Source organism: Oceaniovalibus guishaninsula JLT2003 (genome assembly GCF_000299575.1).
Taxonomy (GTDB): domain Bacteria; phylum Pseudomonadota; class Alphaproteobacteria; order Rhodobacterales; family Rhodobacteraceae; genus Palleronia; species Palleronia guishaninsula.
Window position 1 is genome coordinate 109,192 of record NZ_AMGO01000036.1, and the last position, 55,380, is coordinate 164,571.

55 protein-coding genes, 1 tRNA gene and 1 other RNA gene (2 of these 57 cut by a window edge) are annotated in these 55,380 nt (G+C 67.6%); 31 read left to right on the top strand and 26 right to left on the bottom strand.

Annotated features, from left to right (window positions below; all coding sequences use genetic code 11):
* Together mtaB and dapF are read right to left on the bottom strand one after the other, a co-directional pair.
* Window positions 1–784, bottom strand: the 5' portion of a protein-coding gene (mtaB, locus tag OCGS_RS08630; protein WP_007426857.1) for a tRNA (N(6)-L-threonylcarbamoyladenosine(37)-C(2))-methylthiotransferase MtaB. The gene continues 479 nt to the left of window position 1, outside the view; the window shows 784 of its 1,263 coding nt (coding positions 1–784); its start codon is at window positions 782–784; its stop codon lies off the left edge, out of view.
* The gene (dapF, locus tag OCGS_RS08635) at window positions 781–1,644 is read right to left on the bottom strand and encodes a diaminopimelate epimerase (protein WP_007426858.1); all 864 of its coding nucleotides are present in this window, start codon (window positions 1,642–1,644) and stop codon (window positions 781–783) included. The genes mtaB and dapF overlap by 4 nt, the downstream gene beginning before the upstream one ends.
* A gap of 45 nt (window positions 1,645–1,689) precedes the next feature.
* Between dapF and OCGS_RS08640 the strand changes: the two genes are divergently transcribed.
* The 3 genes from OCGS_RS08640 (at window position 1,690) to arfB (ending at window position 3,131) form a co-directional block, all read left to right on the top strand.
* Window positions 1,690–1,765, top strand: a tRNA-Lys gene (locus tag OCGS_RS08640).
* Between the two features lie 67 nt (window positions 1,766–1,832).
* On the top strand, window positions 1,833–2,447 hold the full coding sequence (locus OCGS_RS08645) for a VUT family protein (protein WP_007426859.1): 615 nt from the start codon (window positions 1,833–1,835) through the stop codon (window positions 2,445–2,447).
* A 264-nt stretch (window positions 2,448–2,711) separates the two neighbouring features.
* Window positions 2,712–3,131 carry an alternative ribosome rescue aminoacyl-tRNA hydrolase ArfB gene (gene arfB / locus OCGS_RS08650; RefSeq protein WP_007426860.1) on the top strand — a complete coding sequence of 140 codons (420 nt, stop codon included), beginning with the start codon at window positions 2,712–2,714 and terminating at the stop codon, window positions 3,129–3,131.
* Here the strand turns inward: arfB and OCGS_RS14560 are convergent, their stop codons facing one another.
* Window positions 3,132–4,739 (bottom strand): sensor histidine kinase, encoded by a 1,608-nt coding sequence (locus tag OCGS_RS14560; RefSeq protein ID WP_007426861.1) that lies wholly within the window; start codon window positions 4,737–4,739, stop codon window positions 3,132–3,134.
* Between the two features lie 175 nt (window positions 4,740–4,914).
* Here OCGS_RS14560 and OCGS_RS08660 point away from each other — a divergent pair, with 175 nt between their 5' ends.
* The 4 genes from OCGS_RS08660 (at window position 4,915) to OCGS_RS08675 (ending at window position 8,681) form a co-directional block, all read left to right on the top strand.
* Window positions 4,915–5,352, top strand: coding sequence for a universal stress protein (locus tag OCGS_RS08660; RefSeq protein WP_007426862.1), 438 nt, complete (start codon window positions 4,915–4,917; stop codon window positions 5,350–5,352).
* Between the two features lie 11 nt (window positions 5,353–5,363).
* Window positions 5,364–6,932 carry an alanine/glycine:cation symporter family protein gene (locus OCGS_RS08665; RefSeq protein ID WP_007426863.1) on the top strand — a complete coding sequence of 523 codons (1,569 nt, stop codon included), beginning with the start codon at window positions 5,364–5,366 and terminating at the stop codon, window positions 6,930–6,932.
* Window positions 6,933–6,998: 66 nt separating this feature from the next.
* On the top strand, window positions 6,999–8,291 hold the full coding sequence (gene pncB / locus OCGS_RS08670) for a nicotinate phosphoribosyltransferase (protein ID WP_007426864.1): 1,293 nt from the start codon (window positions 6,999–7,001) through the stop codon (window positions 8,289–8,291).
* Window positions 8,292–8,357: 66 nt separating this feature from the next.
* Window positions 8,358–8,681, top strand: a complete 324-nt coding sequence (locus tag OCGS_RS08675; protein ID WP_007426865.1) for a PRC-barrel domain-containing protein — start codon at window positions 8,358–8,360, stop codon at window positions 8,679–8,681.
* Between the two features lie 63 nt (window positions 8,682–8,744).
* Here the strand turns inward: OCGS_RS08675 and OCGS_RS08680 are convergent, their stop codons facing one another.
* The 3 genes from OCGS_RS08680 to OCGS_RS08690 all read right to left on the bottom strand — a co-directional run bounded on the left by OCGS_RS08680 (window position 8,745) and on the right by OCGS_RS08690 (window position 11,967).
* Window positions 8,745–9,914 carry an MFS transporter gene (locus OCGS_RS08680; protein WP_007426866.1) on the bottom strand — a complete coding sequence of 390 codons (1,170 nt, stop codon included), beginning with the start codon at window positions 9,912–9,914 and terminating at the stop codon, window positions 8,745–8,747.
* Between the two features lie 137 nt (window positions 9,915–10,051).
* On the bottom strand, window positions 10,052–10,342 hold the full coding sequence (locus OCGS_RS08685) for an HU family DNA-binding protein (protein ID WP_007426867.1): 291 nt from the start codon (window positions 10,340–10,342) through the stop codon (window positions 10,052–10,054).
* Window positions 10,343–10,491: 149 nt separating this feature from the next.
* Window positions 10,492–11,967, bottom strand: coding sequence for an AMP nucleosidase (locus OCGS_RS08690; RefSeq protein WP_040610817.1), 1,476 nt, complete (start codon window positions 11,965–11,967; stop codon window positions 10,492–10,494).
* A 95-nt stretch (window positions 11,968–12,062) separates the two neighbouring features.
* Between OCGS_RS08690 and OCGS_RS08695 the strand changes: the two genes are divergently transcribed.
* Window positions 12,063–13,043, top strand: coding sequence for a DNA topoisomerase IB (locus OCGS_RS08695; RefSeq protein WP_007426870.1), 981 nt, complete (start codon window positions 12,063–12,065; stop codon window positions 13,041–13,043).
* 485 nt (window positions 13,044–13,528) lie between these two features.
* Here the strand turns inward: OCGS_RS08695 and dapA are convergent, their stop codons facing one another.
* Entirely contained in the window at window positions 13,529–14,404 is an 876-nt protein-coding gene (gene dapA / locus OCGS_RS08700; RefSeq protein WP_007426871.1) for a 4-hydroxy-tetrahydrodipicolinate synthase, read from the bottom strand.
* Between the two features lie 138 nt (window positions 14,405–14,542).
* On the opposite strand from dapA, the gene OCGS_RS08705 reads away from it, so the two are divergent.
* A complete protein-coding gene (locus OCGS_RS08705; RefSeq protein ID WP_007426872.1) occupies window positions 14,543–16,531 on the top strand; it encodes a lytic transglycosylase domain-containing protein in 1,989 nt (662 codons plus the stop codon).
* Here the strand turns inward: OCGS_RS08705 and OCGS_RS14565 are convergent.
* Window positions 16,521–16,913 carry a hypothetical protein gene (locus OCGS_RS14565; RefSeq protein ID WP_156801016.1) on the bottom strand — a complete coding sequence of 131 codons (393 nt, stop codon included), beginning with the start codon at window positions 16,911–16,913 and terminating at the stop codon, window positions 16,521–16,523. The genes OCGS_RS08705 and OCGS_RS14565 overlap by 11 nt on opposite strands.
* A gap of 115 nt (window positions 16,914–17,028) precedes the next feature.
* On the opposite strand from OCGS_RS14565, the gene OCGS_RS08715 reads away from it, so the two are divergent.
* From OCGS_RS08715 to OCGS_RS08740, 6 genes are all read left to right on the top strand, one after another.
* On the top strand, window positions 17,029–18,768 hold the full coding sequence (locus OCGS_RS08715; RefSeq protein ID WP_007426874.1) for a type I secretion system permease/ATPase: 1,740 nt from the start codon (window positions 17,029–17,031) through the stop codon (window positions 18,766–18,768).
* Window positions 18,765–20,096, top strand: coding sequence for an HlyD family type I secretion periplasmic adaptor subunit (locus OCGS_RS08720; protein WP_007426875.1), 1,332 nt, complete (start codon window positions 18,765–18,767; stop codon window positions 20,094–20,096). The genes OCGS_RS08715 and OCGS_RS08720 overlap by 4 nt, the downstream gene beginning before the upstream one ends.
* A 67-nt stretch (window positions 20,097–20,163) precedes the next feature.
* Entirely contained in the window at window positions 20,164–20,625 is a 462-nt protein-coding gene (locus OCGS_RS08725; RefSeq protein WP_007426876.1) for a RidA family protein, read from the top strand.
* The gene (locus OCGS_RS08730) at window positions 20,622–21,374 is read left to right on the top strand and encodes a glycerophosphodiester phosphodiesterase family protein (RefSeq protein WP_007426877.1); all 753 of its coding nucleotides are present in this window, start codon (window positions 20,622–20,624) and stop codon (window positions 21,372–21,374) included. The genes OCGS_RS08725 and OCGS_RS08730 overlap by 4 nt, the downstream gene beginning before the upstream one ends.
* A gap of 47 nt (window positions 21,375–21,421) precedes the next feature.
* Window positions 21,422–22,606: a GNAT family N-acetyltransferase gene (locus OCGS_RS08735; RefSeq protein ID WP_007426878.1), complete on the top strand. Its 1,185-nt coding sequence runs from the start codon at window positions 21,422–21,424 to the stop codon at window positions 22,604–22,606.
* Entirely contained in the window at window positions 22,603–22,905 is a 303-nt protein-coding gene (locus OCGS_RS08740) for a 4a-hydroxytetrahydrobiopterin dehydratase (protein ID WP_007426879.1), read from the top strand. Before OCGS_RS08735 ends, OCGS_RS08740 begins: the two co-directional genes overlap by 4 nt.
* Before the next feature lie 8 nt (window positions 22,906–22,913).
* Here the strand turns inward: OCGS_RS08740 and OCGS_RS08745 are convergent, their stop codons facing one another.
* Window positions 22,914–23,402 carry a peroxiredoxin gene (locus tag OCGS_RS08745; RefSeq protein ID WP_007426880.1) on the bottom strand — a complete coding sequence of 163 codons (489 nt, stop codon included), beginning with the start codon at window positions 23,400–23,402 and terminating at the stop codon, window positions 22,914–22,916.
* A gap of 86 nt (window positions 23,403–23,488) precedes the next feature.
* On the opposite strand from OCGS_RS08745, the gene OCGS_RS08750 reads away from it, so the two are divergent.
* Together OCGS_RS08750 and rsmD are read left to right on the top strand one after the other, a co-directional pair.
* A complete protein-coding gene (locus tag OCGS_RS08750; protein WP_007426881.1) occupies window positions 23,489–24,691 on the top strand; it encodes an NAD(P)/FAD-dependent oxidoreductase in 1,203 nt (400 codons plus the stop codon).
* Window positions 24,688–25,236, top strand: a complete 549-nt coding sequence (gene rsmD, locus OCGS_RS08755) for a 16S rRNA (guanine(966)-N(2))-methyltransferase RsmD (RefSeq protein ID WP_007426882.1) — start codon at window positions 24,688–24,690, stop codon at window positions 25,234–25,236. The genes OCGS_RS08750 and rsmD overlap by 4 nt, the downstream gene beginning before the upstream one ends.
* 2 nt (window positions 25,237–25,238) lie before the next feature.
* On the opposite strand, the gene map is transcribed toward rsmD, so the two are convergent.
* The gene (map, locus tag OCGS_RS08760; protein WP_007426883.1) at window positions 25,239–26,051 is read right to left on the bottom strand and encodes a type I methionyl aminopeptidase; all 813 of its coding nucleotides are present in this window, start codon (window positions 26,049–26,051) and stop codon (window positions 25,239–25,241) included.
* A gap of 153 nt (window positions 26,052–26,204) precedes the next feature.
* On the opposite strand from map, the gene OCGS_RS08765 reads away from it, so the two are divergent.
* Genes OCGS_RS08765 through OCGS_RS08775 form a run of 3 tightly spaced genes read left to right on the top strand, consistent with a single transcriptional unit; the run spans window position 26,205 to window position 28,223 of the window.
* A complete protein-coding gene (locus tag OCGS_RS08765) occupies window positions 26,205–26,927 on the top strand; it encodes a competence/damage-inducible protein A (RefSeq protein WP_007426884.1) in 723 nt (240 codons plus the stop codon).
* On the top strand, window positions 26,924–27,658 hold the full coding sequence (locus OCGS_RS08770) for a GNAT family N-acetyltransferase (RefSeq protein ID WP_007426885.1): 735 nt from the start codon (window positions 26,924–26,926) through the stop codon (window positions 27,656–27,658). The genes OCGS_RS08765 and OCGS_RS08770 overlap by 4 nt, the downstream gene beginning before the upstream one ends.
* Window positions 27,648–28,223 (top strand): peroxidase-related enzyme, encoded by a 576-nt coding sequence (locus OCGS_RS08775; protein WP_007426886.1) that lies wholly within the window; start codon window positions 27,648–27,650, stop codon window positions 28,221–28,223. The genes OCGS_RS08770 and OCGS_RS08775 overlap by 11 nt, the downstream gene beginning before the upstream one ends.
* A gap of 21 nt (window positions 28,224–28,244) precedes the next feature.
* Here OCGS_RS08775 and OCGS_RS08780 read toward each other — a convergent pair whose 3' ends face one another.
* A complete protein-coding gene (locus OCGS_RS08780) occupies window positions 28,245–29,150 on the bottom strand; it encodes a LysR family transcriptional regulator (RefSeq protein ID WP_007426887.1) in 906 nt (301 codons plus the stop codon).
* A gap of 145 nt (window positions 29,151–29,295) precedes the next feature.
* Between OCGS_RS08780 and OCGS_RS08785 the strand changes: the two genes are divergently transcribed.
* Together OCGS_RS08785 and OCGS_RS15530 are read left to right on the top strand one after the other, a co-directional pair.
* Entirely contained in the window at window positions 29,296–30,531 is a 1,236-nt protein-coding gene (locus OCGS_RS08785; protein WP_007426888.1) for a GAF domain-containing sensor histidine kinase, read from the top strand.
* A gap of 39 nt (window positions 30,532–30,570) precedes the next feature.
* Entirely contained in the window at window positions 30,571–30,693 is a 123-nt protein-coding gene (locus OCGS_RS15530; RefSeq protein ID WP_007426889.1) for a hypothetical protein, read from the top strand.
* 20 nt (window positions 30,694–30,713) lie between these two features.
* Here OCGS_RS15530 and OCGS_RS08790 read toward each other — a convergent pair whose 3' ends face one another.
* Window positions 30,714–31,916, bottom strand: a complete 1,203-nt coding sequence (locus OCGS_RS08790; RefSeq protein WP_007426890.1) for a DUF1501 domain-containing protein — start codon at window positions 31,914–31,916, stop codon at window positions 30,714–30,716.
* Between the two features lie 9 nt (window positions 31,917–31,925).
* Window positions 31,926–33,293, bottom strand: coding sequence for a DUF1800 domain-containing protein (locus OCGS_RS08795; protein WP_007426891.1), 1,368 nt, complete (start codon window positions 33,291–33,293; stop codon window positions 31,926–31,928).
* Between the two features lie 144 nt (window positions 33,294–33,437).
* On the opposite strand from OCGS_RS08795, the gene OCGS_RS08800 reads away from it, so the two are divergent.
* Window positions 33,438–34,070 (top strand): MT-A70 family methyltransferase, encoded by a 633-nt coding sequence (locus tag OCGS_RS08800; protein ID WP_007426892.1) that lies wholly within the window; start codon window positions 33,438–33,440, stop codon window positions 34,068–34,070.
* Between the two features lies 1 nt (window position 34,071).
* On the opposite strand, the gene OCGS_RS08805 is transcribed toward OCGS_RS08800, so the two are convergent.
* Window positions 34,072–34,809 (bottom strand): BglII/BstYI family type II restriction endonuclease, encoded by a 738-nt coding sequence (locus OCGS_RS08805; RefSeq protein WP_007426893.1) that lies wholly within the window; start codon window positions 34,807–34,809, stop codon window positions 34,072–34,074.
* 5 nt (window positions 34,810–34,814) lie between these two features.
* The gene (gene aspS / locus OCGS_RS08810; RefSeq protein ID WP_007426894.1) at window positions 34,815–36,587 is read right to left on the bottom strand and encodes an aspartate--tRNA ligase; all 1,773 of its coding nucleotides are present in this window, start codon (window positions 36,585–36,587) and stop codon (window positions 34,815–34,817) included.
* Window positions 36,588–36,731: 144 nt separating this feature from the next.
* On the opposite strand from aspS, the gene OCGS_RS08815 reads away from it, so the two are divergent.
* From OCGS_RS08815 to OCGS_RS08835, 5 genes are all read left to right on the top strand, one after another.
* Complete coding sequence (locus OCGS_RS08815) at window positions 36,732–37,964, top strand: SAM-dependent methyltransferase (RefSeq protein WP_007426895.1); 1,233 nt, start codon at window positions 36,732–36,734, stop codon at window positions 37,962–37,964.
* An 80-nt stretch (window positions 37,965–38,044) separates the two neighbouring features.
* The gene (gene carB / locus OCGS_RS08820) at window positions 38,045–41,341 is read left to right on the top strand and encodes a carbamoyl-phosphate synthase large subunit (protein ID WP_007426896.1); all 3,297 of its coding nucleotides are present in this window, start codon (window positions 38,045–38,047) and stop codon (window positions 41,339–41,341) included.
* Between the two features lie 2 nt (window positions 41,342–41,343).
* A complete protein-coding gene (locus OCGS_RS08825; RefSeq protein WP_007426897.1) occupies window positions 41,344–42,042 on the top strand; it encodes a hypothetical protein in 699 nt (232 codons plus the stop codon).
* Complete coding sequence (locus OCGS_RS08830; RefSeq protein ID WP_007426898.1) at window positions 42,005–42,313, top strand: hypothetical protein; 309 nt, start codon at window positions 42,005–42,007, stop codon at window positions 42,311–42,313. The genes OCGS_RS08825 and OCGS_RS08830 overlap by 38 nt, the downstream gene beginning before the upstream one ends.
* Window positions 42,314–42,376: 63 nt before the next feature.
* Window positions 42,377–42,958, top strand: coding sequence for a thymidine kinase (locus tag OCGS_RS08835; protein WP_007426899.1), 582 nt, complete (start codon window positions 42,377–42,379; stop codon window positions 42,956–42,958).
* On the opposite strand, the gene OCGS_RS08840 is transcribed toward OCGS_RS08835, so the two are convergent.
* From OCGS_RS08840 to OCGS_RS08875, 9 genes are all read right to left on the bottom strand, one after another.
* Entirely contained in the window at window positions 42,952–43,287 is a 336-nt protein-coding gene (locus OCGS_RS08840) for a tRNA-binding protein (RefSeq protein WP_007426900.1), read from the bottom strand. The genes OCGS_RS08835 and OCGS_RS08840 overlap by 7 nt on opposite strands.
* Entirely contained in the window at window positions 43,284–44,090 is an 807-nt protein-coding gene (gene proC / locus OCGS_RS08845) for a pyrroline-5-carboxylate reductase (RefSeq protein ID WP_007426901.1), read from the bottom strand. Before proC ends, OCGS_RS08840 begins: the two co-directional genes overlap by 4 nt.
* A 75-nt stretch (window positions 44,091–44,165) precedes the next feature.
* A complete protein-coding gene (locus OCGS_RS08850) occupies window positions 44,166–44,669 on the bottom strand; it encodes a type III secretion system chaperone family protein (protein ID WP_007426902.1) in 504 nt (167 codons plus the stop codon).
* A gap of 181 nt (window positions 44,670–44,850) precedes the next feature.
* Complete coding sequence (recR, locus tag OCGS_RS08855) at window positions 44,851–45,450, bottom strand: recombination mediator RecR (RefSeq protein WP_007426903.1); 600 nt, start codon at window positions 45,448–45,450, stop codon at window positions 44,851–44,853.
* Between the two features lie 13 nt (window positions 45,451–45,463).
* A complete protein-coding gene (locus tag OCGS_RS08860) occupies window positions 45,464–45,808 on the bottom strand; it encodes a YbaB/EbfC family nucleoid-associated protein (protein WP_007426904.1) in 345 nt (114 codons plus the stop codon).
* Window positions 45,809–45,877: 69 nt separating this feature from the next.
* The gene (locus tag OCGS_RS08865) at window positions 45,878–47,620 is read right to left on the bottom strand and encodes a DNA polymerase III subunit gamma/tau (RefSeq protein ID WP_274517193.1); all 1,743 of its coding nucleotides are present in this window, start codon (window positions 47,618–47,620) and stop codon (window positions 45,878–45,880) included.
* Between the two features lie 52 nt (window positions 47,621–47,672).
* Window positions 47,673–48,017, bottom strand: a complete 345-nt coding sequence (locus tag OCGS_RS08870) for a YidH family protein (RefSeq protein WP_238538241.1) — start codon at window positions 48,015–48,017, stop codon at window positions 47,673–47,675.
* Window positions 48,018–48,081: 64 nt separating this feature from the next.
* Window positions 48,082–48,179, bottom strand: an RNA gene (gene ffs / locus OCGS_RS14835) — signal recognition particle sRNA small type.
* Window positions 48,180–48,210: 31 nt separating this feature from the next.
* Window positions 48,211–50,166: a 5'-nucleotidase C-terminal domain-containing protein gene (locus tag OCGS_RS08875; RefSeq protein ID WP_007426907.1), complete on the bottom strand. Its 1,956-nt coding sequence runs from the start codon at window positions 50,164–50,166 to the stop codon at window positions 48,211–48,213.
* Window positions 50,167–50,312: 146 nt separating this feature from the next.
* On the opposite strand from OCGS_RS08875, the gene nudC reads away from it, so the two are divergent.
* Genes nudC through OCGS_RS08890 form a run of 3 tightly spaced genes read left to right on the top strand, consistent with a single transcriptional unit; the run spans window position 50,313 to window position 52,533 of the window.
* Window positions 50,313–51,284 (top strand): NAD(+) diphosphatase, encoded by a 972-nt coding sequence (nudC, locus tag OCGS_RS08880; RefSeq protein WP_040610843.1) that lies wholly within the window; start codon window positions 50,313–50,315, stop codon window positions 51,282–51,284.
* A 39-nt stretch (window positions 51,285–51,323) separates the two neighbouring features.
* Window positions 51,324–51,785 (top strand): SRPBCC family protein, encoded by a 462-nt coding sequence (locus OCGS_RS08885; protein ID WP_007426909.1) that lies wholly within the window; start codon window positions 51,324–51,326, stop codon window positions 51,783–51,785.
* A 52-nt stretch (window positions 51,786–51,837) separates the two neighbouring features.
* A complete protein-coding gene (locus tag OCGS_RS08890) occupies window positions 51,838–52,533 on the top strand; it encodes a CDP-alcohol phosphatidyltransferase family protein (RefSeq protein WP_040610819.1) in 696 nt (231 codons plus the stop codon).
* An 18-nt stretch (window positions 52,534–52,551) separates the two neighbouring features.
* Here OCGS_RS08890 and OCGS_RS08895 read toward each other — a convergent pair whose 3' ends face one another.
* On the bottom strand, window positions 52,552–52,788 hold the full coding sequence (locus OCGS_RS08895; protein ID WP_007426911.1) for a DUF3253 domain-containing protein: 237 nt from the start codon (window positions 52,786–52,788) through the stop codon (window positions 52,552–52,554).
* Window positions 52,772–55,380: the 3' portion of an isoleucine--tRNA ligase gene (ileS, locus tag OCGS_RS08900; RefSeq protein ID WP_007426912.1), read on the bottom strand. Its footprint extends 352 nt past the window's final position; the window shows 2,609 of its 2,961 coding nt (coding positions 353–2,961); the start codon falls outside the window, past its right edge; its stop codon occupies window positions 52,772–52,774. The genes OCGS_RS08895 and ileS overlap by 17 nt, the downstream gene beginning before the upstream one ends.

Here is a 55,380-nt window from a genome sequence, read left to right on the forward strand (position 1 = left end):
TCAGATCCGATCCGTGTTGCAGCGACAGGTGCAGATGCGGCATCAGCCGCTCCTGCTCGGCGATCGCGCGCATCAGCGCCGCGTCGGCCTCGATGCTGTCGATCGAGCTGATCCGCAGGCGCGGCAGGTCGGGCACCAGCCGCAGGATGCGCGTCACCAGATCGCCCAGCCGCGGCGTGCCGGGCAGATCGGCACCCCAGCTTGTCAGATCCACCCCGGTCAGCACGACCTCGGCATAGCCGGCGGCGGACAGGCGGCGGATCTGCTCGACCACGACCCCTGCGGGAACCGAGCGCGAATTGCCGCGGCCATAGGGAATGATGCAGAACGTGCAGCGGTGATCGCAGCCGTTCTGCACCTGCACATAGGCGCGGCTGCGCGTGCCGAACCCGTCGATCAGATGGCCGGCCGTTTCGCGCACCGACATGATGTCGTCGACCCGCACCCGTTCGGTCGGCCCGGTGAAATCGGGCGCCAACGACGCCCAGACCGCCGGCGACATCTTTTCCGCGTTGCCCAGCACATGCGCGACCTCGGGCATGGCGGCGAACGTCTCGGGTTGGGTCTGGGCGGCGCATCCCGTCACCACGATCCGCGCGCCGGGGTTGGCGCGGTGCAGACGGCGGATGTCCTGGCGGGCCTTGCGCACCGCCTCGGCCGTCACGGCGCAGGTGTTGACGATGACCGCGTCGGTCAGCCCCGCATCGGCCGCCAGCGCCTTCATCGCCTCGGCTTCATAGGCGTTCAGGCGGCAGCCATGGTTGGAAAAGACCGGCGCGTTCATCGGATGCCCGCCAGCCACGCACCCGTCAGCGTGGCGGTGAAGACATGCGCCGTCGGCCCGGTCATCCACACGCCGTCGTCGCGCCAATCGACCGCAAGCGTCCCCCCGTCGAGTTCGACCGTCACGGCCCGTCCGGTCAACCCGCGCCGGACCGCCGCGACGGCCACGGCGCAGGACGAGCTGCCCGAAGCCAGCGTAACGCCCGCGCCGCGTTCCCAGACCCGGACGCGCAGGGTATCGGGGCCGATGACCTGTACGATCTGCACGTTGGTGCGTTGCGGGAAAAGCGCGTGCGTCTCGTGCGCGGCGCCGAACCGGGCCAGATCGACCTGCGCGACATCGGCGACGAAGAAGGTGCAGTGCGGGTTGCCCATGCCGGTGGCGACCGGATCGCCGGCAATCGGCAGGCAACCGGTGGGCACATCGCGGGCCAGCGGGATGTCCCGCCATCCCAGTTGCGGCCGGCCCATATTCACCGATGTCAGCCCGGCACCCGCGTTGACGGCCTGTAACAACCCGCGCGACGTTCGCAGCGTCAGCCGGTCGCGGCCGTTCATCAGGTGCCGCGCAATGCAGCGCGTGGCGTTCCCGCAGGCATCCGACATCGACCCGTCGGCGTTCCAGAATGTCAGCCGGGCGTCGGCATCCTCGTCCGCATCTATGGCGGCGATCTGGTCGCAGCCCACGCCGAAATGCCGGTTGGCCAAGGCACGGGCGATGGCCGGCGTGACCTCGACAGGCCGCTCGCGCCGGTCGATGACGACGAAATCGTTCCCCAGCCCGTGCATCTTCATGATCGTCAGCGCATCCATCGCCGCCCTATAGACCTGACGGAATTGCGGCGAAAGAGGGCGGGGCATTTCCGCTTGACCGCTTGCGCCGCCGAAGCTAGTCACCGCGCCTGTGAGCCGGTAGCTCAGTTGGTAGAGCAACTGACTTTTAATCAGTAGGTCCAGGGTTCGAGCCCCTGCCGGCTCACCACTTCGCCGCCTGTCCCGCGACCGGGACACAAGTTTCCGAACACCTTGTCAAAACGGATCATATCGCAATGAAATTGCTTCCCGCCGTCGCGGCGATGGCGCTGATCGTGGTCGCGTCGAATGTTCTGGTGCAGTTCCTTTACGGTCAATGGCTGACCTGGGGGGCGTTCACCTATCCGCTGGCATTCCTCGTCACCGACCTGACCAACCGCCTGCACGGGCCGGCCGCCGCTCGCCGGGTGGTGATGGCCGGGTTCGGCGCCGGACTGGTCTGTTCGGTGATCGGGACGCAGATCATCGGGCCCGAGGGCCCGCTGGTGACGGGGCGGATCGCGCTGGCCTCGGCCACGGCGTTTCTGGGCGCGCAGATGCTGGATGTGACACTATTCGACCGGCTGCGCGGCGGGCGCTGGTGGCGGGCGCCGCTGGTGTCGTCGCTGGTCGGATCGGCGCTGGACACGGCGCTGTTTTTCAGCATTGCGTTCAGTGCCTTGCTGCCTTTCGGCGATGTCGCCTGGGCGAACGGGACGGTGCCGCTGCTGGGCCGGGGGCCGGACGCGCCGCTTTGGGTCAGCCTGGCGGTGGCGGATTGGGGGGTCAAACTGGCGCTGGCGGTGATCGCGCTGGTGCCTTTCCGCATGACGGTGGGGCGGCTGTCGGGCAGGCCGGTCGAAAGGCTTTGACTTATGCCGAATCTGTGGCAGGTTCGCGCTATCGGAAACAAGCGAAAGGAGGTGGTCCAGTGTCTAGTTTGATGTTGGAGATCGGTGTCGGAACAGTCGCGGGGAACCGTAAGCGGGGGTAACGCCCCGAAGTCGCTTTCGCGATTGGACCCATGTCCTAACCGGGTCCATCTCCTGATCAATCGGGGGCCATCCTTCGGGGTGGCCCCTTTCACGTCGAAACGTACAAATTGTACAGTTCACGCCCCGAAATGTACGGTTCACATGCTGCGCGTCACCGACACCATCGCGATCGAGGATTGGGAGCTGACCGAGCAGTTCGTCCATGCCGGCGGACCCGGCGGGCAGAACGTGAACAAGGTCGCCACCGCCGTCGAATTGCGGTTCGAGGCCGAGCGGTCGCCCAACCTGCCCGGCTTCGTGAAGGCGCGTCTGCGCAAGCTGGCTGGGCGGCGCTGGACCAAGGACGGGGCGCTGGTGATCCGCGTGACCGAGACGCGCCACCAGCAGCGCAACCGCGAGATCGCGCGCGAACGGCTGGCCGAGCTGGTGCGCGCGGCGACTGTGCGTCCCAAGCGGCGGATTCCGACACGGCCCAGCGCGGGCGCCAGACGCCGCCGGCTGGACGAGAAGAAGGCGCGGGGGCAAGTCAAGGCGCTGCGCGGCGACGTGACGCCCGACTGATCACGCGGCCTGGGCCACGGTGCCTTCGGGCGCCGCGACGGCAAGGCCGGGCAGGCGCAGGGTGAAGGTCGATCCCTGCCCCAGATTGCTTTGCACGGAAATGTCGCCGCCCAGGGATTGCACGAGCGTGCGGGTGATCGACAGGCCCAACCCCGTTCCGCCGAAGGACCGCCCCGCGCCGTGATCGGCCTGCGCGAACCGTTCGAAGATGCGCGACAGATCGGCCGGCGAGATGCCGATGCCCGTGTCGCGGACCACGATCGTCAGATCGCCCTGCGCGGGACCGCAGGGCGTCCAGACGACGTTGACGGAAACGCGCCCGTCGGTGGTGAATTTCAGCGCGTTGCCGACCAGGTTGTTCATCGCCTGCCGCAGGATGCGCGGATCGGTGACGACGGGCGGCATCGCCGGGTCGATGCGCAGATCGAACGTCAGCCCCTTGCGCAGGGCAGTCAGCCGCAGCGCGCCCAGGGTGGGGGCCAGAAGCGCCGCGACATCGACGGGTTCGGGCCGGGCCACCTCTTCGCCCGCATCCAGCCGGGCGGTCTGAAGCAGCTGTTCGATAAGCTGCAACTGATCCCCGGCCGAGCTTTCGATGATGGCGACCAGTTCGCGGTCGGATGCGTCGAGATTGCTTTCCGCCAGCAACTGCACGGCACCGACGATGCCGTTCATAGGGGTGCGCAATTCGTGGCTGACATTGGCCAGCAGCACCGATTTGGCCCGGTCCGCGGCCCAGGCGCGGTCGGTGGCATCGGTCAGGCACGCCGCCATGCCGACGATGAAGCGCCCGATCATGGCCGTGACCGTCAGCACCGCGACGACAAGAACCAGCGCGGGCAACCACCAGCGTTGAAGGATCGCGGTGCCCGGCGCGGGCGGGGTCCAGCCGATGGCGGCGACCGGATCGCCGTCCGGTCCGCGCAGCAGGATCGAGGATGCGGGGTCGATCCCGGCGGAATCGGGCAGCACCCTGGCGCCGTCGATCTGGAAATCGGAAGCGATGCGTTGCAGGCGGCGGTCGTCGAACCGCATCCCGAAGGTCATGATCGGCGCATCGGGATCCACGGCGTCCCTTGTGGCGGATGCGGAAGACGGGGCGGCCTGAACCGGCAGCGACGCAAGAAGCCACAGATCCCCGTCGACCCTGAAGAAGGCCGATGACGGCGCGGTGCCGTCGGTCCGCGCGATCTGGGCGCGGATCGCGTCGCTTGTGGCGTCGGGCAGCAGGCCGAAGACGAATTCCCGTTCCTGCGCGCCGTTCAACCAACCGAAGGATTCGCCGCTGGCATAGTTGGCGGCGAACAGATCGAACGAATCCGGCGACACGCCGCTGGCGACGTTGTCGTAGATCCAGCCGATATCCTGAAATTCCAGCCGGTCCTGCGCCGCGGTCCAGAAGGCGTCGTGGCTGGCCAGCAGCGTCATGCGGTCGCGCGCCATGCGGATGCCGGCCTGCATCATCCCGAACGCGCCCTGCCGCGCCACGACGTTCTGCCGGTGCGTCAGCAGCAGCGCACTGGAAATCCAGACGGCGCAGAACAGCACCGCCAGAAGGCCCACGGCCCCGACGAACCGCGTCGTGCGCCTGTTTATTGTGGCCCGCATCCCGTCCCTCCGATCCGCGTCGTGGGGGCAGGATCGCGCAAAGCCGTCAACAAAGCGTCAATGCCGGCCCTTTTCCGGCACGGTCGGGTTTTTGTTGACGCTAGGGGAAGTTGTCGCGTTACTGAAAGCCGGCGGTGCCGCGATCGTTCCGCGCAACAATCTGACGGGGTATTCCATGCTGTCGAGACTGGTCGTCGGACTGGACGGAGGCGACACGGGAAGCCGTGCCGTCGATTTCGCCCGCAAGCTGGCCGCGCGGATGGAGGATTGCGAGCTGATCCTCGTCTATGTGATCGAATGGTCGCCCTTCAGTTTTCAGACCGCCGAGGAGAACGCCCAGCGCCACAGGCGCCGCGAGGAGGAGATCGACGCCGCGCGGTCGCGGATCGTGACGCCGGCGGTCGAGGCGCTGCAATCGCAGGGCGTCAAGGTGCGCGGGCTGGTGCGGCACGGCAACGTGTCGGACGCGCTGGACCGGATCGCGCGCGACGAGGGCGCCGACCTGATCGTCGTGGCCCGCACATCCGATACCGGGGTGGCGTCGCGGATCTTCGGGTCGTCCACCGCCAACCTGGTGATGCACGCCACCGTGCCCGTAACGGTCGTGGGATGAGGGACAAGCCGATGAACAGCATTCTCAAGACGATCGCGGGCAGCCTGCCGGTCATGCTTGCGACGGGCGCGGCGCGGGCGCAGGCGACGGTCCCGTCCGAGGCGCTGAGCCTGGACGAGCGCGTCAACAGCGCCTTCGCGCAGGCGACGGGGCCGTTCGTGAACCTGATCTTCGCGCCCCTGCCCGGCACGGCGTTTCCGTGGATCGTGCTGTGGCTGGTCGTGGCCGCTAGCATCTTCACCGTCTATTTCGGGCTGATCCAGTTCAAGGGCTTCGGCCATTCCATCGCGCTGGTGAAGGGCGATTATTCCGATCCCGACGACGCGGGCGAGGTCAGCCATTTCCAGGCGCTCGCCACGGCGCTGTCGGGCACGGTGGGGCTGGGCAACATCGCCGGCGTCGCCGTCGCCGTGGGCATCGGCGGGCCGGGGGCGACATTCTGGATGATCCTGGCGGGGCTGCTGGGAATGGCGTCGAAATTCACCGAATGCACGCTGGGGGTGAAATACCGCAACGAATACCCGGACGGCACCGTGTCGGGCGGGCCGATGTATTACATGAAGAAAGGGTTCGCGGAACGCGGCCTGCCGGGCGGCGGCATTCTGGCGATCCTGTTCTGCATCTTCACGATCCTCGGCTCGCTGGGCGGGGGCAACATGTTTCAGGCCAACCAGGCGCATGCACAGATCGTCGGCATCACCGGCGACTATCCGGGCTGGATAACCGGTATCGTCTTCGCGGGCGTCGTCTTTGCGGTCATCGTGGGCGGGATCAAGTCCATCGCCAAGGTGACGGAAAAGGTCGTGCCGTTCATGGGCATTCTTTATGTCGGTGCGGCCCTGATCATCCTGATCGTGGAGTTCGACCAGATCGGCACTGCGTTCGGCCAGATCTTCGCGGGCGCGTTCACCGGGCTGGGCGTCGCGGGCGGGTTCGTCGGCGCGCTGATCCAGGGGTTCAAGCGCGCCGCCTTCAGCAACGAGGCGGGCGTGGGATCGGCGGCCATCGCCCATTCGGCCGTGCGCACCAAGGAACCCGTGACCGAAGGCTATGTGTCGCTGCTGGAGCCGTTCATCGACACGGTGGTCATCTGCACGATGACGGCGCTGGTCATCACCATTTCGGGGCAGCTGATCACGGACCCCGCAACGGGGCGCTTCGTGCTGGACGAGGCGGGGACAGCCATCGCCACCATCGACGGCGCGTCGGGCGTGGCGCTGACATCGGCCGCGTTCGCCACGGCGTTCTGGTGGTTTCCCTATGTGCTGGCCATCGCGGTGATCCTGTTCGCCTTCTCGACCATGATTTCGTGGTCCTATTACGGGCTGAAGGCGTGGACCTACATGTTCGGCGAGGGGCGCAAGACCGAAATCACGTTCAAGGTGATCTTCTGCATCTTCATCGTCATCGGGGCCGCGGCCAGCCTGGGGCCGGTGATCGACTTTTCGGATGCGGCGATCTTCTCGATGGCGGTGGTGAACATCACGGCGCTGTATTTCCTGATGCCGATCGTCAAGCGCGAGCTGCGTTCCTACAACGCGCGGCGCAAGTCGGGCGAGATCCGCAAGTTCGCACATTAGGATCGCGCCACTTGCCCTGCGGCCCGGCCCCATGCACAACGGGGACCGGGCCGCACGGGGGGAACCATGGTCGATATTGCCGCGCGGGTCTGGAACCACCGCTGGAAGATCGACCCGATCGTCCGGTCGCTGATCGACACGGATTTCTACAAGCTGCTGATGTGCCAGTCGGTGTTTCGCAACCGGCCCGACACGCGGGTGACGTTCAGCCTGATCAACCGCACCGACCGCGTGCCGCTGGCCCGCCTGATCGACGAGGGCGAGTTGCGCGAGCAACTCGACCACATCCGGTCGCTGTCGCTGACACGCGGGGAATCGACGTGGATGCGCGGCAACACGTTCTATGGCAAGCGGCAGATGTTCACGCCGCGTTTCATGGACTGGTTCGAGGGGCTGCGCCTGCCGCCCTATCATCTGGAGCGGCACGGCGACCAATACGAACTGACCTTCGAGGGCGCCTGGCCCGAGGTCATGCTGTGGGAGATTCCGGCGCTGGCGGTGCTGATGGAGTTGCGCGGGCGCGCGGTTCTGGACGGGCTGGAGCGGTTCGAGTTGCAGGTACTTTACGCCCGCGCGATGACCAAGCTGTGGGAGAAGGTCGAACGGTTGCAGAAGCTGACCGACCTGCGGATCGCGGATTTCGGCACCCGGCGGCGGCATTCGTTCCTGTGGCAGGACTGGTGCGTACGCGCCATGCACGAAGGGTTGGGCGAAGCGTTCACCGGCACGTCGAACTGCCTGATCGCCAAGGAGCGCGATCTGGAAGCCATCGGCACCAACGCGCACGAATTGCCGATGGTCTATGCCGCCCTGGCCGACAGCGAGGACGCCCTGGCGCGTGCGCCATACGACGTGCTGGCCGACTGGCACGAGGAACACGACGGCAACCTGCGCGTGATCCTGCCCGATACCTATGGCACGAAGGGGTTTCTGGACCGCGCGCCGGACTGGTTGGCGGGCTGGACCGGCATCCGCATCGACAGCGGCGATCCGGCGGCGGGGGCCGAAACGGCGATCCGCTGGTGGCAGGCGCGCGGCGAGGATCCGCGCGGCAAGCTGGTGATCTTCTCGGACGGGCTGGACGTGGACCGGATCGAGGCGCTGCATGCGCAATTCGCGGGGCGGGTGCGGGTCAGCTTCGGCTGGGGCACGCTGCTGACCAACGATTTTCGCGGACTGGTCGCGGACGACGCGCTGGCGCCGTTCAGCCTGGTCTGCAAGGCGGTCGCGGCGAACGGACGGCCCACGGTCAAGCTGTCGGACAACCCCGAAAAGGCGATGGGCCCCAAGGAGGAGGTGGCGCGCTACAAGCGGGTGTTCGGCGTCGGCGCGCAGGAGCGGATCGCCGTGGAGGTCTGAACGAAACGGGGGGAACCCTCTGTCCGGTCCCGTGTTGACGGGGCGAACGACCGAAAGGACAAGACGATGAAAAAGCTTATGATTGCCGCGATGTTCGCCCCCTTGGCCGGAATGGCCTTTGCCCAGACGGCGGATATCTCCAGCTATACCGAACTCGACGATGTGCGCGTCATCGGGTCGGACGGCCAGCGGATCGGCGAGATCGAGGAAGTGCTGATCGACAGCACCGGCATGCCGGCCGCCCTGGTGGTCGAGGTCGAGGACGGGTTCCTGGATCTGGGCGACAAGGAAGTGGTCATCACCATGGACGCCCTGACATGGGAGAACGGCCACTATACGACCACGATGACGCCGGACGAAATGAACGCGCTGCCGGTCTGGGACGATTGAGGACCGGTTACATTACGGCAATATGAAGGGGGCGCATTTGCGTCCCCTTTTTTCGGCTTCGATCTATCCCGGCCTGCGGGCCAGCGCGCGGCGCAGGGCCAGCGAAGCCTCCACCACCGCCATGACGGCGATGAGGGTCAGCAGGGGGCGGGTGCCTAACTCGACGATCATCCAGCCGGCCACGAGCGGGAAGCCGAAGATGCCGATGAAGTAGGTCAGCGCGAAGATCTGGAGCGTCTGCGCGCCCAGATCCTCGGGCGCGTCTGCGGCGGCCATGGCGACGAGGATTGGGTACGAAACACCGTAACCCACCCCGAACAGGATCGCGACCGCCAGATAAAGCGGCAGGTTTCCGCCGCTGAAGATGAAGACGACGATACTGAGACACATGGCCGACTGAAGCATGGCGATGGTGAGATAGGGGTTCCTTCCGCCCCTGAAGCGCGCCAGCACCAGACGGCACCCGACCACGGTGATCGTGTAGGTCAGAAAGAACGTGGCATAGTCGAGACCGCGCGCATCGGCGAACACCGTCTGGAAGTTGTTCAGCCCGGCAAAGACGCTGGCCCCCAGAAACACCATGAAAACCGGCAGCAGCGCGGGCGATGTCAGCACCCCCCGCAGCGCGGCCAGGGTGATGCGCGACGGAAGCTCGGGGCGGGGGTTGATCGCGTTGGCGCGGACGGGCGTATGCAGCATGAAGAACAAGGCGCTGCCGATCAGGCACAGCACCGCCGTGGCGTAAAACGCAGCGCGCACGCCATAACCCATGCCTTCGAGCGTGGATGCCAGAACGGGCGACAGACCGAAGCCCGCCATCACGAAGACCGTCAGCAGCGTGAAGAACCGCACCCGTTCATCGGCGCGGACAAGCCGCGTCAGCACGATCGGCCCCAGGGAATAGGTCAGGCCCCAGCCGAGACCCAGCAGCAGGCTGGCAAGAACCAGACCGGCCCCGACCGTATCGACGGTGGCATAGAGAAAGAGCGACGCGGAAATGGCGATGCAGGCCGCCCCGAGCGTGCGAAGACGACCCACGAGATCGGACAGATGGCCCGAGAAATAGACCGCCAAGAGGGTCGCCACAGTGGTGACGGCAAGCATCGCGCCCACCACCTTTTCATTGGCGCCGAAGCTGTCGAAAAGACGGGGCAGCATGAAGGTCAGGCCATAGGCGCCTGCCTGAAGGAAGATGGCGATGAAATAGACGGCAAAGACGACGCCCCGGCTCATGTCTTCCCCTGAAAAGAGTGTCCGGCGTCGGATATTCGGCGGACCGGGGCAGCCAGGGGCCGGGCGAAAACCCCCGGCCGATCGTCAGCAGAAGGGCCGCCCCATCGGCGCGGCCCTGTGCCCTTTGCGGGGGGGGGTCAGCCGTTGACGCTGTCCTTCAGGGCCTTGGCGATGGTCATCTTGACGACCTTGTCGGCGTCCTTCTTGATCTGTTCGCCGGTGGCGGGGTTGCGGACCATGCGTTCGGGGCGTTCGCGGCAATAGATCTTGCCGACTCCCGGAAGTGTCACGGCGCCGCCCTTGGACACTTCTTCGGTGATGATGTCGGTCACGGCGTCCAGCGCCTCGCCGGCGGTCTTCTTATCGCTGTCCAGCTTCTCGGCCAGCGCGGCCACGAGCTGGGTCTTGGTCATCGGTTTGGTCGCCATGGTCTTCTCTCTCCTCAGGCCGCTGGTGCGGGCACGGACGGTCATTCGCCCCGTTTACCCGGCCAGACACAACGAACGGTCGGGCGCCGTCAAGGCCCTTGCGTTGTTTCAAAGGCTTTTCGGCGCTTTCGGGTCCATCGGGGCGCGGATCAGAGGAAGGCCGTCTCCTCGAAGCTGCGCAGCTTGCGGCTGTGGATGCGTTCGAGTGGCATCTCGCGGATCGCCTCCATCGCGCGGACGCCGATCAGCAGGTGCCGCGCAACCTGCGTGCGATAGAAGTCGGACGCCATGCCGGGCAGTTTCAGCTCGCCGTGCAGCGGCTTGTCGGAAACGCAGAGCAACGTGCCGTAGGGCACGCGGAAGCGGAAGCCGTTGGCGGCGATGGTGGCGCTTTCCATATCCAGCGCGATGGCGCGGGATTGCGACAGGCGCTGCACCGGGCCGGACTGGTCGCGCAGTTCCCAGTTGCGGTTGTCGATGGTGGCGACGGTGCCGGTGCGCATGATGCGCTTGAGCTCGTATCCCTCAAGCTGGGTCACATGCTCGACCGCCTCCTCCAGCGCGACCTGCACCTCGGCCAAGGGCGGGATGGGCACCCAGACGGGCAGGTCGTCGTCCAGGACGTGATCCTCGCGCAGATAGGCATGGGCCAGCACGAAATCGCCCAGACGCTGCGAATTGCGCAGGCCCGCGCAATGGCCGACCATCAGCCAGGCATGGGGCCGCAGTACGGCGATGTGGTCGGTGGCGGTCTTGGCGTTGGACGGGCCGACGCCGATGTTGACCAGGCTGATCCCCTGCCCGCCCACGCGGGTCAGGTGATAGCTGGGCATCTGCGGCATCTTCGCCAGAACCGGCAGGTCGCCGTCGCCCGTTGTGATCGTGCCGCCGCCGGGCACCACGAAGGCGGTATAGCCGCTGGCGGGATCGGACAGCATGGCGCGCGCGAAAAGCTCGAACTCCTCGACGTAGAACTGGTAGTTGGTGAACAGGACGTGGTTCTGAAAATGCTCGGGCGCGGTGGCGGTGTAATGCGCCAGGCGCGCCAGGCTGTAGTCGATGCGCTGTGCGGTGAAGGGCGCCAGCGGATGCGATCCGTCGGCGAAGACGAAACCCTGACCGTTGACGATGTCGTCATGCGTGGTGGACAGATCGGGCACGTCGAAGATGTCGCGCAGGGTGAAATTCATCGCGCCGTCCTGCGGCACGGTCATGCCCGGATCGCTGGCGACGGCAAAATGCACCGGGATCGGCGTGGTCGAGGGGCCGATGGACACCGGCACGCCCTGGGTCCGCGTCAGCAGGCCGATCTGCTGGGTCAAATAGTTGGCGAAAAGGTCAGGCCGGGTAATGGTGGTGGAATAGGTGCCCGGTTCGGCGACATGGCCGAAGCTGAGGCGGCTGTCGGCGCTGGCATAGCTGGTCGTGGTCAGCCGGATTTCGGGATAGAAGGCGCGAAAGCGCGAGGCGGGCCGTTCGCCGGACAGCGCCCGCGAAAAGCGGTCGGTCAGGAACTGGACGGACTCGCGGTAAAGCTCGGCCAGCCGTTCGACGGCGGCGGCGGGGTCGGTGAAACTTTGATGCGCGCGCGGCTGGGGGGGTTTCGACCGGCAGGCTGTGGGCAGTCATGGGGCATCCTTTTGCCCATGTGCCTAGCGCCGCCCCGCAGGGCAGGCAAGCGCGACGGAACTCGGGGCGCGGTGCCACGTTCCGGCAGATCATGGCAGGCCCCCCGGATCTGATCCACTATCCCGACACGCGGCCCGGCATCACCCGCAGGCGGGCCGGGCGCGGCTTCAGCTATATCGCGCCCGACGGCACGCGGATCGACGATGCGGGCGAACGTGCGCGCCTGGCCGCGCTGGCCGTGCCGCCCGCCTATGAGGATGTGTGGATGTGCCCGCTGCCGCGCGGGCATCTTCAGGCGACGGGGCGCGATGCGCGGGCGCGCAAGCAATACCGGTATCACGAGGACTGGACGGCGTTCCGGGCGCGCAGGAAATACGACGATCTGGCGCGGTTCGGCACCGCCCTGCCCGCGATCCGCCGCCGCATCGCCCGCGACCTGAACGGCGCGGCGGGCGAGCGCGACACCGCCATCGCCGCGATCCTGGCGATGATCGACCGGCTGTCGCTCCGCATCGGCAACCGCGACTATACCGAGGAGAACGGATCCTATGGCGCGACCACGCTGCGCCACCGGCATCTGAAGCTGACGGATCAGGGGATGAAGCTGGATTACAAGGCCAAGGGCGGCAAGCGCGTGCGCCGCGACCTGCGCGACAAGCGGCTGGCGCGGGTGCTGCACGAACTGGACGATCTGGGCGGCGCGACGCTTGTATCGTGGGTGGATGCGGACGGCGCGGTGCACGAGGTGACATCGAGCGCGGTGAACGAGAGGCTGGCCGAGATGGCGGGGCAGGACGGGTTCACCGCCAAGACCTTCCGCACCTGGAACGGCACGGCCGCGGCGATGGAGGTGGCGTTGCGCGAGGAGGCCCCCACCATCGCCGCCATGGCCGAGGCCGCCGCCGAACGCCTCGGCAACACCCCCGCCATCGCCCGCACCAGCTATATCCACCCCGACGTGATCGCCCTGACCGAGCGGGATCTGGCGGAACGGCAGAAGCTGGCCGAGCGGGGCGGCGACATGCGGGGATTAAGGGTGGCGGAGCGGGGGGTGCTGGGGGTGTTGGGGTAGAAAAGCGCGTGCCGCGGATCAAATATCCTTATTATAGGTTGCTCGAAGTCATAGAAGACTGTCACCGACCAGACTATAGAAATCCACTACTTCATAGAAGATGTATCCAGAAACAACAAGCGAACATATCGCAATTACTATTGGAATTAATCCCGACCATCTCCGACCGTCAACAGGCTGACGAAGCAGTACAAAATGCATTAACGTTAAATATTATATAATTACCGCAAGCAATGGCACAAAATCAAATGCAAGAATTTCCGCAAGGAAGCTTCGCAAGGCAGGCTGATTGATTGCGTTCGGCAAGACATTTATGCAGAACCCTGCTACAAGTCCAAGACTCGTGAGCAGCCCAAAGAAATTTCTCCATAGCGAAGCAAAAAGTCTGCTTTCGGCATGGTTCGTAGTGCTTGGCGTTTGAGTTGTCGTGAAATTCCTGTGTTCGGCAACGTGACATTACGGTTACTTGCTTTTAGACGCCAACCCTACCCGATCACCCCCGCCCCGATCATCGCGTCCTTCACCGCCAACTTCGTGCCGTCGGTCAGGGGGACCAGCGGCAGGCGGACGTCCTCGCGGCAGCGGCCGAGGAGGGAGAGGGCGTATTTGGCGGCGACGAGGCCGGGTTCGAGGAAGATCGCGGTGTGCAGGGGCATCAGGATGTCCTGCAATTCCAGCGCGCGGGCATAGTCGCCCGAAAGCGTGGCCGTCTGGAACTCGGCGCAGAGGCGCGGGGCGACGTTGGCGGTGACGCTGATGCAGCCCACCCCACCATGCGCGTTGAAGCCCAGCGCGCTGGCATCCTCGCCTGACAACTGCACGAAATCGGGCCCGCAGGTCCGGCGCTGCTGTGAGACGCGGGTCACGTCGCCGGTCGCGTCCTTGACGCCGACGATGCGGGGCAGTCGCGCTAGCTGGCCCATCGTGGCGGGATTCATGTCCACTACCGACCGGCCGGGAATGTTGTAGATGACGATGGGCAGATCCACCGCGTCGTGCAGGGCGGTGAAATGCGCGATCAGCCCGGCCTGCGTCGGCTTGTTGTAATAGGGCGTCACGACCAGCGCGGCATCGGCCCCCACCTCGGCCGCGTGGCGCAACAGGCGGATGCCCTCGGCGGTATTGTTGGATCCGGCCCCGGCGATCACCTTGACGCGGCCGGCGGCGGCCTCGACCACTTCGCCCACAACCTCCTCGTGTTCGGCATGGGACAGCGTCGGCGTCTCGCCCGTCGTGCCGACGGGCACGATGCCGTGGGTGCCTTCGGCGACGTGCCATTCGACCAGATCGCGCAGCGCCGGAATGTCCAGTTTTCCGTCCGCGAAGGGCGTGACGAGGGCGACGTAAGAACCTGTGAACATGGCGGGCTTTCCTTGGGAACGGGCCCCGGCCTGGGGCGGGCGCGATGCGGCCGGACCCTATCCGCGACACCGGAACTTGCCAAGATCGTGTTGGCCGGGGGGATTGCGCGCGCGGCCTGCCCGTTCGATGGATGGGACATGCGCCTGCTGATCGTTCTTCTGCTGTCCTTCGCCCCGCTGCCCCTGCCCGCCCAGGGGGAACCGCCGCCAGGAATGCTGCGGCCTGCCGTCCGCGCGTTGCCGCAGGGATTGGCGGACGCGCTGCCGCTGGCGCGGCGGGGCTATTGGCTGAACGCGCTGGCGGCGGCCGAACGCGCGGGGCCGGTCGCGCGCGACGTGATCGAATGGCAGCGCCTGCGCGCCGGCGCGGGCGATCTGGACGCGGCGCTGGCATTCCTGCGGCGCAACCCGGACTGGCCCGGCCTCGACTATCTGCGGGAACGGACCGAGGCGTCGCTGCCGGCGGCGCCGCGGGATGCCGCGCAGGCGGCGGATGTGGTGGCGCTGTTCGACGGGGCGATCCCGAAAAGCGGCAAGGGGATGCTGGCGCTGATCGCGGCGTTCCGAGCGCTGGACCGCGACGGGGACGCGCAGGCGCTGGCGGCGCTGGCCTGGCTGGACAACCCGCTGGACACCGAGACCGAGGGCGCGCTGCGGGCCATCTATCCCGACCTGTTGGCGGGGCTGGACGGGCGGCGGCTGGACGGGATGCTGTGGCAGGGCGCATCGCTGGCCGCCGGACGCGCGGCGCGGCGGGTGCCGCAGGCGGCCGCGCGTCTGGCCGAGGCGCGGCTGGCTTTGCGCGCGCAGGCCCCGTCGGCCAGCGCCGCCGTCGAGGCCGTGCCGCCCGCGCTGGCGGACGATCCGGGGCTGGCCTATGAGCGGTTCCGCTGGCGGCTGGCCAAGGGCCGGCGCGACGAGGCCATCGCCCTGCTGCGCGAACGCAGCGTTTCGGCCGAAAGCCTGGGGCGGCCCGAACGGTGGGCCGACCATCGCGGCGATCTGGCGCGGCGGCTGATGCGCGAGGGGCGGGCCGAGGACGCGTATCTCGTGGCCTCGACGCACTGGCTGACCGGGGGCGGCACCTTCGCCGATCTGGAATGGCTGTCGGGCTATCTGGCGCTGACCTATCTCGATCAGCCCGAACGCGCCGAGGATCATTTCGCGCGGATGGGCGCGGCGGTGGCCACGCCGATCTCGCTGGGGCGGGCAGGCTATTGGCTGGGCCGGGCGCGCGATGCCAAGGGCGACGCCGCGGGCGCGGCCGAGGCCTGGCGGCTGGGCGCGCGGTATCAATCCAGCTTCTACGGCTTGCTGGCGGCCGAGGCGGCGGGCCTGCCGCTGGATCCGGCGCTGGCCGGGCGCGAGGAATGGCCGCCCGTTTCCGAACTTCCCTTCCGCGACAGCAGCGTGCTGGCGGCGGGTCTGGCGCTGCAACGCGCGGGCGATCGCGACCTGGCCGAGCGGTTCCTGACGCATCTGGCCGAAAGCCTGACCGAAGCGGAGGCGGGAAGCCTGGCCGACCTGGCCCTGTCGCTGGACGAGCCGCATATCGCGCTGATGATCGCCAAGCGCGTGGCCGATCGCGGCATCACCCTGCCGCGCGCCTATTATCCCGTCATTGACTTGGGCGTGGCTGAATTGCCCGTCGATCGGGCGCTGGCCCTGTCCATCGCCCGCCGCGAAAGCGAGTTCGACCCGACGGTGCGCAGCCCGGTGGGCGCGGCGGGGCTGATGCAGGTGATGCCCGCCACCGCCGCCGAAACGGCGCGCAAGCTGGGCCTGCCCTATTCCGAACCGCGCCTGTTCGCCGATCCCGTCTATAACGCGACGCTGGGCAGCGCCTACCTGCGAGGGTTGATCGCGCGGTTCGGGCCAAGCCCGGTGCTGGTCGCGGCGGGCTATAATGCCGGGCCGTCGCGCCCCGCCGCCTGGATCGAGGCGCGCGGCGATCCGCGCACGGCCCGCATCGACGTGGTGGACTGGATCGAGCATGTACCCTTCGACGAGACGCGAAACTATATCATGCGGGTGGCGGAATCGCTGCCGGTCTATCGCGCGCGGTTGACAGGACAGACCGGCGCGCTGGAGTTCACCGCCGAACTGAAGGGCGCGGTCAGTCGGTGATGCCGATGTCGTCGGCCGTGGTGACGATGCCCGCCGCCGTGTCTGCGCAGGACGTGTATTTGAACGCCAGGCCGTCCCAGACCAGGATCAGCCCGCCATCGTCGGCGGTGGCGAAAAAGGCGCGTCCGGTGCCGCCGCCGCCTTCGCAGATCATGTCGTAAAGGACGGCTTCCATCCCGCGCACATCGACGGGCGCCGTCATCCGGCAGGTCGTGCCGGCGCCCGACAATTTGTCCCCCTCGATCCGTATCGCGCCGCCGGGCTGGCCCACCGCGCCGCAATCCGATGTCGGGGCCGCGCGCCACAGCCCGTCGAAGGGACTGTCCGCCCATACGGCCTGCGCCGCCAGACCGGCAGCAAGGGCGGCGGCGAAACGCTTCATCTGATCGTGAAGACCGGCATGGGGGTAACGGATCCGAAAGAAGATCTGGTATAGGCGTTCGACCATAGGGGCGTCGCAGGGGCGCGGCAAGCGGGCCACGGGGGACGGGCACAGGATGCAGCGGCAGATCGACGACGCGGCCGGACAGGCCGAATTGCGGGGCATCCGCGCCGAAAGCCGCGCGCTGTTCTGGGCGGTGGGACTGTTCAGCCTGTTCGTCAACCTGCTGATGCTGACCGGGCCGATCTACATGCTTCAGGTCTATGACCGCGTGCTCGGCTCGCGGTCCGAGGAGACGCTGCTGGCGCTGACCGTCCTGCTGGCCTTCCTGTTCCTCATCATGGGCCTGCTGGATTTCGCGCGCGGCCGGATCCTGGCGCGGATCGGGGCGCGGTTTCAGGCGCGGCTGGACCGGCGCGTCTTTGCCGCCATGGTCCGTCGCAACGCCGTGGCGCCCGAATCCGACCAGGGGCAGAACCACCTGCGCGATCTGGAATCGGTGCAGCGATTGCTTTCGGCGCCGGTACTGACGGCGCTGTTCGACATGCCGTGGACGCCGATCTTCTTATTCGCAATCTTCGTCTTCCATCCCTGGCTGGGGATGCTGGCGGTCACGGGCGGCGGCATCCTGATCGGGGTGGCGGTGCTGAACCAGCTGACCACCTCCGGCCCCGTCGCCCGCGCCAACCAGGCCGGCGCGCGGGCCGAGCGGATGTCGGAACAGATCCGGTCCGAAGCGGAAATGGTCCGCTCGCTTGGGATGCAGGAGGCGACGTTCGGGCGTTGGAACAAGCTGCGCGACGCCTCGCTGGACGAGACGATCCGCGCCAGCGACCTCGGCGGCGGCTACAGCGTCGGCACCAAGACGTTCCGGCTGTTCCTGCAATCGGCGATGCTGGGGCTGGGGGCCTATCTGGTATTGCAGGGACAGATGACCGCGGGCGGCATCATCGCCGGATCCATCCTGCTGGGCCGGGCGCTGGCGCCGGTGGATCTGGCGCTGGGCCAGTGGCAGTTGATCCAGCGCGCGCAGCAGGGATGGAACAGCCTGGCGCGGCTTCTGTCCACCGTCCCGGTCGAGCCGCCGCGCACGTCCCTGCCCCGCCCCCGCGCCCTGCTCAGCGTGAACCAGGTGACGATCATCCCGCCCGGACAGCAGCAGGCATCGGTGCGTCTGGTGTCGTTCGAGGTGGCACCGGGCGAGGCGGTGGGCATCATCGGGCCGTCGGGATCGGGCAAATCGACGCTGGCGCGGGCGATCACCGGGGTCTGGCGCGTCTCGGGCGGCAAGATCCGCCTCGACGGGGCGGCGCTGGATCAATACGAACCCGACGTTCTGGGCCGCCATATCGGCTATCTGCCGCAGCGGGTGCAGCTTTTCGACGGCACAATCGCGCAGAACATCGCCCGGCTGCGCGAGGACGCGGCCGATGCCGACATCGTCAAGGCGGCGCAGATGGCCGCCGCGCACGAGATGATCCTGCGCCTGCCCGACGGTTACGACACGCAGGTCAGCGCGGCGGGCGGGCGACTGTCGGGCGGACAGGTGCAGCGCATCGGGCTGGCGCGGGCGATGTTCGGCGACCCGGTGCTGCTGGTGCTGGACGAACCGAACTCGAACCTCGACAACGAGGGGACGATCGCGCTGAACCGCGCGATGGAGCAGGTGAAGGCGACGGGCGGCGCGATCCTGATCATGGCGCACCGTCCCTCGGCCATTGAGACCTGCGAAAAGCTGCTGGTGCTGGATCAGGGGATGCGCCGGGCCTTCGGGCAGCGCGACGAGGTGCTGCGCGACATGGTCAGCAACCACAGCCAGATCGCCGGCGCCGCCAACAGGGGTAGCGTGATATGACCGACAGCACGAAGGACCGCAGGGCGGCCGCAAGACGGGCCTGGTCCGCGACCGGCCCGCTGCTGATGGGGATGCTGTCGCTGGCGATCCTGGTGGGCGGGTTCGGAACCTGGGCCGCGATGACCAACATATCGGGCGCCATCATCGCGCCCGGCCAGATCCGGGTGGACCGGAACCGGCAGGTCGTCCAGCATCCCGATGGCGGCGTGGTCGCCGCGATCCTTGTGGATGAAGGCGACCGGGTCGAGGCGGGACAGGTGCTGATCCGACTGGACCCGATGCTGTTGCGGTCGAAGCTGGCGACGTCCGAGGCGCAGCTTTACGAGATTCTGGCGCGCAAGGCCCGGCTGGAGGCCGAGCGCGACGTCGCCGACACCATCGCGTTTCCCGCGATCCTCACCGACATGCAGCAGCACGACGCGGCGGTGCGCGACCTGCTGGAAGGGCAGCGCCGCCTGTTCGAGGCGCGCGAGGAAACCGTCGGCCAGTCGGTCGAGCAACTAGGCACGAGGCGCGCGCAGATCGCCCGCCAGATCGAGGGGATCGAGGCGCAGCAGCATGCGCTCGATTCCCAACTGGCGCTGATGGCCGAGGAACTGGAGTCGCAGCAGACCCTGCTGGACCGGGGGCTGGCGCAGGCCAGCCGCGTCCTGGCCTTGCAGCGCGAGGAGGCGCGGCTGGAAGGATCGCGCGGCGAGCTTCTGTCGGCCAGCGCCGAGGCCGCCGAGCGGATCAGCGAAATCGAGTTGCAGATCCTCGCCCTGCGGACCCAGCGCCGCGAGGAGGCGATCACCCAGCTGCGCGACCTGCAATTCCGCGAGGTCGAATATGTGGAAACCGTTGCCAGCCTGCGCGAACAACTGTCGCGGCTGGATATCACGGCGCCGGTGGCGGGCATCGTCTATGACCTGGCGGTATTCGCCGAACGGTCGGTGATCCGCCCGGCCGATCCGGTGCTTTACATCGTGCCGCAGGACCGGGCGCTGGTGATCACCGCGCAGGTCGAGCCGATCCACGTGGATCAGGTGCGCGTCGGGCAGGAGGTGGTGCTGCGCTTTCCCGCCTTCGACCAGCGCACGACGCCCGAACTGCGCGGCCGTGTCCTGCAAATCTCGGCCGACAGCTTCGAGGACGAACGGCGCGGCAACGCCTATTACCGCGCCGAGGTCGAGATGCTGCCGGGTCAGGCCGACCGGCTGCCCGATACGGTGACGCTGATCCCCGGCATGCCGGTGGAAACCTATCTGCGCACCGCCGACCGCACGCCGCTGGCCTATCTGGTCAAGCCGTTCACCGATTATTTCAACAAGGCGTTCCGCGAAAGCTGAGGACCGCATATCGGTATCGCGTCCGCCGCGCCCCGATGGCATAAGGGCCGCGAAACGGAGGATCGCCATGACCGATATCGAATCCCGCCTGAAGGATATGGGGCTGGACCTGCCCGACGCGCCGATGCCCGCGGCCAATTACGTGCCCTTCGTCCGGGCGGGCGATCTGCTGCATGTCTCGGGGCAGATCAGCCAGGGGCCGGACGGCATGATCAAGGGCAAGCTGGGCGCGGATATGGGCATCGAAGACGGCGCCGCCGCCGCAAGGCATTGCGCGCTGAGCCTTCTGGCGCAGGTGCGCCGGGCCTGCGACGGCGATCTGGGGCGGCTGGTGCAGGTGGTCAAGCTGACCGGCTTCGTCAATTCGACCCCCGATTTCACCGATCAGCCCAAGGTCATCAACGGCGCGTCGGATCTGCTGGCCGACCTGCTGGGCGATGCGGGCCGGCATGCCCGATCCGCCGTCAGCGCCGCGTCGCTGCCCTTTGGCGTCGCGGTCGAGATCGAAGGCATCTTCCAGATCCGATGACGCTGCCCGCGCCGTTTCTTGGGCTGCCGCTGGCGCATCGCGGGCTGCACGGGGCGGGCCGGCCGGAAAACAGCCGCGGCGCGATCCGCGCCGCCATCGACGCTGGCTATGGCATCGAAATCGACGTTCAGAGCACCGCGGACGGTGACGCGATGGTGTTCCACGATGCCACTTTGGATCGCCTGACCGCGCATCGCGGCCCGGTGCGCCACCGCGGCCGCGCGGACCTGTCGCGCATCGTCCTGCGGGACAGCGACGAAACGATCCCGCCCTTGACCGAGGTGCTGAAACTCGTCGCCGGACGCACGCCGCTGCTGATCGAGGTGAAGGACCAGACCGGCGCGATGGCGGCGGGCGACGGCAGGCTGGAGGCCGCGACGGCGCGCGCTTTGGCAGGCTATGCGGGGCCGGTTGCGGTGATGTCGTTCAACCCCCACAGCGTCGCGCGGCTGGCCGAATTGCTGCCGCATGTGCCGCGCGGCCTGATCACCGGAAGCTGGGGCGACACATGGTCCGCGCCCGTGGACACGCGCAACCGGCTGCGCGCTATCCCCGATTACGACATTTGCGGCGCGTCGTTCATCAGCCACGAGGCGGACGACCTGGCCCGACCGCGCGTCGCCGAATTGAAGGCGCGGGGCGCCGCGATCCTGTGCTGGACGATCCGGTCGCCCGAAGCGGAACGCGCGGCGCGGCGCATCGCGGACAACATCACCTTCGAGGGATATGCCGCGCCCCTGCCCGCTTGAAACCCGGCGGGACGGAACCACATGGCGCGGGTGCAGAAAGGCCCCCGATGACCGCCACGACGATAGAACTGACCGCCCATCCTTCCATCGACGAGATCGGCGCGGATGTCTGGGACGCCTGCGCCTGCCCCGAAACCGCGGATGGCGGACGGCCCCGCGACCCGTTCACCACGTTCCGCTTTCTGTCGGCGCTGGAACGCAGCGGATCGGTCGGGCCCGGCACCGGCTGGCAACCGCAATACCTGGCGGCGCGGATCGACGGGCAGATAATCGCGGTGGCCCCGCTTTACGCCAAGGGGCACAGCCAGGGCGAATACGTCTTCGACCATAACTGGGCGCATGCCTATGAACGGGCGGGCAACCGCTATTACCCCAAATTGCAGATCGCCGTCCCCTTCACGCCGGCCACCGGGCGGCGGTTCCTGACCTTGCCCGGCTTCGAGGAGACGGGGCGCAACGCCCTGATCCAGGGCGCGACCCGGATTGCGGCGGATAACGGCCTGTCGTCGCTGCATGTCACATTCTGCACCGCCGACGAAGCCGCGCAGGGCGCGCAAATGGGGCTGATGCATCGGACCGGCCAGCAATTTCACTGGATCGACGAGGAATATGGCGACTTCGCGGGGTTCCTGTCGTCGCTGTCCAGCCGCAAACGCAAGACCCTGCGCAAGGAACGCGAGGCGGCCCAGAACTTCGGCGGCACGATCGTCCACCTGACAGGCGACGCGATCCGGCCCGCGCACTGGGACGCGTTCTGGCGGTTCTATCAGGATACCGGCGCGCGCAAATGGGGCAGGCCCTATCTGACGCGGGCCTTCTTTCAGGCGGCGCATGAAACGCTGCGCGACGATATCCTGCTGGTGCTGGCGATGGATGGCGACAGGCCCGTCGCGGGCGCGATGAACCTGATCGGGCGCGACACGCTTTACGGCCGCTATTGGGGTTGCGTCGAGGATCATCCGTTCCTGCATTTCGAACTGTGCTATTATCAGGCCATCGACTGGGCGCTGGCGCATGGGCTGACCCGCGTCGAGGCGGGCGCGCAGGGCGAGCACAAGCTGGCCCGCGGCTATCTTCCGGTGCAGACCCATTCGCTGCACTGGATCGCCGATGCGGGCTTCGCGCGGGCCGTGAGCGCCTATCTGGAGGCCGAGCGCCGCGCCGTAGACGATGAGATCGAGGTGCTGACCGCCTATGGTCCGTTCCGCAAGACGCAAGGGGATGCCGGATGACACGCCATGCCAGACTGGACGAGGACGCGCGAGACGAAGATCTGGCCCCGCTTCTGTCGGAAGGCTGGCGCATGGCCGAGGACCGCGACGCCATCGTCCGCAGCTTCCGCTTCGCGGATTTCAGCGCCGCCTGGGGCTTCATGACCCGCGTGGCGCTGGAAGCCGAAAAGCTTGACCATCATCCCGAATGGTCGAACGTCTGGAACCGCGTGGACATCGTACTCAGCACCCACGACGCGGGCGGACTGACCGCGCTGGACGTCGCGCTGGCGCGCCGGATCGACGCGCTGGCCGGCTGATCGGGCGGTCAGATCGCCGCGAGCAGGGATTCGCCGCCGGACGTTTCGCAGGTGCCGGGGCTTTCCTCGGCATGCAGGACGCGGACGATGCCGTCCTCGACCAGCATCGCATAGCGGCGCGACCGGTCGTAGAATCCCGGCGGCGGCGCGGTGAAGGCCATGCCCATTGCCTTGGTGAATTCGGACGCCGGATCGGCCAGCATGACGATCCCCGCCTCGGTCGCGCCGGTGCTGTCGCCCCAGGCCTTCATCACGAAGGGATCGTTGACCGAAACGCAAAGGATGCGATCCACGCCTTTGTCGGCGAAGGCCTGTTTCGTGCGGATGAAACTGGGCACATGCGCCGTTGTGCAGACGCCGGTATAAGCACCCGGAACGGCGAAGACCACGACGCGGCCCGTCCCGGCCAGATCGCGCATCGCGACCGTTTCGGGGCCGTTGTCGCCCAGCCGCGTCAGATCGGCATCGGGTAGCCTGTCGCCTTCGGATATCGCCATTCTCGTTCTCCCCGGATCGCGCATTGCGTTGCGCCGGGGGCGTTTATAGGGTCGCCGCGCCGCAACCGCCAGCCCGGGGGAACGCCATGACGCATATCATCGTGATCGGCGCCGGACAGGCGGGCGCGTCGTTGACCGCGCGCCTGCGCGACCGGGGCTTCGACGGGCAGGTGACGCTGATCGGCGGCGAACCCGTGCCGCCCTATCAGCGCCCGCCGCTGTCCAAGGCCTATCTGCTGGGCGAGATGACGCGCGACCGGCTGTTCCTGCGGTCGGACGATTGGTATGCCGATCAGGGCATTACGCTGATGCTGGGCCAACGGGCCGAGGCGCTGGACCTTCGCGCGCGCACTCTGCGCGTAGGCGGCGAGACGCTGCATTACGACCGTCTGGCGCTGACCACGGGGCTGGAAGCGCGGCGATTGCCCGCCGAGGCCGGGGGCGCCCTGGGTGGCGTGTACGGGGTGCGCACGCTGGCGGACGTGGATGCGATGGCCGCCCCCTTGCGGCAGGCGCGGCAGGCGGTGATCGTCGGCGGCGGCTATATCGGACTGGAGGCGGCGGCGGTCGCGCGCAAGCTGGGGGTCACCGTCACGGTGATCGAGGGGGGCGCGCGGATCCTGGGCCGCGTCGCCGCGCCCGAAACGAGCGCCTGGTTCGCCGCGCTGCATCGTCGCCACGGCGTAGAGGTTCTGGAAGGCGCGACGCTGGACCGGCTGACGGGGGGCGACCGTGTGGACGGCGCGCTGCTGGCGGACGGTCGCCACATCGCGGCGGATATCGCCATCGTCGGCATCGGCCTGTCGCCGCATTGCGCCATCGCCGAGAATGCGGGACTGGCGATGGAGGGCGGCATCCGCGTCGATGCCTGCGGGCGCACCAGCGACGCCCATGTCTGGGCGGCGGGCGATTGCGCGGCGCTGTCCTGGCGGGGGCGGCGGATGCGGATCGAATCCGTGCAGAACGCCATCGAGATGGCCGAGAGGGTAGCCGGCAACATGCTGGGCGACGCCCAGCCCTACGATCCGCACCCCTGGTTCTGGTCCGATCAGTACGACGTGAAGTTGCAGATCGCGGGGCTGCATTCCGGGCACGACCGGGTGATCGTGCGACCGGGTGACAGGGGCGGGGTATCGCACTGGTATTATGGCGCGGGGCGGCTGCTGGCGGTGGACGCGATGAACGATCCGCGCGCCTACATGACCGGCAAGCGGCTGATCGAGAACGGCCTTTCGCCCGATCCGGCGACGGTCGCGGGGGGCGACCTCAAGGCCCTGCTGAAGGCATGAGGATCGTCGGCGGCACGTTTCGCGGCCGCACCCTGACGCCGCTGGGCAAGGGCGATCCGGCGGCGCAGCTGCGACCGACCACCGACCGCGTGCGCGAGACGCTGTTCAACCTGCTGGGCAATCACGGCGCCCCGGCGGAAGGGCAGCGCGTACTGGATCTGTTCGCCGGCACCGGAGCGCTGGGGTTCGAGGCGCTGTCGCGCGGCGCGGAACGGGTGACGTTCGTGGAAAACGGGCGGCGCGCGCTGGACATCCTGCGGGCGAACGCGGTGCGGCTGGATGTGGGGGACCGTGCGACGATCTTGCGCCGCGATGCGACGCGGCTTGGCCGGGGCGACGCGCACGATCTGATCCTGCTCGACCCGCCTTATGGCCGCGGGCTGGGCGAACGGGCCTTGCACGCGGCGATGGATGGCGGCTGGATCGCGCAGGACGCGCTGATCGCGTGGGAGGAGGCCGTGCCGCCGCGCCTGCCCGAAGGTTTGCGGCAGATCGACCAGCGGCGCTATGGCGATACGGTGCTGACGCTGGCGCGGACGGGCTGAAATCAGGCGAAGGCCGCGCGATAGAGGCCGCCGGGCGACAGCGTGAAGATCTCGGCTCCCTCGGCGGTGACGCCCACGGAATGCTCGTATTGCGCCGAAAGCGACTTGTCCCGCGTCACCGCCGTCCAGTCGTCGGCCAGCACCTTGGTTTCGGGCCGGCCGAGATTGATCATCGGCTCGATGGTGAAGAACATGCCTTCTTCCAGCACCGGGCCGGTGCCCGGCCGCCCGTAATGCAGCACGTTGGGCGGCGCGTGAAAGACCCGTCCCAGCCCGTGACCGCAGAAATCGCGCACGACGCTCATCCGGTGGCTTTCCGCGAAGGTCTGGATGGCATGGCCAATATCGCCGAAGGTGTTGCCGGGCCGAACCGCGTCGATCCCCGCCATCAGCGCGTCATGCGTGACGGCGATCAGGCGTTCGGCCTTGCGGCCCAGTTTGCCGGCCACATACATCCGGCTCGAATCCCCGAACCAGCCATCGACGATCACGGTCACGTCGATGTTCAGGATATCGCCGTCCTTCAGCGTCTTGTCGCCGGGGATGCCGTGGCAGACCACGTGATTGACGCTGATGCAGCTGGCGTGCCGATACCCCTTGTAGCCGATGGTGGCCGAAACCGCCCCGGCCTTTTCGACCCATTCGGTGATCAGGCGATCAAGCGCGCCCGTCGTCTGCCCCACCGCGACATGCGGCCCGATATCGTCGAGGATCCGCGCAGCCAGCGCGCCCGCCCGGCGCATTCCTGCGAAATCCGACCTGTCGTAAATACGTATTCCGTCCCGTGTGAGACGGGCATGGGCGTTCTTGTCCACGTCACACTCCGTTCCTGCAATGGGCAGTATAAGGACGCAAAACCGCTATTTCCAGTGCTTCGCGGCGTCAGGCCCGCGATATGCGTCCAAATCGCCTTTCGCCCGCGATCCGCAGGGCCTAGGATGTCCGAAACCACCCAGACGAGGACTACGATGCACAATCCCCGCGCCGCCATGCTGGTGATCGGCGACGAAATCCTGTCGGGCCGCACCCGCGACGCGAACATGCATCATCTGGCCGGCCGGCTGACCGAAAGCGGCGTGGAGCTGGCCGAAATCCGGGTGGTGCACGACGATCCCGACGCCATCGTCGGGGCGATCCGGGCGCTGTCGGACGCCTATGACCATGTATTCACCAGCGGCGGCATCGGGCCGACGCACGACGACATCACCGCCGATGCGGTCGCCGCCGCCTTTGGCGTGCCCATCGACGTGCGCGACGACGCCCGCGCGATCCTTCAGGCCCATTACGACGCCCGCGGGACCGAGTTGAACGAGGCGCGCCTGCGCATGGCCCGCATCCCCGAGGGCGCGACGCTGATCGAGAACCCCGTCTCGGCCGCGCCGGGATTTTCGTTGCGCAACGTGCATGTCATGGCCGGCGTGCCGCAGATCTTCGCGGCGATGGTGGCGTCGGTCCTGCCCCGGATCACCGGGGGCGCGCCGTTGATCAGCCGGTCTTTGGTGGTCGAACGCGGCGAGGGCGACATCGCAGGACCGCTGCGCAGGCTGGCCGAAGCCCATCCCGATTTGTCCTTCGGCAGCTACCCCTTCTTCCGCGACGGCCGTTTCGGGGCCGAGGTGGTGGCGCGCGGCCCCGACCCGGCGGCGCTCGACGCGGCTTTGGCGCGGTTGCGCGCGATGCTGGGCGAATGACCGACGCGACGGCGGCCGATCTTCTGGCGGCCGACGAAGCGACATGGCCCGCCGCCGCCGTGATCCGGACAGGGCCCTGGTCGATCCGCAAGGGGATGGGCGGCGGCAGGCGCGTATCGTCGGCGCGGCTGGAGGGGGCGCTGCGGCCGGACGACATCGCCCGTGCCGCCGATGCGATGACGGCGCTGGGCCAGGCGCCGATCTTTCTGGTGCCCGACGACGACAGCGAACTGGACGCCGCGCTGGCGGCGGCGGGCTATGCCGCGACCGCCGCGACCGATTTCATGGCCGTCGATTGCGCGCCCATTGCCGTGCCGACGCCGCGCCTGACCGCGTTCTCGGTCTTTCCGCCCTTGCAGGTACAGCGGGACATCTGGGCGGCGGGCGGCGTCGGCGCGGCACGGCTGGCGATCATGGACCGCGCCGTGGAACCGAAGACCACGCTGCTGGGCCGCACCGACGACCGGCCGGCCGGCACGGTCTTCGTCGCGGTGCATCGCGGCATCGGCATGGTTCACGCGCTGGAGGTTCTGCCGGCGCATCGCCGCCGCGGCACGGCGCGCCATCTGCTTCGGGCCGCGGCGCGCTGGTGCCGGGACCGGGAATGCCGCACGATGGGTCTGGCCGTGCTGTGCGAGAACGCGGCGGCCAGGGCCGTCTATGCCGCGCTCGGCTTCCGGCGCGTGGGCGGTTATCACTACAGATCGAAGGATGGAACGCATGACGCCTGACACCGACCCGCCGACCGCGCTGGACCTGCCGCCCGTCGATCCGCTGCCCGACGCGACGCGCAAGTATTTCGACATCTGCCGGGACAAGCTGGGCATGGTGCCCAACGTCCTGCGCGCCTATGCCTTCGACATCGACAAGCTGAACGCGTTCAGTGCCTTCTATAACGACCTGATGCTTGGCGACAGCGACCTGACCAAGCTGGAGCGCGAGATGATCGCGGTCGTCGTGTCCTCGTGCAACCGGTGCTACTATTGCCTTGTCGCGCACGGGGCCGCGGTGCGCGAATTGTCGGGCGACCCGATGCTGGGCGAAAAGCTGGTGATGAACTGGCGCGCCGCCGATCTGCCCGCCCGGCAGACGGCGATGCTGGCCTTTGCGGAAAAGCTGACCCTTGCCTGCCCGGAAGTGACGGAAACCGACCGTCAGGCCTTGCGCGAGGCCGGGTTCACCGACCGCGACATCTGGGACATCGCGTCGGTCGCGGCCTTCTTCAACATGACGAACCGCGTCGCCACGGCGGTCGAGATGAAACCGAACGACGAATATCACGCGTCGCATCGCTAGGGCGGGCCGGGTTCACCCGGCCTACCATCGGTCGGGGCCCTTGCCGGCGAAGGCGTCCACCAGGAAATCGACGAAGGCGCGCACCTTGGGCTGGACGAAGCGCCCCGGCGGATAGACGGCATGGATGCCCTTCACGTCGTCGGGAAGATCGGGCAGCGCTTCGATCACCTTGCCGGCGCGCAGCGCGTCGGCGTAAAGGAATGTCGGCAAATAGGCGATGCCCAGCCCCGAAATCGCCGCGTTCAACAGCGATTGTCCGTCGTTCACGCTGAGCCAGCCTGCCGTGCGCACCTGCCGCTTTTCCCCGCTGGGGGCGGTCAGGTGCCAGACGGCGCCGTTCGACTGGCTGGTGTAATGCAGCAGCTTGTGATCGCTCAGATCGTCGATCTTGCGCGGGCGGCCGAAGCGTTCGAAATAGGAGGGCGCGGCGATCATCCGCCTTGCGGTATCGGCCAGACGCCGCGCGCGCAGGCTGGAATCGTCCACCTCGCCGATGCGGACGGCCATGTCGAACCCTTCGCTGACCAGTTCGACGAAGCGGTTGTTCAGCACCATGTTCACCGTCACGTCGGGATGGCGGTGCAGGAAATCGCCCAGCAGAGGCGACAGCAAATTCACGCCGAAATCGGTCGCGACGCTGATCCGCAGCAGCCCCGAGGGCGCCGATTGCATCGCGGTGACAAGGCTGTCGGCCTCGTCCGCGTTGTCGAGGACGCGGCGCGCGCGGTCGTAATAGGCCAGCCCGATCTCGGTCGGGCTGACGCGGCGGGTGGTGCGGTTCAGCAGGCGAGCGCCGAGACGCGCCTCGAGGCTGCTGACATGCTTGGACACGGCGGATTTCGACAGGCCCATCTTGCGCGCGGCATCGGTGAACCCGCCCTGGTCCACGACGGTCGCGAACGCCTCCATCTCGGTCAACCTGTCCATGCTTTTCCCGCCCGTCCTGTGGTTGAGGACAGGCTGCCGAAACAATCGGGCAGGATTACGGTCTTCGTTCGGCATTCGCGGGAAAGCGGCTTACCGGATTTTAACGTCCATGCGGTTCAATGACCGGACTTGCGGAGGTTTCAGCATGGATCACTGTTCCTATCCCGTTCCGTCGAACGACGCCGCCCGGCGGGCCGTTCTGGCCGAACTCGACCTGATCGCGCGGCGCGACGATCCGTTCTTTTCGCATGTCACCGCACTGACGCGGCAGATCTTCGGAACGCCCATCGCGTTTGTCGGACTGATCCATGACGAGGTGCAGGATTTTCTGGCGCTGGACGGGGCCGACCAGCGACAAAGCCCGCGCCGCGCGTCGATGTGCGCCTTCACGGTGGCCGTCAAGCGCACCATCGTCCTGCCCGACACGCTGGCCGATCCGCGGTTCCGCCATCACCCGGCCGTCACCGAAGCCCCGCATCTGCGCTTTTCGGCCAGCGCGCCGGTCGTCCTGGCGTCGGGCTTCTGCCTCGGCACGGTCTGCGCGGTCGATGTCGTGCCGCACGATCCGCCGTCGGACGCGCAGGTGGCGGCGCTGGAATCGGTGGCCGCGATGATCGCGCGGTTCGTCGAAGTGCCGAAAGAACCGGACGCGGCGCAGGCCGCGCGGCTGGCCGCCGTGGCGGAACGCGCGCAGGCCGAGTTTCTGGCGCTGATCGGACACGAATTGCGCACGCCGCTGAACGGGATCACCGGGCTGGCACAGTGCCTCGACCCGGACGACCCCGCGACGGGCGACATCGCCGAAGCGATCGGGGCATCGGCGGGGCATCTCGACGCGATCGTCGGGGCGATCCTGTCGTTCACCGAACTGGGATCGGGCGATGTGCAGTTGCAGGACGAAACCGTCGGTCTGGACGAGGTGCTGGACAGCGTGGCGCAGACGGCGCTGCCGCAGGCGAAGGCCGCGGGCAAGCGGCTGGGCTTTCCGCCGCCCACCGGCATCGCGGTGCTGGCCGACCGGGCGCGGCTGGAACTGGCGCTGACCTGCCTCGTGACCAACGTGCTGATCCACGGCGGCACCGATTGCAGTCTTACGGTCGCGCCCGATGCGGACGGCCATCTGGCTATCGCCGTTACGGATAACGGTCCGGGCATCGCCGCCGGGCGGACGCAGGCGGCACTGTCGGCGTTCGCGGTCGGCGAGGACGTCCACCAGCGCCGCGCCGACGGGCTGGGGCTGGGTCTGCCGCTGGCGCGGCGGATCGCTGAATTGCACGGCGGGAACCTGGCGCTGGGGATGGACGGGCCGGGCCTGACCGCGACCCTGACGCTGCCCGCCTGGCGGCTGGCCGTGGCGAACGCGGACGACCGGGCCGCCTGACCCCCTTCGCCACCCCACCCCATGACAGGATTCCGAGCCATGCCCGACGACGGACACGATCGCTTCCCGCCCAGGGCGCACGGCCTCGACCGGGCGGTGCTTTGCGCGGCGGGATTGTCGCTGGTGCTGGCAATTCTGGGCGTGATCTTCCTTTATACCTGACCGCGCCGGCCCGGCCCGCCCTATAGCAGCAGGCCCGGATCGCGGCCCATATCGAGACCGGGAAACACGGCGCCCTCCAGCACCGAACGGTCCAGTCCGAACAGACCGCGCATCGTCCAGGCGGCCATCGCGCGCACGTCGCGGGTCGGCATCAGGTCGCGGCGTTCGTAAAGCGCGCTTTCGGACAGGCCGGGCCAGTCGCCATACACACGCCCGCCCCGGATCGCGCCGCCGGCCATCACCGCCGCGCCGCCGGTGCCGTGATCCGTGCCCTTGCTGCCGTTCTCGCGCACCGTGCGGCCGAATTCGGTCATCGCCAGCACCACGGTCTTGTCCCAGACATCCCCCAGGCCGGCCCGCAGCGTCAGGATCGCATCGGCCAGATCGGCCACGCTGTCCTTCATGAAACGCCCCTGGTCGCGATGGGTGTCCCAGCCCTGGATCGAGAACGCCGCGATGCGCGCATCGTTGTAAAGCCGATCCGCCGCAAAGGCCGCCATCGCCGCCGTGCCGGTGCCGCCCCGCACGGCCATGCGCTGGGCCAGCATCGCGCCGCGTTCGGTGCCGGGATCGGGCGGCTCGAGCTCGGTCAGGGCAATGGCTTCGGTCGCGGTGTCGCGGAACAGCGGATCATCGTGATAGATTTCGTCCAGCAGCCGGCGGGTCTGCGATGTCAGTTTAAGTTCGGCATGCGGCGACCATTCGGCGACCCGCGCCGGCCCGATCAGCAGCTTCATCTCGCCGCTGCCGATGGCATAGGCCGTGCGCCCATCCAAATGAGGAACCGTCTGAAGCATCCGGTTCAGCCAGCCATCGCGCGGCTGCGCCATATCCATGCCCGACCCGGCCTCGAGCAGATCCTGGCCGTCGAAATGGCTGCGCTTGCCGCGATAGGGGGTCGAGACGGCCTGCATGAAGGCCAGTTGGCCCGCATCCCAAAGCGGCATCAGCGGCGCCAGCGACGGATGCGCCTCGTAGAACCCATTGAGCGGCAGCGACGCATCGCCCTGCTGACGCAGGATCCCCGAGCGCAGGGATGCGAAATCGGGATCGCCCGCGGGCTGCACAAGCCCCAGCCCATCCATAGCCCCGCGCAGGATCAGGACGACCAGCCGCGTGTCCCAGGGCGCGCTGGCGAAGGTGACGGTGGTCATCAGCGGATGCGCGGCGGCGGAACAGCCGATCAGGGCAGCGCCGCGCGACAGGAAGTTGCGTCTGTCCATTGCGCTCTCCTAGCGTCGGTTGAATTCGGGCGAGGCGACGACGAGGCCGATGCCCTGCTGCGGCGTTTCGGCGGCTTCGGCGGCGAAGCGCAACCGTTCGCTTGCCGCATCGCCCAGCGCGACCGTCAGGAAATCGCGCGGATCGGGCAGTTGCGGCACCAGCCGGCCGGGCGCATCCATCGCCCAGCGGATACGGAAGGCCAATCTTTGCGGGGTGATCCAGCCGCGCGGGTTTTCGGGCCAGCCATCGGGCCCCGGCGCTTGAAAGAAGGGCTGGCCCATCGCGCTCATCGGTCCGACAACCTTCTGGTCCAGCAGCCCTTCGTCCATCCGCATGATGTCCTGGCCGGTCAGGCCCAGCGCGTTCAGCGTCGAAAGCACCAGATCGAACGGCGGCTTGATCTTCGCCCGCGGGCGCGACCATGCCGCGGGATGGTCCAGCATCGCGGCATAGACGGACGGCAGGTCGCCCCCGCTGGCCTGCCACGCATCGGCCATCGCATCGACCAGATCCGCGTCGGGGTCGTCGGACACGAAATGGACGGCCAGCTTGTGCGAAATGTGGCGCGCGGTATCGGGATGAACGGCGATGTCGTCCATCGCCGCCAGAATGTCGCGGAACAGGGGGCGCGGGCCGCCATAGGTGCGGCCCAGCACGTTCTCGCCCCCCGGTTCGGCGATCTCGATATCGAAGCGGAAGCCCGTCTCGTTCGAGTAGCTGAGCCCGGTCAGCAGTTCCGCCATCTCGCGGATGTCGGTCTGGGTATAGCGGCCGCCGACGCCCAGCGTGTGCAGTTCGATGAATTCGCGGGCCAGGTTTTCGTTCAGGCCGCGCTTGCTGCCGATACCCGCGCGGGAATGGGGACCTATGGAGCTGAGCTGATCGAGATAGGTCAGCATCATCGGCTCGGTTATGACGGCCTTCAGAAGGTCCGCGAAGGGGCCAGCCATGTTGGCCGCGATCGTCTGGTCGAGAAAGCCGCCGATATAAAGCTGCTGGTCCAGCGCAGTGGTGCTGACGGTGAAATGATCGGCCCAGAACATCGTCAACCGTTGCCGGAACGGAACCTGCGAATCGAGAGCGCGCGCGACGACCGTGCGATGGATGGTTTTCAGAAACGCGCGCTTTTCCGCACGGATAACGGCATCGCGGGCCACGGCGGCCGGGTCACCCGCCTCGACCTTCTTGCGCATGCGGCGCAGTTCGGCCTGGTGCGAATCGACGATTTCCCTCGGCGGCAGGGGGAATGCCTGTTCCGTCGGGTCCGGGCGGCGCAGGGCATCCGCGATTCCCGATGCGGGGGGAGGCGCGCGGTCGGGCCGCAGCCCGTAACCGAAGCGGATCGCCCCCAGGGCGTCATCGTCACTGGTCGGCATCACCGGCCCTTTCTGCGAACCCGGCAAGTATAGGCGACGAGGCCGGACTTGTTAAGGCGGCAGGATCGCCACGGCGGCGGCCCGTTGTCGATGTTCGCTAAATGTTTGCGTGACTTCGGGCGGAAGCCGGCCCATATATCGCAGATGACGACGGATCCCGCCCAAGACCTCGCCACGTTCCTCGGACCCGACCGGTTCGGATGCGTGCTGGCCGATCCGCCTTGGCGGTTCACCAACCGCACCGGCAAGGTCGCGCCCGAACACAAGCGCCTGTCGCGCTATCCGACGATGACGCTGGACGAGATTTGCGCCCTGCCGGTGGCCGACCATCTGGCGGATCGGGCGCATTGCTACATGTGGGTGCCCAACGCGCTGCTGCCCGACGGGTTGACGGTGCTGGACGCCTGGGGGTTCGAATACAAGTCGAACATCGTCTGGCACAAGGTGCGCAAGGACGGCGGCAGCGACGGGCGCGGCGTGGGGTTCTATTTCCGCAATGTGACCGAGATCCTGCTGTTCGGCACGCGGGGCCGCAATGTGCGCACGCAGGCGCCGGGGCGGCGGCAGGTCAACATGATCCAGACCCGCAAGCGCGAACATTCGCGCAAGCCGGACGAACAATACCGGCTGATCGAGGATTGTTCGTGGGGACCGTATCTGGAGCTGTTCGGCCGCGGCATCCGCGACGGCTGGACCGTCTGGGGCAATCAGGCCGATGCGGACTGGAAGCCGGACTGGAAGACCTACGCCTACAACTCGTCGCTGGCGGCGGAATAGGTCACGGCTCGTCGGTCAGGATCGCGTCCGGCAGCCCAATCAGCAGCAGCGGACAGGGATTGCCGACGCCGCGCGTCACCCGCGCTTCCAGTTTGGCCCAGTGGGTCGTCGCCTGACCGAACTTGTCGGCGGCGAACTTGCGCGCGAAGGCGTCGGCGAACGGCACGCCGCGGGCGACCTGCTTGGCGACGTGACGGCGCTGGGTGCCGGTGCGCGCGCCGATGCCCAGCCGGTCCAGATCGGCCTCGGAGCCCAGGCCGCGCCGCTGCATCCAGTCGCGGATCCGGGTCGGCAGGCGGGCCTGCATCGACGCGCCGCGCGTCACGACGATGCCAAGGCTGATGGCCGACAAGGCATGCAGGCGCTGAAAGTTCTCGAGATCGCGGTCGAAGAACGGATCCTTGTTGTTCCATTCGATTTCCAGCGCCAGCGCGCCCTGCGGGGCGAACAGGACGTGATCGACCTCGTGGCTGACGCCTTCGCGCGGGGTGCCGTCCACGACGATCTGCACGGCGAAATTGTGCTTGCGCCAGCCCAGATGCGACAGCGCGCGACGCAGGCGCTGGGTCTGACCGCTTTCGCCGCCGCCGCCGCCGATCAGTTCGGCCATGCCGATGCGGTAATCGGCCAAGACGCCGGCCAGCGCGGCGGTCTCGTCCGCGAAATCGTGCGACAGGATGGCGTCGGCGTGGTTGCGCGTCAGGATGTCGAAGCCCCGCGCGCGCAATTCCGCCAGCACCGGCGCTAGTCCCTCGGCAGAACCCGGATCCCGAGATCGCGCAACTGCGCCGGGGTCGGGTCGGACGGCGCGCCCATCATCAGATCCTCGGCCTGCTGGTTCATCGGAAACATGATTACCTCGCGGATGTTCGCCTCGTCCGCCAGCAGCATGACCATGCGGTCGATGCCCGCGGCGCAACCCCCGTGCGGCGGCGCGCCATAGGTAAAGGCGTTGACCATCCCGCCGAAGCGGCGGCGCACCTCGTCCTCGCCATAGCCCGCGATCTCGAACGCCTTGAACATGATCTCGGGCTGGTGGTTGCGGATGGCGCCGCTGATCAGCTCGTATCCATTGCAGGCCAGATCGTACTGGTAGCCCAGCACCTTCAGCGGATCGCCCTGCAACGCGTCCATGCCCCCCTGCGGCATGGAAAAGGGGTTGTGGCTGAAGTCGATGGCGCCGTCGTCGGTCCGTTCGAACATCGGAAAATCGACGATCCAGGCGAATGCGAAACGGTCTTCGTCGATCAGGCCCAGTTCCTGCCCGATGACAGTCCGCGCGCGGCCCGCGACGCCCTCGAAATCCTCGGGCCGTCCGCCCAGGAAGAACGCGGCGTCGCCCACGCCGAGGCAGAGCTGCTGGCGGATGGCTTCTGTCCGTTCGGGGCCGATATTCTTGGCGAGGGGGCCGGCCGCTTCGACGTCGCCCGCATTGTCCCGCCAGAAGATATACCCCATCCCCGGCAGGCCCTGTTCCTGCGCGAACTTGTTCATGCGGTCGCAGAACTTGCGCGAACCGCCGCCGGGGGCGGGGATGGCGCGCACTTCGGTGCCCGGCTTTTCCAGCAGGTTGGCGAAGATGGCGAAACCGCTGCCGCGGAAATGGTCGCTGACGACCTGCATCTCGATCGGGTTGCGCAGATCCGGCTTGTCGGTGCCGTATTTCAGCGCGCTGTCGGCATAGGAGATCAGCGGCCAGTCGGCATCGACCTTGCGGCCCTCGCCGAAACGCTCGAAACAGCCCTGGATGACCGGCTGGATCGTGGCGAACACGTCTTCCTGCGTCACGAACGACATTTCCATGTCGAGCTGATAGAAATCGGTGGGCGAGCGGTCGGCGCGCGGATCCTCGTCGCGGAAACACGGCGCGATCTGAAAATACTTGTCGAAGCCCGACACCATGATCAGCTGCTTGAACTGCTGCGGGGCCTGCGGCAGCGCATAGAACTTGCCCGGATGCAGGCGCGACGGCACCAGGAAATCGCGCGCGCCCTCGGGGCTGGATGCGGTCAGAATCGGCGTCTGGTATTCGTTGAACCCCTGCCCCCACATGCGTTCGCGCAGGTCGCGCACCACGTCCGACCGCAGCACCATGTTGTCGTGCAGCCCCTGCCGCCGCAGATCGAGGAAGCGGTAGCGCAGGCGCGTTTCCTCGGGATAGTCCTGTTCGCCGAAGACGGGCAGCGGCAGCTCGGCCGCCTTGCCCAGAACGTCGATCTCGCGCACGAAAACCTCGATCTCGCCCGTGGGAATCTTGGGGTTGACCAGCGACGGATCGCGCTTCTTCACGGTCCCCGCGATGCTGACGCACCATTCCGACCGGACCTTCTCGACCTCGGGGAAGGCGGGGGAGTCGGGGTCGCAGATCAGCTGCGTCATGCCGTAGTGGTCGCGCAGGTCGATGAACAGCACGCCACCGTGGTCGCGCACGCGATGCACCCAACCCGCCAGCCGGACATCGTTTCCGGCATCCGAGGCGTCCAGATCGGCGCAGGTCCGGGTGCGATAGGGGTTCATGGCACGTTCCTTCATGGGTCGCGCCGATACACCTTGGCGATGCGCGCATGTCAAGCAAAGGTCCGCACACGCACCGACTTGGGTTGGAACCGGCGGACAAGTATGGACATTCTGTCGCAGAGAGGAAATCCGGGGGGGGACGCCATGTGGGGCCGCATCTTCGAACGCACGATCCGCCACATCATCCGCCGCGGGACGCTGCACGTCACGCTGCCCGACGGGCGGACATTCACCGCAGGCGATGGAAACGCGCCGGAAATCGCGGTTCGCATCACCGATCCGTCGCTTCTGCGCCGCATCGTCCTGCTGCCTGACATGGGGCTGGGCGAGGGATACATGGATGGCGGCCTGACGATCGAGGGCGACGACATCCGCGGCCTGCTGGAGCTTGGGGTCAGCAACATCTGGGCGGACAACCACCTGCGGCTGAACGGGCCGGCGCACCGGATCCGGCAGCGGCTGCGCGCGGTGGATCAGTGGAACACCGCCCGGCGCGCGCGCGCCAACGTCGCGCATCACTACGATCTGTCGGCCGAGCTTTACGACATCTTCCTCGACCGCGACCGTCAGTATAGCTGCGCCTATTTCCTGCACGACACCGACACGCTGGAAGAAGCGCAGGAACAGAAGAAGGCCCATATCGCCGCCAAGCTGCTGCTGGAACCGGGGATGCGGGTGCTGGATATCGGTTGCGGCTGGGGCGGCATGGCGCTGACGCTGGCGCGCGATCACGGCGCACATGTCACCGGCGTCACGCTGAGCGAGGAACAGCACGCCATCGCCACGCGCCGCGCCGCCGAGGCGGGGCTGGCCGACCGCTGCGATTTCCGCCTGATGGATTACCGCGCGCTCGACGGCACGTTCGACCGCATCGTGTCGGTCGGCATGTTCGAGCATGTGGGCGTGCCGCATTACGACGAATATTTCGGGCGCGTGCACGACCTGCTGCCCGAGGACGGAATCGCGCTGATCCATACCATCGGGCGGTGCGGCCCGCCGGGCACCACCTCGGCATGGATCGCGAAATACATCTTCCCCGGCGGCTATGTCCCCGCCCTGTCGGAAATGTCCGCCGCGTTCGAACGCGCGGGCCTGACCGCCACCGATGTCGAGGTGTGGCGCTTGCATTACGCCAAGACGCTGCGGCATTGGGACGACCGCTTCGTCGCCGGGATCGAGAAGGCCCGCGCGCTTTACGACGACCGCTTCTGCCGGATGTGGCGGTTCTATCTGATCGCCTGCGAGATGACGTTCCGCTATGGCGGGCAGGTGGTGTTCCAGGCGCAGCTTGCGCGCGACAAGGCGCAGGTGCCGATCACGCGCGAATACCTCTATCCCCATCCGTTGGAACGCGAAATGGCCCGCGCGGCCGAGTGACCGCAGGCGGCTTTGTCCGAACGCGCTTGCGCAGCGGTCGGGCGTCCCTATAACGCGGGCGGATTTGTCCGGGGGATGCCATGCCGAAGAGAACCGACATCAAGTCGATCATGATCATCGGCGCCGGTCCCATCGTGATCGGGCAGGCCTGCGAGTTCGACTATTCCGGGGCCCAGGCCTGCAAGGCGCTGCGCGAGGAAGGCTATCGCGTCATTCTGGTCAACTCGAACCCCGCGACGATCATGACCGATCCGGGCATGGCCGACGCGACCTATATCGAGCCGATCACCCCCGAAGTCGTCGCCCGCATCATCGCGCGTGAAAAGCCCGACGCGCTGCTGCCGACGATGGGCGGACAGACCGGCCTGAACACCGCGCTGGCGCTGGAGAAGATGGGCGTGCTGGCCGAACACGGGGTCGAGATGATCGGCGCGCGCCGCGAAGCCATCGAGATGGCCGAGGACCGCAAGCTGTTCCGCGAGGCGATGGACCGGATCGGGCTGGAGAATCCCAAGGCGACCATCGCGACCAGCATGGACGAATGCATGGCCGCGCTGGAACATGTCGGCCTGCCCGCGATCATCCGCCCCGCCTATACGCTGGGCGGCACCGGCGGCGGCGTGGCCTATAACCGCGACGACTATGCCGCGATCTGCAAGTCGGGGCTGGATGCGTCGCCGGTCAGCCAGATCCTGATCGACGAGTCGCTGCTGGGCTGGAAGGAGTTCGAGATGGAAGTCGTGCGCGACCGCGCCGACAACGCCATCATCGTCTGCGCCATCGAGAACGTCGATCCGATGGGCGTGCATACCGGCGACAGCATCACCGTCGCCCCCGCCCTGACGCTGACCGACCGCGAATACCAGCGCATGCGGTCGGCCAGCATCGCCGTCCTGCGCGAGATCGGCGTCGAGACGGGCGGATCGAACGTGCAATGGGCCGTGAACCCCGCCGACGGCCGCATGGTGGTGATCGAGATGAACCCCCGCGTCAGCCGGTCCTCGGCGCTGGCGTCGAAGGCCACCGGCTTTCCCATCGCCAAGATCGCCGCCAAGCTGGCCGTGGGCTATACGCTGGATGAGCTGGACAACGACATCACCGGCGTCACGCCCGCCAGCTTCGAGCCGTCGATAGACTACGTCGTCACCAAGATCCCCCGGTTCGCGTTCGAGAAGTTTCCGGGCGCCAAGCCCGACCTGACCACGGCGATGAAATCGGTGGGCGAGGTCATGGCCATCGGCCGGTCGTTCCACGAATCGCTGCAAAAGGCGCTGGCCAGCATGGAAACCGGCCTGACCGGGCTGGACGAGATCGCCATTCCCGGTGCCGATACCGACCCCGCCGCCGTGACCCGCGCGCTTGCCCAGCAGACGCCCGACCGCATCCGTGTCATCGCGCAGGCCATGCGGATGGGTCTGTCGGACGACGACATTAATGCCGTCACATCGTTCGATCCCTGGTTCCTTGCCCGGATCCGCGAAATCGTCGAGGCCGAGGAGCGGATCCGCCGCGACGGGTTGCCCCGCGATGCGGACGCCATGCGCGGGCTGAAGATGATGGGCTTCACCGATGCCCGGCTGGCCAGGCTGACGTCCGCGACCGAGGAGGACGTGCGTCGCGCCCGGTTGGCGCTGGACGTGCGCGCGGTCTTCAAGCGCATCGACACCTGCGCGGCCGAGTTCGAGGCCCAGACGCCCTACATGTATTCCACCTATGAAACCCCCGTCATGGGCGAGGCGGAATGCGAGGCGCGGCCCACGGAGGCCAACAAGGTCGTCATCCTGGGCGGCGGACCGAACCGGATCGGACAGGGGATCGAGTTCGACTATTGCTGCGTCCATGCCTGCTATGCACTGAGCGGGGCGGGCTACGAGACGATCATGGTCAACTGCAACCCCGAGACGGTCAGCACCGATTACGACACGTCCGACAGGCTCTATTTCGAGCCGCTGACATTCGAGCATGTGATGGAGATCCTGACGCGCGAGCAGGAGGCAGGCACCCTGCACGGCGTCATCGTGCAGTTCGGCGGCCAGACGCCGCTGAAGCTGGCGCAGGGGCTGAAGGATGCCGGGATCCCGATCCTGGGCACCTCACCCGACGCCATCGACCTGGCCGAGGACCGCGAGCGGTTCCAAGCGATGCTGAACGAGCTTGGCCTGCGCCAGCCGAAGAACGGCATCGCGCGGTCCGACGACGAGGCGATGCGCATCGCGCAAGAGGTCGGCTATCCGCTGGTGATCCGTCCCAGCTATGTGCTGGGCGGCCGCGCGATGGAGATCGTGCGCGACGACGCGCATCTGGCCCGCTATATCCGCGACGCGGTGGACGTGTCGGGCAAGACGCCGGTGCTGCTGGACAGCTATCTGTCCGGCGCGGTCGAGGTCGATGTCGATTGCCTGTGCGACGGGACGGACGTGCATGTCGCCGGCGTCATGCAGCATATCGAGGAAGCGGGCGTTCATTCCGGCGACAGCGCCTGTTCGCTGCCGCCCTATACCTTGTCCCGCGACCTGATCGCCGAGATGGAGCGTCAGGCCGCCGCCATGGCGCTGAAGCTGGGCGTCGTGGGGCTGATGAACGTGCAGTTCGCGATCAAGGACGGCGAGATCTTCGTGCTGGAGGTGAACCCGCGCGCCAGCCGCACCGTGCCCTTCGTCGCCAAGGCCACCGACAGCGCCATCGCCTCTATCGCCGCGCGGATCATGGCGGGCGAAAAGCTGGCCGATTTCCCCCAGCGCCCGCCCTATCCCGCCGGCACCGGCCCCGACGACACGCTGCCCTATGCCGACCCGATGACGCTGGCCGATCCGGCGATGCCGTGGTTCAGCGTCAAGGAATCCGTCCTGCCCTTCGCGCGCTTTCCGGGCGTCGATACGCTGCTCGGCCCCGAGATGCGCTCGACCGGCGAGGTGATGGGATGGGACCGCAGCTTTGCGCGCGCGTTCCTCAAGGCGCAGATGGGCGCGGGCGTGGTGTTGCCCCATGGCGGCACGGTATTCCTGTCGATCAAGGAGGCGGACAAGGGGCCGCTGCTGACCGATCTGGGCCGTCTGCTGACGGAACTGGGTTTCGAGATCGCCGCGACGCGCGGCACGGCGGCGTTCCTCAAGGCCGACGGCATCGCCAGCACCGTCGTCAACAAGGTCTATGAGGGCGGCCGCACCATCGTCGATGCGATCAAGGACGGCGAAATCGCGCTGGTGATGAACACCACCGAAGGCGCGCAGGCGGTCGAGGACAGCCGGTCGCTGCGCTCGGTCGCGCTGATGGACCGCATCCCCTATTTCACCACCCTGGCGGGCTGCCATGCCGCCGCCCTCGCGATGCAGGCGCGCGGCGAGGGCGAGTTGGCGGTGCGGCCGTTGCAGGGCTGAGGATGGCCGACAGCGAACGGCGCGTCTTTCTGGAGCTGGAGCTTGCGGCCGTCCAGCGCCTTTACGACGGCGAGAAGGCCCGGCGCGAGACGGTAAGAACGTCGCTGGCCATCCCCTTCGCGTCGGTGACGCTGATCGTCCTAACCATCGGCAACCTGGTGCGCTTCGTCGATGCCGCGCCGGGCGAACCGCTGGGATGGCTGCATCTGGCGGGCATCGCGGCCGGATCGCTTTCGGTGCTACTGCTGCTTTGGGCGCTGTGGCTGATCTATGCGCTGGACTATGCCGCCATCGAGGCGGACGGATTGCTGCTCGATCTTTCGGCTCAGGCCGCCGCCATCGAGGAGGAGCTTGAAGAGTCGATCCCCGACCCCGATATCAGGCAGGCGGATGCCGAGTTTGCCGCCGTCCAGGGCGCCATCTTCGCCTATGGCGCGGTGATCGGGAAGTTGCAGCGCAGCAACGAAGGAAATCTGGACCGTCAGGGCAGAAGTTTACGACTTCTGGTCTGTTGTGTGGGAACAATCGTTCTGGCCATCGTTTTGGTCTTCGCAAGCAGGATGTCGGATGCAGTCGGCCCCAGCGCTGCGTCGCGGGCCACAGAGGGTTTGCCAGGGATGGCCGACCGCGATAGTCTTGCATCACCCTTGGAGGAAAAGCAGAATGTTCTTCCATCTGACGAAACCGAAGCAGGGCCATGATCGCCCCGAAATCTCGCTGTCGTCCGAACCGTCCATTCAGCCGCTCGACCTTGGCGATCTGGAAAAGCTGGACGAGACGGCGATGGCCGACCGCGACCGCCGTATCGACGACGCCATCAAGGCCATCGCGTCGGCCCGCAAGGTGCAGGGCCGCCGATTCGATGCGGCTTTGGCCACTCGTCTTGCACGCCTGACCGCCGAACGCCGCAAGATCAGAATGGTCAGGGCATCGGACAAGGACAGGACGGAAGGTCTGCGGCACGCCTATTGACCGGCTTGCGCCATCGCGGATGCAGGCTTGTCCGCAAGGGCGCGCATGGCTAGGCAGCGGGCCATGGCCAAGCTCTATTTTCACTACTCGACGATGAACGCCGGCAAATCGACGCTGCTTTTGCAGGCGTCGCACAATTACCGCGAGCGGGGGATGGCGACGATCCTGCTGACGGCGGCACATGACGACCGCGACGGCCCGGCGCGGATCGCCAGCCGCATCGGCATCGGGGCCGAGGCGGAAACCTATGGGCCGGACGACGATCTGTTCGATATGCTCGACCGGCGCGTCGCGGCCGAGGGGCCGGCCTGCATCTTCGTGGACGAGGCGCAGTTTCTGACCGAGGCGCAGGTCTGGCAATTGTCCCGCGTGGTGGACGAATTGAACGTGCCGGTTATGTGCTATGGGCTGCGCGTGGACTTCATGGGTCAGCTCTTCCCCGGATCGGCGGCCCTGCTGGCCATCGCCGACGAGATGCGCGAGGTGCGCACCATCTGTCATTGCGGGCGCAAGGCGACGATGGTGGTGCGCCGCGACGCGCAGGGGCGCGCCATGACCACGGGCGCGCAGGTGCAGATCGGCGGGAACGAAACCTATGTCAGCCTCTGCCGCCGGCACTGGAAGGAAGCGGTCGGTCGTCAGTAAAGCCGCCCGCCGATCGGCACCTCGCGGTCCGGGCCGACCAGAACCACATGGCCGTCCGCGTCGGGCACGCCCAGCACCAGAACCTCGGACAGGACGGGGCCGATCCGGCGGGGCGGGAAGTTCACGACCGCCAGCACCTGACGGCCCGGCAGGTCGTCCGCATCGTAAAGGGCGGTGATCTGGGCCGAGCTGGCGCGCACCCCAAGATCGCCGCCGAAATCCACCCACAGCTTGAAGGCGGGCTTGCGGGCTTCGGGGAAGGGTTCGGCGCGCACGATTCGCCCAACCCGGATGTCGAGGCGCATCAGGTCGTCGATCGTGGCGGTCATCCGCGCAGTTCCCGCGATCTGTCCGCCGCCGCAGCCACGGCCCGGCGCATCAGCGGGGCCAGCCCATCCTCGGCCATCAGCACCTCCAGCGCCGCCTGCGTGGTGCCGTTGGGCGACGTGACCGCGCGGCGCAGATCGCCGGGGCTTTCGCCCGCATCCTCGGCCAGATGGCCCGCGCCGCCGACCGTCGCGCGGGCCAGCCGCAGGGCAAGGTCGGGCGCAAGGCCCTGCGCCTCGCCCGCCGCAGCCAGACACTCGATCAGGTGAAACACATAGGCCGGCCCCGACCCCGAAACGGCGGTGACGGCATCCATCTGGGCCTCGTCGTCCAACCGGACGACCTGCCCGACCGCGCCCATCAACTCGTCCGCCAGATCGAGCGACGGCACACCTTCGGAATTGGCGACCAGCGCCGTGATGCCCCGCCCGATGGCGGCCGGGGTGTTCGGCATCGCACGGATTACGGGCGTGCCCTGCCCCAGCGCCGCCTCGAACGCGGCTATGGGGGTGCCGGCAGCCACGGACAGGAACACCGTCGCGCCGCCGCCAAGGGCCCGGATCGACGGCAGCGCGTCCGTCATCATCTGCGGCTTGACGGCCACCAGCACGATGCCGGGCGCATCGGGCAGCGGTTCGTTCAGATGCACGCCGGTTCCGGTCAGCCAGTCCGCCGGGTCGGGGTCGATCACATGGACCGCTCCAGGGGGAAAGCCGCCCGCCAGCCAGCCGCGCAGCAGCGCGCCGCCCATCCGTCCGCATCCCAGCAACACCAGCCCCCGCGCGCGCAGCGTTTCCATATCCATCGGCGTTCCTTTCGCTGGGGGGATCACATACGAAAGGGCCGCCCGCTGCAATATGGGGCGTCGGAAGATCAGCCTTCAGGCGTGGCCATAGGCCTCGGCCATGGCGACCTGCATCGCATTCTCGACCGAACGGTTGCCCCAGCAGACAAGCTGGAACGCAGGATAGAACCGTTCGGCGGATTGCACGGCGGTCGCGATCATCCGCTCGATCTGCTCGGGCGCGGCACTCTGGCCGCCGGACAGCGCCAGACCATAGCGGAACACCATCAGCCGCTGCTCGGCCCAGAAGGTGAACGCTCCCATCCACACATTGTCGTTCGCGGCGTTGAGCGCGGCGTAAAGCTGTGGCCAGGTTTCCTTGGGCGGATCCATCTCGAACGTGCAGATCAGGCGCAGCGTCTCGTCGCGGGGCGACCAGGCCAGGGTCATGGAATAGGTGCGCCACTGACCCTCGACCGCCATGGCGATCTGATCGTCATCGACACGGTCAAATTCCCATTCGCGGTATTCGGCGATGTGCTCGACGATGTCGATCGGGTCCAGATCGTCGGTCTGGAAAAACTGCTCGCTCAGGGACATTGCCGCCTCTCGCTGAAAGGTTTGGGTCTGGCCTGTCGCCCAAGACCTAGCCGCATGGTCTAGGGCACGATGCGTTCTCGAAATGCCCTCACCAGATATGGTGTGCGAAATGGTGAATCCTGTAAAGCCTTTATTCAGACCTTCACACGATAAGTTGTGGATGAAAGGCGCTTTCGGACGGCTAGAACGCCTTGCGCGCCTTCAGGGCGGCGGTGATCGTCCCGTCGTCGAGGTAATCCAGCTCGCCGCCGACGGGCACGCCCTGCGCAAGGCTCGTCACCGCGACGCCGCGCCCCTCGATCCGGTCGGCGATGTAATGTGCGGTCGTCTGACCCTCGACCGTGGCGCCCAGCGCCAGGATCACCTCGATCACGGCTTCGTCCTTCAGCCGGTCCAGAAGGCGCGGGATGCGCAAATCCTCGGGGCCGACAGCGTCGAGGGCGGACAGCGTGCCGCCCAGAACGTGATAGCGGCCCCGGAACACCCCCGCGCGTTCCATCGCCCACAGATCCGCGACGTCCTCGACCACGCAGATTTCGCCCGTGGCGCGCTTGGGGGACGCGCAGATCGCGCAAAGGTCGGTGGTGCCGACATTACCGCAGGTCAGGCATTCGCGCGCATTCGACGCGACATCGGCCATCGCGGCGGCCAGCGGCGCCATCAGCGGCCCGCGCTTCTTGATCAGATGCAGCACCGCGCGCCGTGCCGACCGCGGGCCGAGGCCCGGCAACCGCGCCATCAGGTCGATCAGCGTCTGGATGTCGCCCCTGGCTTCGGTCACGCGGCGGCGGCCTTCAGAACGGCAGTTTCATGCCCGCCGGCAGCCCCAGACCTTCGGTCAGGCGGCGCATCTCTTCCTGGCTGCGGTCGCTGGCCTTGCCCTGCGCGTCCTTGATCGCGGCCAGGATCAGATCCTCGACCACTTCTTTCTCGTCGGCATTGAAGATCGACGGGTCGATGTCGAGACCCACAAGCTCGCCCTTGGCGGTGGCCGTCGCCTTGACCAGACCGGCGCCGCTTTCGCCGGTGACGGTGATGCTGGCCAGTTCTTCTTGCAGGGATTCCATCTTGCCCTGCATCTCCTGCGCGGCCTTCATCATCTTGCCCATATCGCCCAGGCCGCCCAATCCCTTGAACATCGTTTGTCCCCTTCAATGCACCGTCGCATCGCAGATACGTAGTGGAACGCCGCCGCGCAAGGCGCGCGGCTATTCCGCCTCGAACGGATCCCATTCGTCGGGCACCTCGGGCAGCGCCTCGGAGGCGGCATCGGCGGCGATCTGTTCCAGCGTGCGGATCTCGACGATGCGGGCCGACGGAAAGGCCGACCGGACCGCCTGCATCAGCGGATGCGCCTCGGCGGCGGCCTTCATCGCCTCGTCGGCCGCGTCGCGGGTCTGCGCGATGGTCGGCGCGCCGCCCTTGTCCACGACGCTGACGGCCCAGCGCACGCCGGTCCACATCTGCAACCGCTGCGACAGCCGCGCCGCCAGATCGCGGGGCGCATCCTGCGTCGGCTGAAACTCGATCCGGCCCGGAACGTAACGGACCAGGCGAACGCCCGTTTCCACGTCGATCAGCAGCTTGGCGTCGCGGTTGGCGCGGATCAGGCCGAGCACGCTGTCGAACGTCGCATAGCGGCCCAGCGCGGGATCGGGCGCCTGCGCCAGTGCGGGCGCCGCCCCGCCGCCCCCAATGCGCCCGGCAGGCGATGGCGATGGGGATGGCGATGGCGACGCTTGCGCCGCCGGAGGGGCCGGCACCGCGGGGCCGCCCGCGGGCGGGTCGGCGCGCGACAGCCGGCGCACCAGATCCTCGGGCGGGGGCAGGTCGGCAACATGGGTCAGGCGGATGACCGCCATTTCGGCCGCCATCATCGCGTTGGGGGCCGCCGCGACCTCCTCCAGCGCCTTCAGCAGCATCTGCCACATCCGCGTCAGCACCCGCATCGACAGCGCATCGGCCATGGTCCGGCCGCGCATCCGTTCGTCGGGGCCGACCGTCGGATCGTCGGCGGCGTCCGGCGTCACCTTCACGACGCTGACCCAATGCGTGACCTCGGCCAGATCGCGCAGCACCGCAGCCGGGTCGGCCCCTTCGGCATATTGCGCGCCCAGTTCCGTCAGCGCGCCCGCGGCATCGCCACGCAGGATCATGTCGAACAGGTCGAGCACGCGGCCCCGGTCGGCCAGACCCAGCATGTCGCGGACCTGTTCGGCCCCGGTTTCCCCTGCCCCGTGGGCGATGGCCTGGTCCAGCAGGCTGAGCGCGTCGCGCGCCGACCCTTCCGCGGCCCGCGCGATCAGCGCCAGCGCGCTGTCGGTGACGTTCGCGCCTTCCTTTCCGGCGATGCCGCGCAGATGGGCGATCATCGCGTCCGGTTCGATCCGGCGCAGGTCGAACCGCTGGCAACGCGACAGCACCGTGACCGGCACCTTGCGGATTTCGGTCGTGGCGAAGATGAACTTCACGTGCGGCGGCGGTTCTTCCAGCGTCTTGAGCAGGGCGTTGAACGCGCTGGTCGACAGCATATGCACTTCGTCGATGATGTAGATTTTGTAGCGCGCCGAGGCGGGCGCGTATTGCACCGACCCGATGACGCTTTCGCGGATGTCGCCCACGCCGGTCTGCGACGCGCCGTCCATTTCCAGCACATCGACATGCCGTCCCTCGGCAATGGCGCGGCACGGCTCGCATACGCCGCAGGGCGAGGTGGTCGGCCCGCCCTGCCCGTCCGGCCCGACGCAGTTCAGGCCCTTGGCGACGATCCGCGCCGTCGTCGTCTTGCCGGTGCCGCGGATGCCGGTCAGGATGAATGCCTGCGCGATCCGGTCCGCCTTGAACGCGTTGCGCAGCGTGCGCACCATCGCGTCCTGCCCGATCAGGTCGTCGAACGTCTCGGGTCGGTATTTGCGGGCAAGCACGCGGTAGGGCTGGTCTGACATGGGCACCTGAAGGGATTCGGTCAGGTCCAGCGTATCGGGCCGGCAGGCCGTGGACCAGTCACAGAAGCCAGAGGATGACCCCGACCGCCACCGTCCCGAATGCCAGGATCGCGGCCATCGCGGTCATGCGGCTGTTGGATTGCGGCTCGGCCGACCGCGCCTCCATCCGGTCGCGCGTGGCCGCCGCCTGCTGGCGGGCCGACCAGAAGATATAAAGCGCCGCGGCCAGAAACAGCGACGCGACGGCCTTGGCCATCCATGTCGGGGTGAAGTCGCCGAAAACCGCCTTGAGGCCGATGGCGACGGCGACGGCGGCCATGCCGGTGCGCATCCACCCCGCGAACGTCCGCTCGTTGGCGAGGATCGTGCGATCCTCGGCCCAGTCGGTGCGGTCCTCGGCCATGTCCTGTTTGGGCGGCGCCATGCCTGCCCAAGCAAGCAAGGCGGCTTTCGTTCCGAAGGGAAAGCGGTGAGAGGCTGACAACGACCCAAGCGGGGCTCGTTACGGCTGCTTCCTTCCGGACCTGACCGGGTTGGCGAGGCGCCTGCCCGCGCCAACCTCTCACCCGCTCAGCTAAGGCAGCGAGGGCGGGATTTCAAGCGCTGTCGTCTGGATACGGCAGCGCGCCCAAATCCAGCCGGAAGCGGTGGAATCCGTCGCCGCACGGCCCCAGATGCGTCAGCGGCAGGTTGCCCACGTCATCCATATATGCCGATGCGCCCGGCCCGGTATCGAATACCGCCGTGCATCCCGGCACGGGCGCGAACCGCCAGGATCGCCGGAAACGCCACGCCGCCCCGTGCGAGGCGACGAACGATTCCAGCGCCGTCCTGACCGGCAGGTCCGGCAAGTCGATCCGCGCGTCTTCGGGCAGAACTGGATAGCCGCCCCCGCCCGCCGCGCGATGGCTGTTGATTGCCAGGACGAAGCTGTCGTCGGGTCCGACCGCGCGGCCCCGCCAGCGCAGGTCGGCGATCCGGCCGGATCGGCGCGACAGGTCGATGGCATGATGCAGGCCCGAAACGGTATCGAGGTTGAACAGGGGGTATTCGGGGTCGATCAACGGACCGTCACGACCGTCCGTTTCCATGACACTGAAGGCCGACGCGGCGGTTTCCAGCCAGTCGCGCAGCAGCGCGCCCGTCACGCGATAGGCGTGGATGCGGTTGGGATGGGGATGCAGGTCGGCGATCCGGCGCATCGTCAGGCGGCCGGCGGGGATGTCGGTATAGTCGTTCGCGCCGCCCCGCCCCCCGACACGCAGCGACGAAGCGGCGGCGACGACCGGGCCTGCCTCGATCCCCCAATCCCGCAGGGCATCCGCCACCTGCCGCCGCATCGCGGTGCCGACGATCGCGGCGGCCGGCGACGCGCCAACGGCCGCGAAATAGGAATGCAGCGCGCCCTGCGTCGTGCCGACGATCCGGTCGCCGCGGTCGCGCGCGCGCATGAAGGCATCGGCGGCGGCGCGCAGCACGGCAGGCGCCCCGCGAAAGGCGGTCGGACCGTCGCCCATGCAGGGGCAGGCCAGGATCGGATGGGACCGCGCCGCGTGGCCGGTGACGACGAAGCGCCCGGCATCGTGGGTCAACCGCAGGTCGATGCTGGCGACGCTGGCGCCCCAGCGCCCCGGCATCGCGGCGGGCACGCCGCAAAGCGTTCCCGCCGCCGCATCGACGCCCGGAAGGCCCGCGTGATCGGGGCCGGGAAAGGTCAGATGGGTGTGGCCCGCGACGATGGCGTCGATGCCGCCGATGCCCGCAAGCGCCGTTGCCGCATTCTCCATCCCCGGCCGGGGCACGGCAGCCCCGATGCCCGAATGGCAAAGTGCCACGACAATATCCGCCCCCGCCCCGCGCAAGGCGGGAACAGCACGACGGGCGGCGTCCACGATATCCCCGACCGCGACCGATCCGGCCAGGGCGGCACGGTTCCAGTCGGCGGTCTGGGGCGGCAGGAAGCCGATGACGCCGATCCGCAGCAGGCCGGTCCCGCCGCCATCGTGCACGATCTGCCGCTGAAGGATCGTCCAGGGCGGCACCCAGTCGCGAAGGCCGAAGGGCCGGTTCGCGCCGACCGGGCGGGCATTCGCGCACACGACCGGAAAGGCGGCGTCGGCAAGGGTCGCCCCCAGCGTGGACAGCCCATGATCGAATTCGTGGTTGCCCAGAGTGGCCGCGTCATAGCCGGTGGCGTTCATCGCGGCGATCATCGGATGGACATGCCCGCCAAGGCCCGCAGGATCGGACAGAAGCGTTCCGAACAGGAAATCGCCGTTGTCCAGCAGGACGGAATTCGGCGCCTCGGCACGCAGCCGGGCGATACAGGTGGCGGCAAGCGACAGACCGTGCGTCTCGACCGGGCGGTCGGCATAGAAATCGTGCGACAGGACGTGACCGTGCAGATCGCTGGTGGCGACGATCCGCAGGTTTACGATAGTGCCCTGCCCGAAGTCCGGTCGCGTGGCCATTGCTTCGACCGGATCGGCGGTCGCGATCGTCCGCGCGGACCCGTCGGCAGGGTCGCCGCAGTCGGAGATGTTTCGCCGCATGCAGATTCCGGACAATCAAACCCTTGAAACACCAAGACTTCTACTTGGGGTTGTGCGATGTCAATGCCGGTTTTCTTGCATTTCATCGCATTGCGGCGCAAATGCTGCTGTTAGCGTCGTTCCGGGGCAAGGATGGTCATCAGAAAATGAAGCGGGCCGAAGCGGTCGCCTTTGGCGGATCGGGTCTGGACCGCGCCGCACATCTTAGAGGCGAGAAGCATGTTCTCGATACCCTGATGCGGGACAGCCGTGCGGGGGTTCTGCCGCTGTGGCGCGGCAAGCCGCTTCTGGTCGCCGACCCGCGCTCGGGGCGCGACGAACTGGGCTGGCTGTCGGGCAACAGCCTGGCGCTGGTCGGCGCGACAAGCCGGGTGTTTCTGGGCCTCGACGGGGACGCGCCGCGGTTCGCGGCGGACGTGTCGGCCTGGCAACCCGACCTGCTGCCCGACACGCTGGACGCCTATCGCGATCCGTCCGAACAGCGGCATCCCGCCCTGCCCGACACCTATCGGTTTTCGGAACTGCGCATGGCGGTGCCCCGGCTTGCCCCGCGCGCGGCGGAACTGGCGGCGACGGCGCGCGCGGTTCTCAACTGGCACCGCACCCACCGATTCTGCGCAGCCTGCGGGGCGGAATCCGACATCTCGCTTGGCGGTTGGCAGCGTCTCTGCCCCGCCTGCGGCACGCACCATCATCCGCGCACCGATCCTGTCGTCATCATGCTGGTAACGCGGGGCAATTCGGTGCTGATCGGACGGTCGCCCGGATGGCCCGAGGGGATGTATTCCCTTCTGGCCGGTTATGTCGAACCCGGCGAAACCATCGAGGCCGCCGTCCGTCGCGAGACGCTGGAGGAGGCCGGGATCAAGATCGGCCATGTCGCCTATCTGGCCAGCCAGCCCTGGCCGTTTCCCGCATCGCTGATGATCGGCTGCCATGCCGAGGCGACGAGCGAGGCGATTACCGTCGATCCGGCCGAACTTGAGGATGCGATCTGGGTCACGCGCGAGGAGATGGCCCGGATCCATGCAGGCGCGCATCCCCGCATCGCCGCCGCGCGCGAGGGGGCCATTGCGCGATTCCTGCTGGGCAACTGGCTTGCGGATACGCTCGATTGACGCGACAGGGGCGGGGACGACGCGACGGACGGTGCCCCAATGATCCTGACCAGCACGACCGACATTGCCTTGCCGCCCCTGGCGGTTTTCGACGGATTGGCCGATTTCGCCCTGTTCGAGGCATTGCTGCGCGAGCGCGGCATCGACGTTGCCCGGACCGATCACGGCTCCGATGCCAGGCAGGCAAGCTGGCGGCTGCAATTCGACCGGGGCGGCAAGCGCCGGGACATGGGGGCACATGTGACGGCGCTGCATCGCCCGTCCGACTTGGCGTTGGAGGGTGTTCTGGACGGCGTGGCGATCCGGCCGCATATGCGGATCGAAGCGCTGGACCAAGACCGCTCGCGGCTGACCGTCACGATCGAAGCGCGGCCGATGACGGTCTATGCCCGCGTGCTGCTGCAACCGCTGAAACTGGCCGCCGGAACGCTGAACCGGCGGCTGGATGCCCGCCTGGACGACCTGGCGCGCAGGCTGGAACGGCGTGCCGGACCGACCTGACGGCCCCATGCCGCCCGTTGCGCATGGGGCGCGATTGGGGCAAGACGGTGCGATGACACGTCGCATCAAAGCCTTGGCCGTTCATCTTCTGACTGCGACCGGCGCGGTCTTTGCCATGCTGGCCATGCTGGCGGCCGTCGATCAGGAATGGAGCCTGATGTGGCTCTGGCTGGTCGTGGCGTTTCTGGTGGACGGCATCGACGGGCCCTTGGCGCGCCGCTATGACGTGACGGAAAACGCCCCGGTCTATGACGGCGTCCTGATGGACCTGATCATCGACTATCTGACCTATGTGTTCATCCCGGCCTTCGCGTTGTTCAAGTCCGACCTTCTGCCGGGCTGGACGGGGTGGATCGCGATCATCGTCATCACCTTCACCAGCGTCCTTTACTTTTCCGATACCCGTATGAAGACGCGGGATTATTCGTTCTCGGGCTTTCCGGGCTGCTGGAACATGGCGGTGCTGGTCTTCTTCGCGCTGGCGCCGAATTTCTGGATTATCCTCGGAATCGTCATCCTGCTGTCGGTGGCGATGTTCCTGCCGCTGAAATTCGTCCACCCCGTGCGGACCGAACGCTGGCGGGCGCTAACGCTGCCGATGGCGCTGGGCTGGGTGTTCTTCGCGGGCTGGGCGGCCTGGATCGACTTCGATCAGGCAAGCTGGGCGCATTGGGGGCTGGTGGTGACGACCGTTTACCTGAGCCTTGCAGGCATCGTGCAGCAGGCGATCTACGGGTCTGACGGCTAGGGCCGCATCGGGCCACAATCACTTCCGCAGACCCAGGCGGATGGGGCCGCGGGCGGTGGCGGGATCGACCGGCGCGCCCTTCTGCGTTGCTTTCAAAGGAAAATCGGCAGCGACGCGGCGGATGTCGGGCATTAGCGGGCGCCAGTCGCCGGCCAGGGCACGGGCCGCTTCGGACGGGCAGAAGGTGGCGTTCGGGCCGCGCCGATGGGCCAGATCCATCAGCGCGGCGGTGATTTCGTCATCCGAGGGCTTCATCGCAGCGCGCGCAGGTGGCGGGGTGCGGATGGGTGCCGACATCGGGCAAAACCTTCCAGCAGCGGGCGCATTTGGCGCCCTTGGCGGGCGCGAAGACCACGGCGACACCCGGCACGTCGTCCAGCCGGAATGCCCCTTCGGGGGCCGGATCGGTGGTCAGATGCACGCCGGACGTGATGCAGAGGTCGGCGAAGGTGTCCGCGTCTTGTACAATTTGTACATTTGAGGGCGTCAGATGTACAACTGGCGCGGCTTCGAGGGATGCGCCGATGATCTTGTCGCGGCGCATCCCTTCCAGCGCGCCGGTGACGACGCGGCGCATCGCGCGCAGACGGCGCATCCGGTCGGCCAGCGCGTCGTCGCGCCAGTCGTCGGGGGTGGCGGGCATGTCGTGCAGGTGCACGCTGCTGTCCGGGCCGGGATGACGGTCGAGCCAGATCTCCTCGGTCGTGAAGGGCAGGATCGGGGCCAGCCATGTGACCATGCGGTCGTAGATGGCGCCCAGAACCGACTCGCACGCGGTGCGGCGGGGGGTGCCCTGCGGGTCGCAATAAAGCGCGTCCTTGCGAACGTCGAAATAGAAGGCCGAGAGATCCAGCGTGGCGAAATCGAAGATCGTCCGCCAGACCCGCTGAAAGTCGTAGGCGGCGTATGCGGTGCGGACGTGACCGTCGATTTCCCACAGGCGGTGCAGGATGTAGCGGTCGAGGTCGGGCGCGTCCTTTGGCATGGCGGGCACGTCTTGGGGCAGCGAGCCCAGGACGAAGCGCAGCGTGTTGCGCAGGCGGCGATAGCTGTCGGCGACGCCCTTGAGGATTTCGTCGCCGATGCGCAGGTCGGCGGTATAGTCCGACTGCGCCACCCAGAGCCGCAGGATGTCGGCGCCGTACTGGCCGACGACCTTTTCGGGGGCCACGGTATTGCCGACGGACTTGGACATCTTCATGCCCTTTTCGTCCAGCGTGAAGCCGTGGGTCAGCACCCCGCGATAGGGTGCGCGGCCAATCGTGCCGCAGCCTTGCAGCATCGAGGAATGGAACCAGCCGCGATGCTGGTCGGTGCCTTCGAGATAGAGATCGGCCAGACCGTCCTTCGATCCGTCCGGGCGGTCGCGCAGCACAAAGGCATGGGTCGAGCCCGAGTCGAACCACACGTCGAGGATGTCGAACACCTGATCGTAATCATCGGGGTCGTGGTCGGGGGCGAGGAAACGTTCCTTGGCCCCGTCGCGATACCAGGCATCCGCGCCTTCGGCCTCGAACGCGGCAAGGATGCGGGCGTTGACGGCCGGGTCGCGCAGAAGGAAATCGGCATCGTCGGGATTGGCGCCCTTGCGGGTGAAACAGGTCATCGGTACGCCCCAGGCGCGCTGACGCGACAGCACCCAGTCGGGGCGCGACTGGATCATGGAATGCAGGCGGTTGCGCCCGGTGCGCGGCGTCCATGTCACCAGGTCGTCGATGCTGGTCAGCGCGCGGTCGCGGATCGTCGTGCCGTATTCGTCCAGCCCGTCGCCCACGGGGCGGTCGATGGCGGCGAACCATTGCGGACGGTTCAGGCGGATGACCGGGGCCTTGGACCGCCAGCTATGGGCGTCGGACAGGGTGATGCGGCGGGTTGCGGCCAGCGCGCCGACCTCGCGCAGCTTGTCGATGACCGCGCGGTTGGCGCCGCCCGGCTTGCCGTTGTCCTTGAGCACGCGCTGCCCGCCGAAGAACGGCAGGTCGGGGCGCAGCGCGCTGTCGTCCATCACGTTCCAGGTCAGCGCGATGCCGTGCTTGCGGGCCAGCGCATAATCGTCGTCGCCGTGGCTGGGCGCGGAATGGACGAACCCGGTGCCGGTATCGGCGGTGACGTGATCGCCGGCGAGAAGCGGTTCGTCGTAATCCCATTCGCCGTTCGCGCCCTCGGCCCCGCGCAGCGGATGCGCGCAGGCGGCGCCGTCGGGGTTGAAGCCGATGACGCGGTGCCAGTCGTCGATGCGGGCGGCTTCCTTGGCGCTGGCGGCCAGATCGTCCGCGACGATCAGAACCTCGTCCTTTTTCACCCAGTTGTCGTCGGCGGCGTCCGTCACCTGATAGACGCCATAGGAAATGGCCGGGTTGAAGGCCAGAAAGCGGCTTTGCGGGATGGTCCAGGGGGTCGTCGTCCAGGCGAGGATCGACGCCTGCCGCAGCGCGCGGTCGATGCCCGCCACCTCGAACTGGCCCTCGTCGTCGCCGATGGACATGATCGCGTCCATCATCGTCGCGGGCAGCTTGACCAGCGGGAACTTCACCCAGATCGCGTCGGCCTGGCGGTCGTGATACTCGACCTCGGCCTCGGCCAGCGCGGTCTTTTCGACGGGCGACCACATGACGGGCTTCGATCCCTGATAAAGCGTGCCGTTCATCAGGAACTTCTGGAATTCCTCGGCGATGACGCGTTCGGCGTGGAAATCCATCGTGAGATAGGGGGCGTCCCATTTGCCGGTGACGCCCAGGCGGCGAAACTCGTCGCGCTGGATGTCCACCCAGCCGGCGGCGAAGTCGCGGCATTCCTGCCTGAACTCGATCACCGGAACGGCGTCCTTGTCCTGGCCCCTGGCGCGAT

Excerpts from the sequence above, each read along its gene's own strand:
- carB (WP_007426896.1), top strand. The coding sequence starts at position 38,045 with ATGCCGAAGAGAACCGACATCAAGTCGATCATGATCATCGGCGCCGGT.
- pncB (WP_007426864.1), top strand. The coding sequence starts at position 6,999 with ATGGTCGATATTGCCGCGCGGGTCTGGAACCACCGCTGGAAGATCGAC.
- arfB (WP_007426860.1), top strand. The coding sequence starts at position 2,712 with ATGCTGCGCGTCACCGACACCATCGCGATCGAGGATTGGGAGCTGACC.
- OCGS_RS08885 (WP_007426909.1), top strand. The coding sequence starts at position 51,324 with ATGATCCTGACCAGCACGACCGACATTGCCTTGCCGCCCCTGGCGGTT.
- OCGS_RS08895 (WP_007426911.1), bottom strand. The coding sequence starts at position 52,788 with ATGAAGCCCTCGGATGACGAAATCACCGCCGCGCTGATGGATCTGGCC.
- OCGS_RS08780 (WP_007426887.1), bottom strand. The coding sequence starts at position 29,150 with ATGGACAGGTTGACCGAGATGGAGGCGTTCGCGACCGTCGTGGACCAG.
- rsmD (WP_007426882.1), top strand. The coding sequence starts at position 24,688 with ATGAGGATCGTCGGCGGCACGTTTCGCGGCCGCACCCTGACGCCGCTG.
- OCGS_RS08695 (WP_007426870.1), top strand. The coding sequence starts at position 12,063 with ATGGCAGGCCCCCCGGATCTGATCCACTATCCCGACACGCGGCCCGGC.
- OCGS_RS08675 (WP_007426865.1), top strand. The coding sequence starts at position 8,358 with ATGAAAAAGCTTATGATTGCCGCGATGTTCGCCCCCTTGGCCGGAATG.
- proC (WP_007426901.1), bottom strand. The coding sequence starts at position 44,090 with ATGGATATGGAAACGCTGCGCGCGCGGGGGCTGGTGTTGCTGGGATGC.
- OCGS_RS08720 (WP_007426875.1), top strand. The coding sequence starts at position 18,765 with ATGACCGACAGCACGAAGGACCGCAGGGCGGCCGCAAGACGGGCCTGG.
- OCGS_RS08685 (WP_007426867.1), bottom strand. The coding sequence starts at position 10,342 with ATGGCGACCAAACCGATGACCAAGACCCAGCTCGTGGCCGCGCTGGCC.
- OCGS_RS08790 (WP_007426890.1), bottom strand. The coding sequence starts at position 31,916 with ATGGACAGACGCAACTTCCTGTCGCGCGGCGCTGCCCTGATCGGCTGT.
- OCGS_RS08860 (WP_007426904.1), bottom strand. The coding sequence starts at position 45,808 with ATGTTCAAGGGATTGGGCGGCCTGGGCGATATGGGCAAGATGATGAAG.
- OCGS_RS08800 (WP_007426892.1), top strand. The coding sequence starts at position 33,438 with ATGACGACGGATCCCGCCCAAGACCTCGCCACGTTCCTCGGACCCGAC.
- OCGS_RS08730 (WP_007426877.1), top strand. The coding sequence starts at position 20,622 with ATGACGCTGCCCGCGCCGTTTCTTGGGCTGCCGCTGGCGCATCGCGGG.
- OCGS_RS08725 (WP_007426876.1), top strand. The coding sequence starts at position 20,164 with ATGACCGATATCGAATCCCGCCTGAAGGATATGGGGCTGGACCTGCCC.
- OCGS_RS08875 (WP_007426907.1), bottom strand. The coding sequence starts at position 50,166 with ATGCGGCGAAACATCTCCGACTGCGGCGACCCTGCCGACGGGTCCGCG.
- OCGS_RS08765 (WP_007426884.1), top strand. The coding sequence starts at position 26,205 with ATGCACAATCCCCGCGCCGCCATGCTGGTGATCGGCGACGAAATCCTG.
- dapF (WP_007426858.1), bottom strand. The coding sequence starts at position 1,644 with ATGCCCCGCCCTCTTTCGCCGCAATTCCGTCAGGTCTATAGGGCGGCG.
- OCGS_RS15530 (WP_007426889.1), top strand. The coding sequence starts at position 30,571 with ATGCCCGACGACGGACACGATCGCTTCCCGCCCAGGGCGCACGGCCTC.
- OCGS_RS08745 (WP_007426880.1), bottom strand. The coding sequence starts at position 23,402 with ATGGCGATATCCGAAGGCGACAGGCTACCCGATGCCGATCTGACGCGG.
- OCGS_RS14560 (WP_007426861.1), bottom strand. The coding sequence starts at position 4,739 with ATGCGGGCCACAATAAACAGGCGCACGACGCGGTTCGTCGGGGCCGTG.
- OCGS_RS08840 (WP_007426900.1), bottom strand. The coding sequence starts at position 43,287 with ATGACCGCCACGATCGACGACCTGATGCGCCTCGACATCCGGGTTGGG.
- OCGS_RS08750 (WP_007426881.1), top strand. The coding sequence starts at position 23,489 with ATGACGCATATCATCGTGATCGGCGCCGGACAGGCGGGCGCGTCGTTG.
- OCGS_RS08785 (WP_007426888.1), top strand. The coding sequence starts at position 29,296 with ATGGATCACTGTTCCTATCCCGTTCCGTCGAACGACGCCGCCCGGCGG.
- OCGS_RS08830 (WP_007426898.1), top strand. The coding sequence starts at position 42,005 with ATGTTCTTCCATCTGACGAAACCGAAGCAGGGCCATGATCGCCCCGAA.
- OCGS_RS08825 (WP_007426897.1), top strand. The coding sequence starts at position 41,344 with ATGGCCGACAGCGAACGGCGCGTCTTTCTGGAGCTGGAGCTTGCGGCC.
- nudC (WP_040610843.1), top strand. The coding sequence starts at position 50,313 with ATGAAGCGGGCCGAAGCGGTCGCCTTTGGCGGATCGGGTCTGGACCGC.
- OCGS_RS08735 (WP_007426878.1), top strand. The coding sequence starts at position 21,422 with ATGACCGCCACGACGATAGAACTGACCGCCCATCCTTCCATCGACGAG.
- aspS (WP_007426894.1), bottom strand. The coding sequence starts at position 36,587 with ATGAACCCCTATCGCACCCGGACCTGCGCCGATCTGGACGCCTCGGAT.
- OCGS_RS08870 (WP_238538241.1), bottom strand. The coding sequence starts at position 48,017 with ATGGCCGAGGACCGCACCGACTGGGCCGAGGATCGCACGATCCTCGCC.
- OCGS_RS08645 (WP_007426859.1), top strand. The coding sequence starts at position 1,833 with ATGAAATTGCTTCCCGCCGTCGCGGCGATGGCGCTGATCGTGGTCGCG.
- OCGS_RS08660 (WP_007426862.1), top strand. The coding sequence starts at position 4,915 with ATGCTGTCGAGACTGGTCGTCGGACTGGACGGAGGCGACACGGGAAGC.
- OCGS_RS08835 (WP_007426899.1), top strand. The coding sequence starts at position 42,377 with ATGGCCAAGCTCTATTTTCACTACTCGACGATGAACGCCGGCAAATCG.
- OCGS_RS08795 (WP_007426891.1), bottom strand. The coding sequence starts at position 33,293 with ATGCCGACCAGTGACGATGACGCCCTGGGGGCGATCCGCTTCGGTTAC.
- OCGS_RS08665 (WP_007426863.1), top strand. The coding sequence starts at position 5,364 with ATGAACAGCATTCTCAAGACGATCGCGGGCAGCCTGCCGGTCATGCTT.
- OCGS_RS08715 (WP_007426874.1), top strand. The coding sequence starts at position 17,029 with ATGCAGCGGCAGATCGACGACGCGGCCGGACAGGCCGAATTGCGGGGC.
- OCGS_RS08815 (WP_007426895.1), top strand. The coding sequence starts at position 36,732 with ATGTGGGGCCGCATCTTCGAACGCACGATCCGCCACATCATCCGCCGC.
- OCGS_RS08740 (WP_007426879.1), top strand. The coding sequence starts at position 22,603 with ATGACACGCCATGCCAGACTGGACGAGGACGCGCGAGACGAAGATCTG.
- OCGS_RS08775 (WP_007426886.1), top strand. The coding sequence starts at position 27,648 with ATGACGCCTGACACCGACCCGCCGACCGCGCTGGACCTGCCGCCCGTC.
- OCGS_RS08770 (WP_007426885.1), top strand. The coding sequence starts at position 26,924 with ATGACCGACGCGACGGCGGCCGATCTTCTGGCGGCCGACGAAGCGACA.
- OCGS_RS08850 (WP_007426902.1), bottom strand. The coding sequence starts at position 44,669 with ATGTCCCTGAGCGAGCAGTTTTTCCAGACCGACGATCTGGACCCGATC.
- dapA (WP_007426871.1), bottom strand. The coding sequence starts at position 14,404 with ATGTTCACAGGTTCTTACGTCGCCCTCGTCACGCCCTTCGCGGACGGA.
- OCGS_RS08890 (WP_040610819.1), top strand. The coding sequence starts at position 51,838 with ATGACACGTCGCATCAAAGCCTTGGCCGTTCATCTTCTGACTGCGACC.
- OCGS_RS08705 (WP_007426872.1), top strand. The coding sequence starts at position 14,543 with ATGCGCCTGCTGATCGTTCTTCTGCTGTCCTTCGCCCCGCTGCCCCTG.
- OCGS_RS08680 (WP_007426866.1), bottom strand. The coding sequence starts at position 9,914 with ATGAGCCGGGGCGTCGTCTTTGCCGTCTATTTCATCGCCATCTTCCTT.
- OCGS_RS14565 (WP_156801016.1), bottom strand. The coding sequence starts at position 16,913 with ATGAAGCGTTTCGCCGCCGCCCTTGCTGCCGGTCTGGCGGCGCAGGCC.